The following is a 57,671-nucleotide window of genomic DNA, read 5'->3' on the forward strand; positions in this document are numbered from 1 at the left end:
GGTATCGTTTCGACATACCCATTTTAAGGCGAAAATAGGTGTGCTACCATTCCTGTGTACAGTGGATATGAAATACGTTACTTGTTGGAGAATCGAGCCATGTTGAAGCAGTCGTTTTAATGACAAGGGCGTAGACCGAAGCCGTTAATTATGAATGCTTTATGAGATAGTTGTTGTAGAGCGGTAGTGATGAGGTAACAGTGAATCGATGAGTGTGTAGTATTAATGTCAAAAGTTAAAACTAGTGAATAAATGAAGTATAGAAAATAAAGGCTTATTCTAAGGCTATCGTTAAAGGATATCGGTAACTTGGAGTAAGTCTTTATTTTAATTTACGAAATCTAAGGAGTATTGTATAATAAAATAAATTAAGTTGATTAAGAGGAAAATATATAATTTAAGTTTTGGAGGTGAGTGTGTGATAGAAATTAGACCTAGTTTTAAAGATATAGAATCATTTGAGGAATTTAACAAGTACTATTGGTATCGAGAAGAACTTTCGCAAATATGTAAGTCTCTTGGACTAGAGTATAGATGTACAAAGAAAGAATTGAACTATATTATTGACCAATATTTCAAGGGAAATAGAATAGAAAAGTCTACGAGGAAAGTAAACAAAAAACATGTCGAAGTAATATCTTTAAATACACCATTGCTAGAATGTGGTTTTTCTTTTAACCAAAAATTTAGAGATTATTTTTCAGCTGTAACAGGAGTTAGCCCGTTTAAATTTAATGCTGATATGGCAACGGCTTGGAGAAAAGTAAAAAGTGATAACGATAAAGAATTTACAATTCAAGATATGATAAAAATATATTATGGAGAGTCAGATTATGCAAAGTATGATAATTCGACTTGTCAGTGGAATCAATTTCTGAAAGAATTTTGTGCAGATGAATTTAGCAATAATTATTCTAACAAGTTAAAAGTTGCGGCTATCCTTTGGAAAGAAGTTAGAAACTCAAAAAATGAAAAAATTTATTCAAAACAACTTCTAAATGAATATGGATTCAAAGTAGAGGAGTACCGCAAATAAAAATATATCTGATACTTTTTAATGATAGTATAAGGTTGTCGTTAAAAGGTTTATGGATGCAGGTAGGATGATTGGATATACTTTTCATATGGAGTGTGCGACGCTACTTGTGAAAGGTGATTAATAGAAGAAAATTATAAAAGATAATAATATAGTATTTTGTAAAGAGAGGGATTAATTGTGCCAAGACCAACGACAAAAAATGATTTAATGATAGTTGCCAAGGAAAGTTATGAAAAGTTAAACTTACTTATTTCAAAGATGACGAGTGAAGAGTTAAATACACCTTTTGATTTTTCAAAAGATAAAAAGAAAAAAGAAGCTCATTGGAGAAGAGATAAAAACTTAAGAGATATCTTAATTCATCTATATGAATGGCATAAACTTATTTTGAATTGGGTACGTTCCAATCAAAAGGGAGAAGAGAAATCATTTATTCCTGAACCATATAACTGGAGAACTTACGGCGATATGAATGTAGAATTTTGGAAAAAGCATCAGAATACGTCTCTAGAAGATGCAACAAAAGCTTTACAAAAATCTCATAAAGATATTTTGAAACTAGCCGAAAACTTTACAAATGAAGAATTATTTTCAAAAAAAGTTTATAAATGGGTTGGCGGGAGTACATTGGGATCTTATTTTGTCAGTGCTACTTCTAGCCATTATGATTGGGCTATAAAAAAAATAAAGGCCCATCAAAAAAATCGCAAGTAAGCCATAAATGAAAAAATACAAGGAAGTAAAGATAAATTAACGTAAACTTCCTTTTAGAGGAGTACCGCAAATAAAAATATATTGAATACTTTTTAAAGATAACTCACATTTGAAAAATTACGAGGAGATTATAAGATGAACAGTTATATAAAATTAAATGAAGATAGATGGAATAATGTAAAAAATGACTATACTGAGCCGTTGACACATGAACAATTAGAAGAAGCTAGAAATAATCCAATTTCTGTTGCATTAACTGTTGGGAAAAAAGTTCCAAAAGAATGGTTTGAAAAAGCAAACGGAAAAAAGATATTAGGTTTAGCTTGTGGTGGTGGTCAGCAGGGACCAGTTTTTGCTGTAAAAGGTTATGATGTAACCATAATGGATTTTTCTAAATCACAATTACAAAGAGATGAAATGGTTGCTAAAAGAGAAGGCTTAAAAATCAACACAGTTCAAGGTGATATGACAAAACCATTTCCATTTGAAAATGAAACTTTTGATATTATTTTTAATCCAGTTTCAAATGTATATGTAGAAGATTTAGAAAACATATATAAAGAAGCCTCTCGAGTATTGAAAAAGGGTGGATTGTTAATGGTCGGATTTATGAATCCTTGGATATACATGTACGATGCTGACATTGTATGGGACAAACCTGATGAGGAATTACATCTAAAATTTTCAATCCCTTTTAATTCAAAAGAGCTTGAAGAGGAAGGAAAATTAACTATAAACCCAGAATATGGATATGAATTTAGTCATACCTTAGAAACTCAGATTAGAGGACAGCTTAAAAATGGTCTTGCTATGATAGATTTTTATGAGTCGTGTGATAAAAGACATAGATTATCACATTATGGAAATGACTATATAGCTACACTTTGCATTAAACTATAATGGTATAGAACATACTTTAGGAGAATAGTCTGTTTTATTTTTCGTAAAGGTTAAAATCTAAATTCCAGTTCCTCTAACTCAAACAATTAAATAAAACGCAATAACATAGCAATTTATTAAACGGTAAATACATTGTGATGTACGAAAGAGGAGAGAATATAAGATTACTTTGTATAATAACTTGAACTAATATTAAGAGTAAACTCTAAAAAATAAAGTAGGAGGAACAATAAGAAACTTGACATTACTAGTTTAGAGGATTATAATGAAATTACATACCGTTGGTATGAGAAAGGAGATATTATGGCAAGGAATAGAAATCCACATGAAACTAGAAAAAAAATACTAGAAGTTTCTAAAGATTTATTTTTAAAAAAGGGATTTGATAATACCTCAATACAAGATATAATAAATGGATTAGGTGGATTGACGAAAGGTGTTATTTATCATCATTTTGAATCGAAACAGGAGATATTACAATCAATTATTAGAGAAAATAATCAAGAAATTCTAAATTATAATTGGAGGGGAGATACTGGATTAGAAAAAATACAAAATTCTTTGATGGATGCTTTCTCTAATTTTGAACAACAAAGGCTTGTATATTCAGCTTCGATAAAGTTAAGAAGTCCACGTTTGTTAGGAGAACAGTATTTAAGTTTATTTTCTGATTTTTTACCAGAAATTAGAGAAAGAGTTTACGAAGGTGTTAAAGATGAATCAATTAAAACAGAATATCCAGAAGAACTGGCTGATTTGATTGTTTTAACTTTGAATATTTGGATTGGATTCCAAATTTCTGTTTATTCAGTAGAGGAACTAAAGAGAAAAATGAAATTCATTAAACTTTCGTTTGATGGACTAGGGGTACAATTGATTTCTGATGAAATGATGGAGATAATTTTCGAATTATTTGATCACTTAAAAGGTGTTAAATAGATAGTCTTATTATATGCTTGTTAGTAATAACTTTTTATCGATTTAATCAGTTATTGTTCTATAAATATATTTTAAGTATTTGATATTTTAAAAATAACATACTCAGGTATGTTATTAAAAAACTTATTGACATACCAAGAGTATGTATTATTTTTTAGTTTTGAAATACCGTTGGTATGTTTTATACTCTTATTTGATTTAAACGGTTATTTTAAATATGTATTCAGAATAGTTTAAATAATATAAACTATATTTACTTTTAGGAGGAAAAAATCTATGTTGTCGCTTATTAAGATTGAAATCAATAAGGTTTCGAAATCTAAATTATTGTTGGCTTGGTTTGTTACTATATTGATAGTATCAGGTGTTACAGGAATTATTGTCATGGGGCTAGGTACGGATAATAAATTAGGAGAATTTGTAGGGCAGAGTTCTAATAATTTTAGAATTACTGATAAATGGGGAAATTGGGCAATTGCAACATCATTGTTTTCAGCTTTATTTACAAAAGCAGCATTTTTAATTTTTGAAGCTTATTTATTGTCTATAATTTTTATTGATGAATTTAGACAAAGAACAGTTTTTCAGTTGTTTTCTTACCCTATTTCTAAAATTAAATTACTATGGGGAAAAGTTATATCGGTGATTGTAATATCATTTATTGCGCATTTTACTGCACATTTAGTTATTCAATTATTAATTAAATTAGTCGCGGTTTTAACTGAATCAAATTATATCCCAGTAGTTAATCAATTAATTAATCTAATAGGAATTACGTTTGGAATAGTATTAATTGGGATATTACCTTTTGTTATAGGTATGATTAAGTATTCAATACCTATAACAATGCTTTCAGGACTTGGTTTAGCAGCATTACTATCTAATGCAACTCCGGGAAGTTTGACTAATAATTTTGTTAACAACTTATTATTTTTAATATTTGCTAGCTTCATAAGTATAATTATTGCTTCAGTTTCAATTTATAATATTTCAAGAAAAGATATTAATATCAAGTAGTATAACTTAATTTATTGGAATGAATTGTTTAAGGAATAAAAATATAACGACTAAAGTATGTAACAGTTCTTTGATAATTACTTTAAATGACGAGACTATATAAGTTAGTATTTATATTCCTGAAAAAAAGAATCTCGTATTGAAGAAAGAGAGGTATAGAAATGAAAAATGTTGTTGAAATAAAAGAACTTTTTAAAACTATTGATAAGGAAGAAATCTTAAGTGGTATTAATCTTCAAATTTCTGAAGGAGAAATATATGGATTTCTAGGGCCAAATGGTTCTGGAAAAACAACTTTAATGAAATGCATGTTATCCTTATCAACTATTACATCTGGTAGTATTGAAATTTTTGGAAAAAATTTACAAGAACACAGAGAAGAAATTTTAAGTCAGATTGGTAGTATTATTGAAACACCAATTTTTTATGAAAACTGTACTGCAAAAGAAGTCTTGAAAATTCATGCTCAGTATATGGGGGGAAATATTACTGAATCAGATATAATAAATGTCTTAAGTATGGTAGGATTAAAAAATACTACTAAAAAAGTAAAAGAGTTTTCGTTAGGAATGAGGCAGAGACTCGGTTTAGCTAGAGCTTTTTTAACAAAACCTAGATTATTAATCTTAGATGAACCAATTAATGGTTTGGATCCAATAGGAATTCAAGAAATTCGAAATCTTTTGTTAACCCTTTCTAAGGAACATGGAATTACAATATTAATCTCAAGTCATATCTTATCCGAAATTTCACAGATAGCAGACAAGATTGGTGTTATAAAAAATGGAGAAATGATTGAACAAATTTCTATGAAAGAAATTATGAGAGAAAATATTGACTTAGAAGAATATTTTATGTCACATTTTCTAAATAAAATTTAATAATTATGAGGTGGACTAAGAATGAAACAATTGATAAAGAATCATAAAAAGTTTTATTATACTTTCATGATTTTTAATATGCTAGTTCCTTTAACTAATATTGCTTTTGCTTATTCTATTAAAGATATTATTGATAGTGGATTGTCCCAAAATAGAGAAGCACTAACTGAAGCTGTATTAGTTGGCGCTGTTGTTATTTTCGTCTATGCTGGTCTTAATTTCATATCTCTTCGATTGAGAAATAAACTTGTTAGAAAAATCATGTCAAGATATAAAAATAAGGTGTTTCAATCAATTTTAGATAAGGATTATAGAGAATTTTCTAAGGAGAAATCAGGAAAATATATTTCTATATTGACTGAAAATATGAAGAAAATTGAGCAAGACTATTTGTACCAGTATTTTAATATTTCAAAAAACTTTTCTTTGATGATTTTCTCGCTAATAGCCATGTTTATAGGTAACTGGTTTTTAACCTTATTGGTTATCATTGCCAGCATTATTCCAATGATAATTTCAGGAGTTATTGGACAAAAGTCAGTTTCTTTACAAAATAGTGCTCTTATTGCTGATCAGAAGTATTTAGCTAAAGTTAAAGATATTTTAGCAGGATTTCTGGTTATTAAAAGTTTTAATGTGAAAGAAGCTATTCGTCAAGATTATAATCATGAAAGTAAAAAATTGGATGAGATTTATTATATAAAAGGAAAATTTGATGTTTTTGCTAATGTTATTTCTCAGCTTTCAGGGATGATTGTTTTTTTAGTAGCCTTTGGTGGAGGAATGTATCTTGTCTTCGATGGCCATACCACAATTGGAAGTGTAACAGCTATTGTTCAACTAGTCAATTTTGTAGTAATTCCACTTAATGAAATTGGTATGGGAATGAGTAAATTCCGTGAAGGTCAGGCAACACTAGGTTCATTTAAGATGAAAGCTGTACCCGAACTTCAAACAGGTAAAAGGAAAGAATATTTCGGTGATGTAATTTCTTTTTCAAATGTAGATTTTTCTTATCCTAATGCTAAAGAAAAGATTTTTAATAATTTATCTTTGAATATTCAAAAGGGAGAAAAAATTGCAATCGTAGGTATGTCAGGAAGTGGGAAATCAACTTTGCTAAATCTATTATTGCGTTTTTATGATGTAACAAGTGGGCACATATCAATTGATAATCAAGATTTACAAGATATTTCGTCAGAGAGTCTGTATAACTTAATAACTGTAGTTCAACAAGATGTTTATATTTTTGATGATACTTTAAGTGCGAATATTACACTTAATCAACCTTTCGCAGATGATGAGATAAAACAAGCTGTACAGGAGTCTGGGTTAGAAAATTATATTTTAGGAAATGAATTAGGTTTGCAAACTTTATGTGGTGAGGGTGGATCAAATTTATCCGGTGGGCAAAAACAGAGACTTAGCATTGCACGTGCCTTAATTCGTAAAACACCAATCTTATTATTAGATGAGGCTACTTCATCTTTGGATAATAAAGTTACTACTGAAATTGAAAATTCAATCTTGAAAATTCAAAATTTGACAGCGCTTGTTGTTACTCACAAGTTGAATGAAGCTATTTTGAAAAAATATGATAGAATTATTTTTATGAAAGACGGTGTTATTGTTGAAGATGGTTCTTTTAGTGATTTGATGGATAGAAAAGGTGAATTTTATAAGTTGTTTGGGTTGAGTGTGTAACTTTGATAGTGAAGGGTGATAAGTAGGTAATTTATTAATAGAGTATTATTGTTGGTATTTTAAAAGTAGTAGCCTATATTGTTGAATATTTATAAAAGGTGGCTATTATTTTTAAGTAATAATTTGAAAATTGGTAACTTGTAATATTGATAATCTCTATCAGTTGAATTCATTTGTTGTTTTACTATTATTAGTATATAATCTTACTTGAAAACATATATACTTTAGGAGAACAAGAATGAAGTTAGAAGATTTTACAGAACAAGAACAAAAACAGATAAAGAAAGGTCTTACTTTTTCGGTAATTAGTGATAAAGAAACTGCGGATAGAATACTTTCATTGGTTCCAGAAGAACTAATGAAGAAAATTCCATTTTTTGTAAGAAAACATGCTAATACTCGTACAGTTAAGAGAATTTCTATCGAATACCCAGAATTATACGCAGCAGCTCAAAAAGAGGGAGAATGGCCAGAAAAAGAAAAAGAAGAATTACGTGAAATTATTACAGCCATTTTCCAAGAGAAAATGAATAAACATCAAATTAAATAATATAAAATATGGATATTATTATGTACCAGGATCAATAAGGAAAGTAGAATATTTAACTTTTTGATTCTGGTATTTTTGTATTGTAAGTTATTAAAGTATGTTCACACTTGCTCATTTTTCTGAGATATACTATAATAAAAAAGATAGATAAATAAGTAAATTATAACTTTTAAGTAAGTTGATAAGGAGAAAATTATGTTTGGTACGAGAAAATATTCGATTAGAAAGGTTTCAGTAGGCATTGTTAGTATATTAATAGGCATAACTGCGGGTTCTCTTGGAACAGCATATGCACATGAAGAAACAAACAATGCTGTTGCACATGCAGAAGTTAATCGCGATGTTAATTTAGAGCATGTAAACAAACCTGTTTTAGATGAACCTGAAAAAATAATGCCTAAACCTGAATTAAGCCCAAAACCTGTAGAACCTATTGCAGCTATAGGGTGCGCAGATTGTAAACATGAAGAGAAAAAAGAAGAATCTCACATGGTGAATGTAGTTGATAAACCTATTTTAGAAGAAGTTGAAAAAACGACAACTGTACCTGAAATGGAGTTAAAAGCTTCAAAACAGAATGTATCGTTAGTATCAGGAACAGAAATCAATAAAGAAGATAATTTAATTAAATCTGTTTTAGAAGATAAGATAGACTGGAATACTGTAGATGAAAAAGAATTTATAAATTATTTATTTGCTGATATTAAGGTTGACAAAAAGAAAGAACAAGAAATAAAAGAAATATGGCTAATTAAAGTTAATGAGTTATTAGCCGTTGATCCTAATAATGTAAATCTTCAAAAAGTAAAAGCTATTTTAGAAAATTCTTTAAAGAGTAATTCTTCAGTAGAAATAGAAAAAGCAAAAGGAAAAAAAGTAACTGAAGATAAGAAAGAAAACAAAGAATCAGTGAAAGATGAGACTAAAAAAGTCGCACCAAAAGAAGAAAAAGTAACTGATAATAAAAAAGAAAACAAAGAACCAGTAAAAGCTGAAGATAAAAAAGATAAGAAAGAATCTGTAAAAGAAACTGATAAGAAGGAAGCTTCTAAAGGACAAACTGTTCCAGAAAATAAACAAGAAGTTCCTAGTAAAGAAGCTCCGAAAGAAACTTCAGATAAAACAGATTCGTCTAATAATAAAAAACAAGAAAACTCAGAGAATAGTGCGACAGTTGAAAATAAAGTTTTATCTGCAACATTATCTGGGCGTGATGTAGCTGTATCTTTTGATAAAAACAAAATAAAAGCTGACGACGTCTTTGTAGGTGCAATAAATGATGAGAATCTTAACAAGACCATCATAGAAAAACTAGGTAATGAATATAAAGTTATTGAAGTTTTTGAAATACATTTCAAAAAAGATGGTAAAAAATTAGATAGTGATGCTGAACGTACAGTTAAAGTATCTGTAGTAAAAAATGACAATGCAGAATTAGAAGTATATCACATAGCGGACAACAATATTTTAGAAAAAGTTGAAAGTAGCTTTAGTGACGGTTCGTTGCAATTCAAAATAAACCACTTCAGTAAATTTACTATTTTAGAAAGAATTAGAGTAGGTGCGAAAGATTTAGAAAGTCGTGTTCAAATAGTTACACCTGCTAAGGCTGACTATAAAAAAGAATATAAAAAAGAAAATTCTAACAATACTGTTACTAATTCTAATACAGTAGAAAAAGAAGCTTCTAAAAAAGAAAAAGAAGAATTACCAAAAACTGGTTTAGAGTCAGAACAGACTATTGGTATGGCGTTACTAGCTCTAGTAGCAGCGATAGCGATTAGAAGAAAACAAAAACAATAGAATCTATTAGATTCAAAGTAGAGAAATTAAAAAATAAATAAACTCGAAATTAGGAAGATATCCTAGTTTCGAGTTTATTTTTCATTTATGAATTTATGTCCAATATATTGAAAGATTCTCACCATTTTATTTTCTAAAGGAGTTTGAACTTTGAAAAAGAAGTAGTGATCTCTTTTATCTTTTGATTTATTAGCGGTTAATCTGAAAAAATTACTATTGTTATTTACCATTAAATTTAAAATATCGTCTGTTAAAAATGTTAAAGGTACATTCAATGCAGAATATTTATAGAAGTCTTTTTCGAATTGGTCGTAATTACTACTAAAATAATCAAATTGGACTTCATGTTGATTAAGTTTGTTCATAGTCTAATTCCTCTGCTAAAGAAACTTTTATAATATCGCTAATTGAAATTTGCAGTATATTTTGTTTAGTTGAAAAATAAATAATATCGCTAGTACAATCAACAACCTTTCCTAGATATGGTTCACGTTGAGTAGAGGTATATAAATACGATAGACCTTTAAAAAAATAAAGTTGGTTTAGTAGTAGTCTTTTTTCATCTTCATTCATATTATTGGAAAAATCTATAGTATCACCTTGAGTATTAATCGCGGTAGTGTGTTCTGAGATGAAAAAGCCCATCCATTTAGCCATCCCACGGTCAGCGTATTCTTTTGCAGATTTATAGGGAAGATAATTTCTATTTATCATATTAGTCCATCCATGCCACCAGCATGACCTCCTACTAGTTTACTTCTTTCTTTCACACGTGAACCTTCCATTAACATACTTCCATTTTGAACTGATAAGAATCCGTATTTATCACGTATAGTATCCAGTGTTTTATCAATTTTTCTTTGTTTTTCAATAGCTTTAATATCATCGAATAATGTATAAATTGTAAGATTATCATCTATTAGGTTATCATATCTAACTGCAATAGAGCGTACGGCACCACCGTCATATTTACTTCTAAAAAGTGATAGAACATGATCGGTTAATTGTTTTGTACTTTGAGTAGGGGTGATTTTTTTAGATGCATTAATAGATTTTTTGCTTTCAACTCTACTGTAACTGATATGGATATGTACTGATTTTGCCTTTTTCTTAACTCTTCTTAGTCTTATTGCGACTTGTTCTGCCATTTCTGACAAAACTAATTCTATTTGTGATTTAACCTTATAATCTTTAGGTAGTACTTGTGAATTACCTATGCCTTTTGATTTTGGTTTATAAGGTTTTGAAGGTTTGCTCTCATCGATTCCATTTGCGTGGAACCATAACTGAACTCCAATTATACCGAATTCCTTTTTTAATACATCTGGATTAGCATTTGCTAAGTCTTTAACAGAATATATTTTTAATTTATTCAATCTTTTTTCTGTTCTGTTTCCTATTCCCCAAAAATCAGTAAGTGAAGATATATGCCACACTTTTGTTTCAACATCTTCATATGACCAATTAGCACGCATAGTTGGAGTTTTTTTCGCTTCATTATCTAGCGCAAGTTTTGCTAAAAGAGGATTTGCATTACTCATTCCTACAGAGGAGTAAACACCTGTTTTTTTCCATATATCATGTTGAATTTTCGCACAAATTATGTCCAATTTTTCTTTTCTTGTTTTTATAGAATCTTTTATGAAGTAATTGAGAGATTGTGTTAAATCGATAAATCCTTCATCTATTGAATAGGGATGAATATCCTCATCTGGAACATAATTTTTAAGTACATTAAGTATTTGTATATTTTTTTCGATATATAGAGTCATTCTTGGAGGGACGATGAGCGTTTTTTTAGCCCAAGCTTCAATATGATTAATATATTGTTGAGTTATTTCAAGACCTTGTCTTTTTGCATTATAAAATGAAAAACGTCGTGTATTAATATCGAAGGGAAGATCATAACTTCTACCTACATTATTTTTTCCAAAGACTTCTTTGAAAACAGGAGAACTTGCCAATATTAAACCGTTAGAGTTATCACTTCTGCTCATTACACAAAGTGAGGTTGTTAAAGGATTAAGTCCACGTTCTACGCATTCTACACTTGCATAAAAAGACTTCATATCTATGAAGGCTATATCTGAATGAGGTTCTAATGTATAGTCGATTATTCCCATGTTACTACACCTCTTTTATAGGTTTAAATGAATCTGTAACAACTCCTACTATATTTACTTCTTCTATCGGTGCTATTATGTCTTTGTAGTTGTCATTAATAGAAACTAGACGAACTGTATTTTCTTCTAGGAAAACTTTTTTTATGTATGTTTCTTCATTATAGACTACTGCATAAACCAATCCGTCAAAATCGTATCCAGTTTTTCTAATCAGGGCAACATCACCGCTGTGGTATTTTGGTTCCATAGAATCCCCATCAATCCAAGAGGCTATATCGTGTGATATGTCTTTGTCGAAGTAAACAGTATCGAACTCATAATTTTCATAATAAAAGTTACCTAAACCAGCGGATAGTTTTGCGTGAACTTGATATTTATATAATTGAGAAACATATAGCTCGTTAGCCATAGTCAAAAGTTTCTTTTGATTTATCTCGTTTAATTGGAGATATTTATTAACTATCTCATACTCTGATTCAAAGTAAGTAGTCTCTACATTAAAGTAAAGTGCTAGTTCATCTAAATTTTTTTTATTTGGTATATATTTTCCTTTTTCCCAACTATTGTAGGCAGCACGAGTAACACCGAGATGTTCAGCTACTGCAGTTTGAGAAACTTTTCGTTTAGTACGTAAGGACTTCAATCTATTATTACAAAACATAACAACCTCCATATAATATTTTGTAAAGTTATAACTTTACAAAATATTATATATGATTATAAGGAATTTGTCAAAAGAAAATAGAAGGGGAGTGACTCAAAAATCGTGATTTCGAAGAAATCGATTTTGTAGAGTCACTCCCTCTCTAAAGAGTGTATTAAATTTATGGATTCATATTAACTCGGTGCCATTCGTTTATAACATAAGAAATTTGTCCTACTTGATCTAATCCGACAAGGTTTACTTCTTCAGTAGCAGGAGTAGCTCCTCCCAAACCTGCAGTATATAAAGCGATAATGTAAGGTGTTTTCTCATAAACAATAGCATCAACATTTAGTGCTTCTTTAACATATCCAGGTTTCTGTTCTATCACCAGATTTGGAAGATAGCGTTTGTAGTAGTCTCCTGGGAAAGATTCACCAATATACGCGCGAATGTCTTTATATTTTTCTCTATTATCCCAAAGGTGTTGTAATACCTGAATATAATAGTTAGTTGTTGTTTTATTTTCGGTACTAAAGTTTTTTAATTCTGCTTTAGATTCACCGTAGTTGCTATACATTTTGTATACTTCATTCATACCTCCAAGGCGATCGGCAAGCGCGTATGCAGGAGTATTTTCTGAATGAACTAATGAATAGTATTGCATTTGGGGAATAGTCATAGCCCCTTTAAAAACTTTAACATATGTATTGTGCTCACCATCATACTCATAGTAAGTGTTAGTGATGTCATAACGTTTAGTCATAGATAAGTTATATTTTTCAAAGTTATCTACTACTAACATATTAAGCGGTAATTTATACGTAGAACCAGCAGTCATAGGTTGAGTTTCATTCATTTCAATTAATTCACCAGTTGCTAGGTTTTTATATGAAAAAGCTATTTGTGAATTTTTTATCCCATATTCTTTTGCATATGCTTGTATAACTTCAGGTAAAGTCATATTAGCGTAGTCATAATATAAACCATATGCATTCATAGTAGGGGTATCAGCTTTCATAACAGCTTGCTTTTCTTCTAGGCTCTTACCTTTTTTTTCTGGTTCTTTTGTTTTTTCTATATTGTTATGATTATCTTTTGTTGTATCGTTTGTATTAGTATTGTGATCGTTACTTTTCCAAAATGATTGTATATATTTAAAGTCGAAAAAGTTAACGTTGTGGAAACGTCCGTAATAATACAAACTAGCAATTACTACAGAGAATAGTAGTATTACTGATATTATAATTTTTTTTATTTTTGACATACAAGCTCCTGTATAAACTTATTTAATTAACTTAATAATTATAATAGAATATGTTTTAAAATTCAAGAAATAGATAGTTAATATAATAAGATAAATATATGAAAATAATGAAAGAGAAATATTATATGTGTAAGAAGATACGGTTAAATATATAATTTCGAAATTATAATAAAAAATGATGTCTATTATAAAATATTTTCAATTGAAATTAATAATATAAATCAATAAGAAATTAAGTAATTTAAAAAGGAATATGATATTATTTTGCTGTCATTATGTATAAAACTATGGTAATATGATATGAATTAGAAATTTTAAAAAGGTTAGGAGATTTAATGACAAAAAATAATCAAAACCGTTTAGTTATATTTTTTATAGTGATGTTTGGTCTTATTGCGAGTGGTTACAATAGTTTTTTGAAACCTTTGGATAGTATGATTATTAATTTTATTCAAGGTTTAGAAAATCCAATGCTTACAAGCATATATTTAAATACAACAAATATAGCAGATCAAAAACCTAGTGCAATAATAACTGCTATAATAGTTATTATTTTATTTGTGAGTAAGTTTAAAAGAGAGGCTCTATTTTTAACTCTTACAATGGGAACGTGTGGTATAGTGATGGCGTTTATTAAGATAATTTTTAATCGTCCTAGACCTAATATTCATCGTTTAGTAGAATTAAATAGCTTAAGTTTTCCTAGTGGGCACACGACTTCAGCGACAATAATGTATTTAACATTGGCGTTAATATTTATTAAATTATCGAAGAAAGGAAATAATAATTATTTTCCTATTCTTATAGCGATAATAGGAATTTTATTTATAGCGACTTCTAGAGTATATTTAGGAGTACATTATCCGACGGATACAATGGCTGGGATGTGTTTAGGTAGCGTTATAGTATTAACTTATAATTTTGTCTATTATAATAAAAAGTAGAGGTGAGGTAATATGAAAAAAGTTTTATTAATAACAGGTTCATTTGGAAATGGACATCTTCAAGTATCAAAAAATATTAAAGAAACGTTTGAAAAATATTATGCTGATGAGGTTGAAGTTATCGAAACAGACTTGTTTTTACAGGCTCATCCGAATTTGACACCAGTTTTAAAAAAATTATATTTATATAGCTTTTCATATTTTAGAGATGTTTACGGGTATTTATACTATGCAGGAAAAAATCATAGTAATATCTCTGCTTATAGATATTTTAGTTCTGAGTATTTGAAAAAACTAGTAAAACAAGCTAAACCAGATATCATAGTATCAACATTTCCAACTCCAGCTTTATCATTATTGAAAGATAGGCAGATACCGATAGTTAATATAATAACGGATTATCATTTTCATAAAAGTTGGTTAACTAAAGGTGCATTTAGATATTATGTAGCGACAGATGGAACTGAAAAAGAGTTATTGAAGTTAAATGTAGAAAAACAAAAAGTTAAGAAATTTGGAATACCGATTGCTGAAAAATTCGATAATAAAATGGATGTTGAACAATGGTTGGAAGATAATAAATTATTTATAGATAAAAAGACAGTTTTATTATCTGCTGGTGCTTTTGGGGTATCTACTGATTTTTCGAATCTTATCGGGAAAATACTGAAGAAAAATAAAGATACTCAAGTAGTAGCAATCTGTGGTAAAAATAGAGCATTAAAGAATAAATTAGAAATTGATTATGCTGAACAAAAAATGGTTAAAATTCTAGGATATACTGAAAATATGCGAGAATGGATGCAGACTGCTGATGTGCTTATAACTAAGGCAGGAGGAGTAACTATTTCTGAAGCATTAGCAAGTAATATTCCACTGATTCTTTTTAATCCTGTTCCCGGACAAGAGATGGAAAATGCTGTCTACTTTAGGAAAAATGGAATGGCAAAAATCGCTAAAAATTTAGAAGAAGTACTAGATTGTTTAGAAGAACTATTTTTTGAAGATAATATTAAGAAGATTAAATACAATATGATAAAAAATTATTTACCGCATGCAAGTTATAATATTTGCAAAGATATTATGGGAATCTTAGAATTGAATAAAGTATAATATTAATTAACTTTATATGTGTTCTGAGTAAGGGTGACTCGATAAAATCGATTTTTCTGAAATCGAAATTTTTGAGTCACTCTTTTTTATTTTTCTAAAATAATATTTTTAATATATAGGATAAAGTTGAAATTTTGTATACCAACTGAGTAAAGTTAAGCGTGATTTTTACTGATTTGTTACTGTGTTCAACTCTTATCTTATCTTATCTTTTTCTCTTTCTATTGTTATGGTATAATAGCATATAGAGTGAGTTGTTAGAAAGCATTCAAGGACTAATACGACGGTTAAGAAGTAAGAAATAAAAATTAAAATAAAACATTTAGGAGATAAGAGTGAGAGTAGTTTTACTTTGTAGGTATGATGGTAGTAATTACCATGGATTTCAAATACAACCAAATAATAATACAATTCAAGAAGAAATTGAGAAAAGTTTAAAGAAAATTAATAAAAAAGATGTACGACTTTATATGAGTGGAAGAACGGATAGTGGGGTTCATGCTTATGGTCAGGTATTGCATTTTGACACGGATTTGAATATTCCAGATGAAGCATGGGTTAAGGCGCTTAATGCTACTATTCCGAAAGACATTAGAATAGTGGGAGCGACGTCAGCTTCTGAAGATTTTCATGTTAGGTATAATAGTACACAAAAAACATACTATTATAAACTTCATATTGGAAGAGAAGTGGATCCATTCTTACTAAATTATGTGGGTAAACATAGTTTTGATTTTAATTTCGAAAAAGCTCAAGAAGCCTTGCAATATTTTATAGGAGAACATGATTTTTCATCATTTTGTTCGAAAAATTCTAGCGTTGAAGATAAGGTTAGAACGATATATAGTTTAACTATGGAGAAAGATCCGGTTAATCCTAATATTGTAAACTTTGAAATTACTGGGAATGGGTTCTTATATAATATGGTTAGAATAATTATCGGAACTATACAAAATGTCGCTGCAGGTAAATATGAAGCGAATTATGTTAAAGAAATATTAGAAAAAAAGGAACGACAATTCGCAGGACCGAAAGCTGATGCAGCAGGATTGTATCTTAAAGAAGTGCTTTATGATGATGATAAAATAAATAAATTTATAAATAATAGTTTAAAAGCTTATTGTAATAAATAATAGATTGGAGTGATTCAAAAATCGTGATTTTGTAGAAATCGATTTTTTAGAGTCACCCCCGTACAGTTTATAAATTCTCATATAAACTTTGTTAAAATTTAGGACTTTTGAATCATCCCCATTTAGTTTGAGAAAAATCGGGATATTTGTTATAATAAAAAGATATTCTGTAGAAAATTAGGTAATAAAATGATAAAATTTGAAGATGTTTTTTTTCAATATTCTAGTTCTAAAAAGACTGCATTATCAAATATAAATTTAGAAATAAAAGAAGGGCGCTGGCTTAGTGTTTTAGGAAAAAACGGAAGCGGAAAATCAACGCTTATGAAGTTGATTTATGGGCAGAATTTAGCAACTTCTGGGAAAGTAACTTTTAATAATAAAGAGTATAATAAAGAACTTTATGATGATATAAAAAATAAAATAGCTATTGTTTTTCAAAATCCTGATAATCAATTCGTAGGATCTACCGTAGAAGAAGATATAGCATTTGGGCTTGAGAATAGAAATGTTCCTCAAGAAAAGATGGATGAGATAATGGATAGAGTATTAGAAATTGTTGATATGACAGACTATAGAAAATATGAGCCCTCATCATTATCAGGTGGCCAGAAACAAAGGGTGGCAATAGCATCTTCGCTAGCTTTAGACCCTGAGATTTTAATATTGGATGAGGCTACGAGTATGCTTGATCCTAAAGCTAAAAAGTCTATTTTAGAGTATATAAAAAAAATAAATAAAGAAAAAGGAATAACTATAATCTCTATCACTCACGATGCAGAAGAGAGTATTTATTCAGATGATATTGTCATATTAGAAAGCGGAGAAATAGTTTATCAAGGAAATTATACAACGCTATATGCTGATACTGAGATTTTAGAAAAATATAGCTTAGAGGTTCCTTTTGTAGAAAGAATAAAAAAAGACTTAAACAATTACCTGAATCAAGAATTATTTGAAATAGAAGAAGACGAGGGGAGTGTAGTAAGAAAAATATGCAAATTAGTTTAAAAAGTGTAAGCTATACTTATAATTATAAGACCCCATATGCTAGAGAAGTCTTAAAAGATATAAACTTGAAGATAGATGAAGGAAGTTATACGGTAATAGTAGGTAAGACAGGTAGCGGAAAGTCTACCCTTATAGAGCATATTAACGGCTTATTATTACCAACAAAAGGAGAAGTAGCAGTAGATAATATATTGATTACTAATCCACAGAGTAAAAAAGAAAGAAGAGAATTGGCTAAAAAACTGAAAATATTAAGACAAGATGTTGCGGTGTTATTCCAGTTTTCTGAACAGCAGTTATTTGAAACAAGTGTACTAAAAGATATTATCTTTGCACCCTTAAATTACGGAGTAGCAGAAGAGAAAGCTATCTCGAAAGCAAAAGAATTAATAAAATTAGTAGGACTTGACGAGAGTTACTTGGATAAATCTCCTTTTGAATTGTCAGGAGGCGAGATGAGGAAGGTTGCCTTATGTGGTGTGCTTGCCTTAGAACCTAAAGTACTAATATTAGATGAACCGACAGTAGCTCTTGATTATCGGAGTCGTGAGGAAATCATGGTTATGGTGAAAAGACTCAAAGAAGAGTTCGATATGACGATAGTGCTAGTAACTCACAATATGGATTATGTATTAGAATATGCGGATAAAATTTTCGTCTTGAAAAATGGAGAAATTAGTTTTGAAGGAAAAGTGGAGGACCTTTTCTTGAATGAACAAATTCTTAAAGAGAATTCATTAGAATTACCAGAAGTATTGAAGTTTTACAAAAAATTAGAAGCAAATAATATAGTATTGGATGTATTTCCTAGGAAATATGAAGAATTAATTAATGCTTTAAAAAATAAGATAGGAAGTAGTAGAAATGAATAATTCGTTAATAAGTAAGTATATTCCATTAAATACTATTATTCACAATCTTGATCCGAGAACTAAAATATTTTTTGTAATTTGGTACTTAGTAGATGTCTTTATTGCATATAATGTGTTAGAATTTTTTATTTTAATACTATTGCTGCTTGCGATAGTTATACTATCTAAAACGAGTCCAGCGTTTTTAATTAATAGTGTAAAAGCTATTAGTATACTAATCTTATTTACTTCGTTGATTCACCTTGTTTTTAATAAAAAAGGTGATGTGTTGTATGAAGTATTAGGTTGGAAGATTTATAGTGGTGCACTTTTAGGAATTGCGTTGATTACAGTCAGGTTTATTTTAGTTGTTGCGATAATGGTTGTCTTTATGGCTACTACTTCGCCAACAGAAATAACAAGTGCAATAGAGAAGAGTCTTGGATTCCTGCAAAAAGTAGGGGTTCCGATCTCGACTTTTGCGCTAGTATTATCTATTTCACTTAGATTTATTCCGACTATATTAGAAGAAACTAATAGAATAATAAATGCACAGGTGTCACGTGGTTCAGATTTTAATGAAGGAAGCTTAGCGCAGAAAGTAAGGAAGTTTATTCCTATACTGATACCGTTATTTATAGCTACTTTAAAAAGAGCTGATGAGCTTGCTACTGCAATGGAAGTGAGAGGTTATTCTACTACCGGGGTAAGAAGTAAGTATAAAGTACTAAAGTATAATAAACTAGATTATTTAAGTTATATATTAATAATAGTTATTACAATATTTATAATGTTAGTGTAGTATGAAATTTTAGAAAGGAGATAGGATGGAAACTGAAATAATTAATATTTCGAAAAGTGAAAGTAAAGAAGAGATATACAGTAAGTTAACTGAGTATTATAAAAAAGGGAAGCTTGTAGCTATTCCAACAGAAACTGTTTATGGCTTAAGTGCTAACGCTATGGATGATGAAGCGGTGAGTAAGATATATGAGGCGAAAGGTCGTCCGAGTGATAATCCGCTAATTGTTCATTTTTATGAAATGAGTCAGCTAGATAATATCGTTGATTATAGTGATGAAAATGTTAAGAAACTGATAGATAAGTTCTGGCCAGGTCCGATGACTTTAATTTTAAATGTTAAAGAAAATAACGGTATTTCTAAAAAGGTTACTGCGGGCTTAAATACGTTAGCTGTCAGAATGCCGTCTAATGTTACTGCTCGAGAATTATTAAAAGAGACTAAAGTTCTATTAGCAGCACCAAGTGCTAATACAAGTGGAAAGCCATCTCCGACAAAATTTGAACATGTGTATCATGATTTGAATGGGAAAATAGATGTAATAATCGAAGATGAACAATCGGATATCGGTTTAGAAAGTACGGTTATTGATTGTACAAGATATCCACTTGTTATTGCGCGCCCTGGGGATATTACTAAAGAAGATATTGAGTCTGTATTAGGAGAAGGTAGTGTGAAGTATAATGAAGAAGTACTTACACAGAATACCGCACCTATATCGCCAGGAATGAAATATAGACATTATTCTCCTGAAGCGGAATTAGTATTGTTTAATGATTCATTTGAAAATTTAATAAATATTTTAAAAGATAAAAATCAAAAAACAGGTTTTATTACATACAAAGAAATGGAATCTAGAGTTAATGATTTAAATGTTTCTATAAAATATTTAGCAGATAATGAGAAAAGTGTTGAACAATCTAATAAAAATTTATATAATATTCTAAGGGAGTTTGATGAAGAAAAGGTAGAGGAGATTTTTATACTACCAATCGAAGAAACGAAAGAGAATAAAGCTTTGTTGAATAGACTTAATAAAGCTATAAGTAAAAAATAAAATAGGAGATTTGTAATGAAAAAGTTATATGTAGTTATACCTTGTTACAACGAAGAAGAGGTATTAAACGAGACTGCAAAAAGATTAGAAGTTAAAATGAATTCTATGATAGAAGAAGATTTAATTTCGAAAGATAGCCGTGTTGTTTTAGTGAACGATGGTTCAAAAGATAGAACATGGGAAATGATAGAAGAACTTCATGAAAAAAATCCATTATTCAGTGGTATTAATTTAAGTAGAAATAGAGGACACCAAAATGCACTTTTAGCAGGACTTATGACAGTTAAAGATCACTGTGATGTAAGTATTTCTATGGATGCTGATTTACAAGATGATATTAACGCTATGGATGAAATGATGAAGAAATATCTAGCTGGTGCTGATGTTGTTTACGGTGTTCGTTCTGCAAGAACTACGGATACATTCTTTAAACGTTTCACAGCTGAAGCTTTCTATAAAGTAATGGAAAAATTAGGAGCAAATACAGTGTTTAACCATGCTGATTACCGTTTAATGAGTAAACGTGCATTAGAAGGATTAGCTCAGTTTAAAGAGGTGAACTTATTCTTGCGCGGGATTGTTCCTATGATAGGATATCCAAGTGATATCGTTACATATGAACGTGCAGAAAGATTCGCGGGAGAAAGTAAATATCCGTTATCTAAGATGTTAGCATTCGCTTTTGAAGGTATTACATCTTTATCTGTAAAATTAATTAGATTTATTACTATAGGTGGAGCATTAATGATATTTATTGCTGCGATAGTATTTTTCTACACATTGTATAGTTATTTTGCAGGATTTGCAAGACCAGGTTGGTCAAGTTTAATGATATCAATGTGGTTTATCGGTGGAATGATTATGATTTCACTAGGTATTGTGGGTGAATACGTAGGTAAAATCTACTTAGAAACAAAAGGACGCCCAAGATTTATTGTTGAAAAATTCTTAAACGAAGAGAAAAACAAAGAGGAATAATTGACAATGAATAAGGAAATATTAAATAAATTTTCTAACTTTTTAGTAAAAGTTATAGCTGTGATTTTCGTAGTACTTATGGGGATGAACTCTTTATTAGTATTAACAAAAACAGCGGTATTTCCGAAAGATTATCAAGAAACTTTATATTATGAAAATGTCAGTGCTATACTAAATATTATGTTCCTTATAATATTTAGTATAGTTATCTTAATATTAGCAAGATATTTGAAGAAAATAATAAGTGTTCAAAGATTAGTTTTAATAGTAATGATTTATGCTTTTATTATTAGTATCTTGTTTGCAATATTGAGAAGAGACTATGTTCAGTTTGATCCATTTAACGTAATAGATCAAGCTAATAATTTCATAAGAGAAAACTACAGTGGTCTTGATAAAGGAAATAACTATTTATACATATATTCACATCAAATTACAACAGTATTTCTATTCCAAATTATACTGTCATTATTTGGTAGAGCAACGTTTATTTTATATATAATGCAAAGTTTTTCAATAAGTTATATTATCTTTATGTTATATAAAATATCTAATATAATGTTTGATGATGAGGATACAAATTATCTAGTTGTAATTCTTAGTGGTCTATGTTTTCCGTTAATATTCTATGTTGCATTTGTATACGGATTATTACCGGGTATGTTTTTAACATTACTGGCTTACTATTACTTTATAAAGTATACTAAACACAAAAAATGGTATATGTTAGTAATAAGTGCTATTAGTATTAATGTTGCGATACTATTTATAGGTAATAACTTAATACATATGTTAGCTATATTATCGGCAGCAGTTATTTATCTTATTAGAGTAAGAGATAAAAAAGTCATTGCGTTTATAGTTAGCTGTCTGTTTTTAATGAGTGCCTCTAAGAGTTTAATCTATAATTATTATGAAGTGAAGAGTCAAAAGACAATTGCTGATGGTGTACCGAAAATTACATGGATAGCGATGGGAATGCAAGAAGGTGATCGTGAAGCTGGTTGGTGGAATAGATTTAACTATGATATAATGCCAGAAGAAGATTATGATACAAAACGCATAACCGAAATCTCTAAAGATTCTATAAAACAAAGAGCAGAGGTATTTAAGAAAAATCCTAGATATGCTGTAGATTTTTATCAAAGAAAATATGAAAATCAGTTTATAGAACCAACATTCCAGAGTTTATTAGTGACTGCACCTCAAAGGAATTTCGATAATGAAACTAAGTTAGAAAAAGTGAAAGACTTTTTTGTAAAACAAATTTACTTTGATGAAACTCATCACGTACTTACTTTTATTATGAAGGTATTTCAAGTGTTTGTATATGTATTTTCTGTAGTATTTGCAGTAAATGTTTATAAGAAGAAAAAAGAAATACTAACGATAATTCCAGTCGCTTTTATCGGTGGAACGTTATTCCATATGATTTGGGAAGCGAAAAGTAGATATGTATTTCCGTACTTTGTATTTTTAATTCCACTTGCAGCATATGGACTAGTAATTGTAAGAAATAAAATAACTGAATATAGAAAAAATAAAGAGGAAAAAAATGAAAAAGGTAATATATAAAGCTTTTATCATAACGTTATTAGGATTAACAGTATCTGCTCCTTCGATAAAGGCTAATGATGTCTATGTACCCTTTGGAGAAAAGAAATTTACTGAAATTGAAAATAGCGAAAAAATAGAGTTCGATGACCTAAATCTTAAAGCAGCTTTAATAGAGTATTATAAGTTTCATATTAATAAAGACTTTAAAGGTGAGGAAATAACTGTAGGTATGATGGAACAATTTACAAGTCTGTCATTACCTTGGAAAAATATTTTTTCTCTAAAAGGTTTGGAATACGCTGTTAACTTAAAAAATCTAAACTTATCTAATAACTTTATCGAAGATATTAAACCATTAGAAAAGTTAGTTGAATTAGAAGATTTAAACCTTACTAACAATAAAATAAAAGATCCAAAGAGTTTAGCTAAATTAACAAAGTTAAGACAATTAGTACTTAGAAAAAATTTAATGAATAATTTAGATTTTCTAAATGATCTAAAAGTAGAATCATTAGATATATCTATGAACAGTGTTTTAAAAGATTATATTCCGAATAATTTAAAACTAGATAATCTAAGAAGTCTAAATATTTCTGGTATAGGTTTAGACAATATCTCATTTTTAAAAAATGCAGGGAAACTTGAGAGTTTAGTTGCTGAAGAAAATGCTATTAAAGATGTTACGCCATTAGCTGAATTAAAGTCTTTGAGAACTTTATATTTAGATAGAAATAATATTAGCGATATTACAGCGCTAAAAGATTTAGCAAGTTTAGAAGAACTACTATTATATAAAAACAATATTGAGAATGTAGATGCGTTAAAAGATAAAAAATATCTATATCGATTAATGTTGAATGATAATCTAGGTTTAAAAAATATAGATGTATTAAAAGATGTACCAAATATTTCTAGCTTAGATATATCAAATACCGCAGTAACCGATATTTCAGCATTAAAGGATGCTAAGTATCTATATTATATCGCTTTGAAAGATACTAAAATCAGTGATGGTGATATAACTGCATTTGAGAAAAGTAATCTAGAAGTTAAAAAATCTAATAACATAGATAAAAAGCTAGAAATAGTAAAAACAGAAGCTGCAAAATATTTTAGTATTAAAAATTATATATTTATGGTGTTAATACTAATTTTCACTTTTAGTGGTATTAGAAGCTACTGGAGAAAAAATAAATAAAATGTAAAAGATAGATGAGTTTCCCCTTGAAATTCATCTATCTTTGTGCTAGAATTACATTAATGAAATAAATCAACGTATACTTAGGACAAGATATATATTTAACTTATTTGAGAGAGGGTATGGTGCTGAAAATACCTATAAGAAATATATGTTACTACCTAGCTAATAGTATTAACATAGTTAGTGAGCTTTATTCACAAAGAGGAAGTAAATTTACTTCGAATTTGGGTGGTACCACGAAAAGATTCGTCCCTTCTTTAGTTTCGGCTAGAGAAGGGGCTTTTTTAATTTCTAAGTAAGTTAGACTAAGTATATAAAAAAGAAGGAGACCTTAATATGGCTAAATTAGTTTTTCCAGATGGAAATGTAAGAGAATATGATAATAAAACACCATTAGAAATCGCTGAGAGTATTAGTGTAAGTCTTAAGAAAAAAGTGATTTCTGCAAAATTAGATGAGGACTATATCGAAGTTAACAAACCAATAACAAAAGATGGTCACTTAAAACTTATCGTTGCAGATGATGAAGATAAAGATAGTTTATATGTATTACGTCACACTTGTGCACACGTATTAGCGCAAGCATTAAGAAGATTATATGGTAAAGATGTACACTTCGGTGTTGGTCCAGCTATTGATGGTGGATTCTACTATGACTTTGATGCTGAATATAAAGTATCAGAAGAAGACTTTAAAGCAATTGAAAAAGAAATTAAGAAAATTATTAGCGAAAACTATGCAATTGAAGGTCGCGAAGTAAGTAAAGAAGAAGCTTTAGAAATCTTTAAAGAAGATCCATATAAAGTAGAATTAATTAACGATTTTCCAGCCGATGAAGTTATTACAGTTTACACACAAGGAGACTTCACTGACCTTTGTCGTGGTGGACATCTAAGTGCAACTTCAAAAATTAAAGAATTTAAATTATTATCTGTAGCCGGTGCATACTGGAGAGGTAACAGTGATAATAAAATGCTACAACGTATCTACGGAACAGCTTATTTCACTAAAGAACATTTAGAACAACACTTAGTACGTCTACAAGAAGCACGTGAACGTGATCACAGAAAACTAGGTAAAGAATTAGGAATCTTCACAACAAGTCAAAAAGTTGGTGCTGGATTACCATTATGGTTACCAAATGGTGCTACTATCCGTCGTACTATCGAAAGATATATCGTTGATAAAGAAGTAGAATTAGGATATGACCACGTTTATACTCCAATTATGGGATCTAAAGATCTATATATTACAAGTGGACACTGGGAACACTACCAAGAAGATATGTTCCCACCAATGGAAATGGACCACGAAACAATGGTACTTCGTCCTATGAACTGTCCTCACCACATGATGGTTTATAAAAATGAACGTCACTCATACCGTGAACTTCCAATCCGTATCGCAGAGCTTGGAATGATGCACCGTTATGAAGCAAGTGGAGCAGTAAGTGGATTACAACGTGTTCGTGGTATGACTCTAAATGATGCTCACATTTTCGTACGTCCAGATCAACTTAAAGATGAATTTAAACTTACTGTAGGACTTATCGAAGAAGCGTATAAAGACTTAGGTATTAAAAACTTCAGTTACCGTCTATCATACAGAGATCCAGAAAATACTGAGAAATACTTCGATGATGATGCAATGTGGAATAACGCTCAACAAATGTTAAAAGAAACTGCTGATGAGTTAGGATTAGACTATGTTGAAGCTGAAGGAGAAGCTGCATTCTATGGACCAAAACTTGACGTTCAAGTAGAAACAGCAATCGGAAAACAAGAAACATTATCTACAATTCAATTAGACTTCTTATTACCAGAAAGATTTGAATTAGAATATATTGGTGAAGATGGAAAAGCTCACCGTCCAGTAGTTATCCACCGTGGTATCGTATCAACAATGGAAAGAATGGTTGCCTTCTTACTAGAAGAGTACAAAGGAGATTTACCAACATGGTTATCACCAAACCAAGTACGTATTATCCCAGTAAACAATGACTACCACTATGATTATTCTAAAGAAATCATGCAAGAACTTAAAAAAGCTGGTGTTAAAGTAGCTATCGATGATAGAGATGAAAAACTAGGATACAAAATCCGTGAAGCAGCAAGCAAAAAAATTCCATATACTTTAGTAATTGGAGATAAAGAAGTAGAAAACAGAAATGTTAACGTTAGAACATTTGGTTCACACGACCAAAAAGAAGAAAGCTTTGCTGAGTTCAAAGAAAATATCTTAAGAGAAATCAACGAAAGATTAATCGAGAAAAACGCATAGTAAAATAGGGAGTGACTCAAAAATCGTGATTTCGGAGAAACAAGATTTTGTCGAGTCACCCCCGCACAGTTTATTAGATATCTAAAAAGCTTTTATAAAGCGATTTTAGATATCAATAAACCACTGCGTCTATGGTTATTCGTATGAACTTTGTAAAATTTTAGAATTTTTAGATAAGCTCATAATCATAATAAGGAGAGATATAATGTTAACTCAATTAACAAAAAATGTAAAAAAAGGTCAAGTTGGAGTGAAAATTAAAACTACTCACGGAGATATGACTTTCAAATTATTTGAAAAAGATATTCCAAAAGCAGTAGAAAACTTTTTAACTCACGCAAAAAATGGATACTATAAAGGTATTATATTCCACCGTGTAATTAAAGACTTTATGATTCAAGGTGGGGACCCAACTGGTACAGGTATGGGAGGAGAGTCAATCTGGGGACGTAGTTTCGAAGATGAATTCTCAATGGATTACTTCCACTTCTACGGTGCGTTAAGTATGGCAAATGCTGGACCAAACACAAATGGAAGTCAATTCTTTATAGTTCAAAATTCTCACGTAGATGCTAGAACTTTACAAGCACTTGAACAAGGTGGTTGGCCACAAGAAGCTGTTGAAGGATATGCTAAACTAGGGGGAACTCCTCACTTGGATCACCGTCACACAGTATTTGGACACCTAATCGCTGGTGCAAAAACTTTAGAGAAAATTGCAGCTGTAAAAACTGGAGCTCAAGATAAGCCGGTTGAAGAAGTTGTGATTCTTGATATAGAAGTTAAATAAATATAAGAAAGCAAGATTAATGAGATTAATCTTGTTTTTTTATATATTTATGAAGAAATAATAATTATATAATTTTAGAATTTAGAATTTAGAGTTTAGGATAATTTAAGAAATAAAAGAACAGTATTTTTTAGAATAAAATATTATTAGTTAATTTAAAATTTACTTAAAAATTAATTAAAAAAAATAGGAAAAAATGCTTTTAAAATGACTATTCATGTGATATAATTATGAAAGTTTGAATATAAAAAAAGGAGAAGAAGAATGGCAGAAAAAACAAGAGTAAAACCAATTCTGGATGTTCATGAAAAGCCTAACTTAGCTCTATGGGTAACGTTAAGCTTACAACACTTATTCGCAATGTTTGGAGCGACGGTGTTAGTACCGATTTTAACAGGGTTACCAGCAAGTACTGCTTTAACGACATCAGGTATTGGAACACTTACGTATTTATTAATAACTAGAGGTAAAATTCCTGCGTATTTAGGATCTTCATTTGCCTTCATTAATCCGATTATTGTGCTTTCAACTACTCACAGTGTTGAAACAGCAATGCTTGGTGCATTTTTAGCCAGCTTAGTTTATGGGGTTGTAGCAATGTTAATTTACAAATTTGGTGTAAATTGGTTATTGAAACTTTTACCACCAGTAGTAGTTGGACCTATTATCATTGTTATTGGACTTGGGATTGCTCCTACAGCAATCAATATGGCGATGTACAAAACAGTAGATGGAGCTAAAGTTTATGATTTAAAATACTTCTTAGTAGCTCTTATCACATTAGCAGCAACAATCTTCTGTTGTGTTGCTTTAAGAGGATTTGCTAAACAAATTCCAGTATTATTAGGAATTGTGTTTGGATATATTGTCGCTGTATTTGCAGGATTAGTTGATTTCCAACCAGTTATCGATGCTCCTTGGTTTAGCTTACCGAAGTTCACAATTCCTTTTGTGACATATACACCACATTGGAATGTAGCAGCATTAGCAATGGTACCTATTGCTATAGTAACAATTAACGAACACATCGGTCACCAAATGGTATTATCTGAAGTAGTAGGAAGAAACTTCTTAAAAGATCCAGGATTACACCGTTCAATCTTAGCTGATGGAACAGCTATGATGTTTGCATCACTTTTAGGTGGACCACCAAGTACAACATACGGTGAAAACATTGGGGTGCTTGCTATTACACGTATCTTCTCTGTATTCGTATTAGGAGGAGCAGCGGTATTCGCACTTATCTTAAGTTTTGTAGGTAAGTTCTCAGCTCTAATCTCTACGATTCCATCACCAGTTATGGGTGGGGTATCGATCTTACTATTCGGTATAATCGCTTCAAGTGGACTTAGAATGTTAGTAGATGAAAAAGTAGACTTAAGTATCAACAGAAACTTAGTAATTTCTTCAGTAATCATCGTTTTAGGTGTAGGAGGAGCAATGTTGAAATTCGAAAGCATTAACTTCGAACTTCCAGCAATGGCACTTGCAGCTATCAGCGGTGTGTTATTAAATGCATTCTTACCAAAAGAAGATAAAAAATAGAAATTAATTTAATAGCTAGTAACTTGTATTAACGAGTTGCTAGCTATTTTTTGTATGAAATATTTCTTATTCAAGTAATTTTGAAAAACTAGGTAAATTTCTAATATTTTTGTTAAATAACCAAAATAGAAAAATACTAAAAATTAATAATGAAGTAATAATTATTATAGTTTTTATGTTGTATTTTATACTTAATACTCCTGCCAATAAAGCTCCTAGCGGGCTAAAGGCTATTGACAAACCTATCATAGTTGACATAGCGACGTCTAATTTATCTTTACTTATGATACATTGAACCATTGTTTGAGAATATGTATTTAAAATCCCGATTAATATCCAACCGAAAAGAAATAATGAAAAATTTATAATTTTGTTAGTTATAGAATTATTATTAAGTATGCTAAGTGATCCCCAAGATAGAGCTATACCTAGTGTAAATGTAGTATATAGAGTACTTAACCTTATATTTTTTAGTGTTTGATTGTTAGAAAGAAAGGCTCCTATTAGAATACCAAGGCCAGATGCACTTAGTAAAATTCCATAAAAATAACTAGTTTCCGAATACTCAGGAAGTAGTGTTAGTAACGAACTGGTAGAAAAATTAATTACTATAATTCCTATTAATAATGGTTTTAATAGAGGAGTATTCCAAATTCTTATTCCACTACTTAGTTTAGAAAAGTAATTTTCTTGTATAGTATTAGTATTTTTAGATAAATCATCTGATAAGAAGATGAATATAAAGCTGTTGATAAAAAATGTAATGCTATTTATGATGAAAGCATATATTGTCCCAAAGAATGTGATAATAAATCCACCTATTGAATTAAATAGTGCATCACTACCTTGATAAGCTATAGAAAATAATGAATTTGCTTTAACTAAATCTTCTTGTTTAACTATTTTTGGAAGTAAGGCGAGTTGAATAGGATAAACAACTTGATTAATAAAACTGATACAAACGATAAAAATTATTAGCGTAGTAATCTGTAGCTTATTTATGTAAATTAGATAGGTAATAACAAGTAATATTATAGCTTGAAATAACTGTGAAATAATTAAGAACCTCTTCATATTAAATTTACTGATTATCGGCGAGATAAATATTTGTAGTATAGCGGTGAATGAGATTAAAAATAAAGTGATACCACTATAAAAGGTAGATTTAGTAAGTGTGTATATTAATGTAAGAGTAGCGATTGAATATATGCTATCGCCAAAGTTGGTGATTAATCGACCGAATAGTAAAATTGAAAAGTTTTTATTTTTAAACATAACGTCCACATCCTTTATAAAAAAATTTAACGATAAAAAATATTTGACAGTCGATATATTATTTTACAGCTCTTAATGAGCTGTTGAAATAATACTAATACTAACACTATTTTTATTTTCTGAGGAAAATTTCTTTTCTAATTTTTTAACTTCATTCCAGAAATCTTCTATATCTTCTTTATTTATATTAAAATTAACAGAGGTATTGTTAAATAAGTCGTTAAAGATACTAGGTGAAGGTACAAAAGCTTGTGCAGTCGGTAGATAATATTTTTGGATTATACCGTTAATTGTATCTGTATCAACTACCTCGATAAAATTATTTTCCTCTAGAATATTAAGATGATAGTGTATTTTAGTTCTATTAATTTTTAATAGTTTAGCAAGTTCTTTTGAGTTTTTCTTTTCTGTACCGAGTGTAGTTAGAATACTTATTCTTAAAGGATCAGAAATGACCTTTAGTTTCTCGATATCTGTAATATATTGTATATCTTTGATAATAATCATCCCTTTCTTACTAATATTATATAACTATCTTTACTAACTGTCAACAAATTTTGAACGTTATAAATTAATTTTTTATAACTTTGTTAATTTTACTGAGGTTTAATTAAACAATAGTTTGACTACCTCTTTTATATCTGATATAATTTACTAGGTATAATATTAGTAAGAATTTACTATAGTTACAAAGTAGAAATAAAAAATTTAAGGAGAATGAAATTGAAAAAACTATCAGCAATTTTATTAGGTTTGCTTGGAATAGTAACATTATCTGGATGTTCAGCGTATGACAGATCTGGAACGTTCTATGAAACGTTCGTAAAACCGATGGATATATTCTTAGCAAAAATTCATGAGTATACTGGAAGTTGGGGTTGGTCAATTGTAATTATCACACTGATCATCAGATTATTAGTACTTCCATTTATGCTACATAACTATAAAGTACAAAACAAAGCAAGAAAAGGACAAGAATTAGCTCGTCCGGAATTAGAAGTAGTTCAGAAAAAACAACAAGCTGCCAAAGAAAAAGAAGCAAGAGCTATTTCAAATGAAGAAAAAATGCAAGCTCGTAGCGAACTTATGGAACTGCAAAGAGAACAAATGGCTATCATGAAAAAATATGATGCTATGCCTATAAGCTTAGGTGGATGCTTACCGATTCTTATACCTTGGCCATTCTTAATGGCAATATTCTATACGTTGACAAATCCATTATATTCAGCAGGAATTGTTGATTCAACATTCCTAGGAGTATTTAGTCTTGGTACACGTTCATATACACTACCAATAATCGCGTTTATAGTTTATGCTATTCAAACAAAACTAAGTATTAAAATGATGCCGCAAACTGTGCAACCTGGGCAACCTGGAGCTGAACAAATGCAAATGATACAATGGATATCACCTGTAATGATTGCAGGTTTCTCATTCATCGTAGCTGGAGCAGTAGCCGTGTATTATATCGTTGGGGGATTATTCATGATATTCCAAACATACCTAGGACACACATTATACCCACCATATAAACCAGAAAAACAAAAGAAACAAGCTTTTGATCCAGAAAAAGTTACATTAGTTTCTAACAAGAAAAAACGTAAATAGTTTATTAAATCAGTAAACATTAGAAATATTGTTTACTGATTTAATTTTTTGAAAAAAAAGTAAGAAAAGTTATCAATATAGTTGACGTTATGGTATATATGTGTTAGAATTGTATTGTTGTGTAGCTCCTAAATAGCTACTACAACCGCACGTATAAGGTAAACAAGAGAGAAATCCACCTTATATGGCGAGTCTTAGTAAAAAATATTTAAGGAGGTGCAGATATGTACGCAGTAATTAAAACAGGTGGGAAACAACTACGTGTTGAAGAAGGACAAACAATCTTAGTTGAGAAATTAGCAGCTGAAGTTGATTCTACAGTTACTTTTGACGAAGTAGTATTAGTAGGTGGAGAAACAACAAAAGTTGGTGCTCCTTTAGTAGCTGGTGCGACAGTAACAGCTAAAGTAGTTGCTCAAGGTAAAGGTAAAAAAATCACAGTATTTAAATACAAACCTAAAAAGAACAATCACCGTAAATTAGGTCATCGTCAACCTTTCACTAAATTAGTAGTTGAAAAAATTAACGCTTAATCATGATTAAGGTGGAAATCGTAAAAGAAGTTGAAGTTATTAAACAAGTAACAGTTGATGGACATGCTGATTATGCTGAACATGGTTCAGATATAGTTTGTGCAGGTGTTTCTGCTGTCGTATTCGGTTTAATAAATGCAGTAGATGCTCTAGATGAAGATGTACAGTTCGATATTTCAGCTAGCGAAGATGTAACTGGGCATTTAACATATAGATCGTTAAAATCTACAGATAAAGAGCAACTTCTACTAAATGCAATGTTAGTTGCATTAAAAACAATTGAAGAAAATTATTCAGATTATATAACTATTGAAGTAAGAGAGGTGAAATAGACATGATGTTACAATTAAATTTACAATTCTTCGCATCTAAAAAAGGGGTAGGTTCTACTAAAAACGGACGTGACTCTGAATCAAAACGTTTAGGTGCTAAAAGAGCTGATGGTCAGTACGTAACTGCAGGTTCTATCTTATACAGACAACGTGGAACAAAAATTTGGCCAGGAACTAACGTAGGAAAAGGTGGAGATGATACACTATTCTCACTAGTTGACGGAGTTGTACGTTTCGAAAGATACGGACGTAGCCGTAAAAAAGTTTCTGTTTATCCACAAGCTTAATAAGCATTGTGAAGGTATTTACAAATTTGTAGATACCTTCTTTTTTTGTGAAAATATTAATGTATTATTAACATTTTTTAAGTAATTAATGTAAACATTTGTAATAATATTTTAATATTTCTAGTTTTAGATTTCAGTTGTGCTTTTAAAATATATATGGTAAAATTTATTTGTGTGTTAAAAGATACACGCAACATATACTAGGAGGACAAAAAAGTGTCAGCACTTTGGCAAGAAATTTTATTTTCTTTTTTAGGAGGTCTTGGTTTATTCCTATTCAGTATTAAGTACATGGGGGACGGACTTCAATTAATAGCCGGGGAGAAAATGCGATATGTTTTAGATAAATATACATCTAAACCACTTATGGCTGTCTTAGCCGGAATTATAGTTACGATACTTATTCAGTCGAGTACAGGAACAATCGTAATTACTATAAGTTTAGTAGGAGCTGGATTATTAAAAACGAAACAAGCAATTGCTATCGTTATGGGTTCTAATATCGGAACAACATTAACATCATTCATTATCGGATTTAATATATCTAAATATGCGCTACCTTTATTATTCTTAGGAGCAGCATTCTTATTCTTCACTCGTGCTAAAGTTGTAAATAATATCGGTCGTGTAATTTTTGGTTTTGGAGGGATTTTCTATGCCCTAAAAATGATGTCTACAGCGATGGGACCTATGAGAGATATGTCTTGGTTCCAAAACATATTAACGCATATTAATGATAGTGCGGTAGTAGGGGTAGGAGTAGGTACATTTTTAACAGTATTAATTCAATCATCTGCAGCGACTATTGCGATTTTACAAAACCTGTATGCAGACGGAGCTTTAAGCCTAACTGGTGCATTACCAGTTCTATTTGGGGATAATATTGGGACAGCGATTACAACAGCTGCATTAGCAATGGTTGGAAGTAATATTGCTGCGAAACGTGTAGCAGCATCTCACGTATTATTTAACGTTATCGGTACTATTATCTGTTTAATAGCGTTAGTACCTTATGGTGCTTTCATTCAATATTTAGAAACAACATTAGGTCTAGAGCCGAAAATGACTATTGCATCTGCACACGGTACATTTAATATTTTAAACACAATATTACAATTCCCATTCATTAGTGTATTAGTGGTTATTGTTACGAAAATTATTCCAGGTGAAGATGAGCAAATCAAATACAGTACACAATATCTTGATAAGTCATTAGTAACAAGTGCACCAGCGGTTGCATTAGGACAAGTGCAAAAAGAATTTGTTGAGATGTTAATCTTATCTAAAAAAAGTTTACGTAATTCAGTAGAGTACTTTATGAATCGTGATGATCAACTGCGTGAAAAAGGTGAAACTTACGAGGATGCGATAAACAACTTTGATGAACAAATGACAGATTACTTAACTCTATTATTTAGGGAAAAATTAAGTCCAAAAGAAGGTTTAATTGCTTCAACATTATTAGATGGGACTCGTGATGTTGAAAGAATTGGTGATCATGCTAGAGATATAGTGTTATCTGTAGATTATCAAATTAGGAAAAAACTGAAGTTTTCTGATGCTGCAAAAGCAGAAGTTCAAGAAATGTATGATCTTTGTAATGATGTAATTTTAAAAACTATAAAATCACTAGAAGAAAACAACATAGCGTTAGCAGGTGCAGCGTTAGCAGCTTGTGAAAATATCTATGCACTTGAAAAAAATGCACGTAAACAACATACTCAACGTATGAAAGATGGAATTTGTGAAATTCCAGCGGGAGTAGTGTTTATGGATTTAATCCAACACTTTACTCGTGTTTGTGAACACACTAGAAATATTCTAGAAAAAGAGATTCAAGGTCATTTATAATTATGTCAAATAAACAAAAAATATATATTATATTATTTGTTATTATGTTGTTAATAATATTAGTTTTATATAAACTATATCAATTACAATTAGTTTAGAAATTAATAAACGAAAATATAGAGAAATCAAAGTTATTTCTACTATGTTTTCGTTTTTTTCTTTGTAAATACTAGCATTCGTGATATAATAAGGTAGTCGATTTATATAAAGTTTAAGAAAATATTGAAAGGAAATAAACATGTTTCAAGATAAAAAAGTTTATACAACACAATGGGCTGGAAAAACATTAACAGTTGAACTAGGTGAAATGGCTCGCCAAGCTAACGCAGCAGTAGTAGTAAAATACGGAGATACTGTTGTATTAACAACAGCTGTTGCCTCAAAAGAAGCAAAAGATGTTGATTTCTTCCCGTTAACAGTTAACTATGAAGAAAAAATGTATGCAGTAGGTAAAATTCCAGGAGGATTTTTACGTAGAGAAGGACGTCCAGGAACTGAGGCTACTCTAGCTGCACGTTTAATCGATAGACCGATTAGACCATTATTTGAAGATGGTTTTAGAAACGAAGTACAAGTTATTTCAACTGTATTATCAGTAGAGTATGATTGTGATCCAGTAATGGCAGCAATGCTAGGAAGTTCACTTTCATTATCAGTATCAAATATTCCATTTAAAGGACCTATCGCTGGAGTAACAGTTGGATATGTAGATGGAGAATATGTAATTAACCCAACAGTCGAGCAAATGGAACGTTCTACAGTTGATTTAAAAGTAGCTGGAACAAGTGACGCTATTAACATGGTTGAAGCAGGAGCTAAAGAAGTATCTGAAGAGATTATGTTAAATGCTATAATGTTTGGACATGAAGAAATCAAACGTCTAATCGAGTTCCAACAACAAATCGTAAACGAAATTGGTCAAGAAAAAATGGCTGTTGAGTTAAAAGTTATTGATGAGACTATTTACAATGAAGTACTATCAATGGCATTATCTCAAATGAAAGAAGCAATTGCTATTAAAGATAAACAAGCGCGTGACGAAGCTATTTCTGCTGTTAAAGAAAAAGTTCTTGAAGTATTCGAAGAACGTGCAACAGCTGAAGATGAGCTAGATATCGTAAAAGAAGCAAAATTATCATTAGATAAAATCGTAAAAGATGAGGTTCGTCGTGAAATCACTGAAGATAAAGTTAGACCTGATGGACGTGCATTAACAGAAATTAGACCTTTAGCATCTAGAGTGGATGTATTACCAAGAACACACGGTTCTGCATTATTTACTCGTGGACAAACTCAATCTCTAGGTGTTGTAACATTAGGTAACTTATCAGATGAGCAAATCATTGATGACCTAACTCAAGAAGAAAACAAGAGATTTATGTTACACTATAACTTCCCAGCATTCTCAGTTGGTGAAGTAGGATTCAGTCGTGCTCCAGGACGTCGTGAAATTGGTCACGGTGCTTTAGGGGAGCGTGCATTAGCTCAAGTTATCCCTTCTAAAGAAGATTTCCCATATACAATTCGTATCGTATCAGAAATCTTAGAATCTAACGGTTCAAGTTCTCAAGCTACAATCTGTTCTGGATCTATGGCTCTTATGGCAGCTGGTGTTCCAATTAAAGCTCAAGTAGCTGGTATTGCAATGGGATTAGTTAAAAAGGATGAACACTACACGATTTTAACTGATATTCAAGGTATGGAAGACCACCTTGGAGATATGGACTTTAAAGTAGCAGGTACTGCAGAAGGTATAACTGCGCTTCAAATGGATATTAAAATTGATGGTTTAAGTGAGCAAATCTTAAAAGAATCATTAGAACAAGCACGTGTAGGTAGATTACAAATTCTAGATCACATGAACAGTATTATCGCTGAACCTCGTCAAGAAGTTTCTACATTTGCACCAAAAATCAAAATTATTAAAATTAAACCTGAAAAAATTAAAGATGTTATTGGTTCAGGTGGTAAAGTTATCAATGAAATCATTGAAAAAACTGGTGTTAAAATTGATATCGAACAAAATGGTGATGTATTTATTTCTTCACCTGAAATTGAAGGTATTTATAAAGCAATTGAAATCATCGAAAATATTACTCGTGAAGCAGAGGTTGGTGAAATCTACTTAGCTGAGGTTAAACGTATTGAAAAATTCGGTGCTTTCGTTGAATTATTCCCAGGAGTTGATGCTTTAGTTCACATTTCTAAATTAGCTGAAGAAAGAGTAAATAAAGTTGAAGATGTTGTAAAAGTTGGAGACACTCTGAAAGTTAAAGTAATTAAAATTGATGAGAAAGGTCGAGTAGACGCAGCAGCTCATTTCTAGGAGAAATTTATGGAGTTATTTGAAAAAGAAAGACGTGGAATATATGTCTATTTTAAAAGTTTTAAAGACTTAAATAAATTAGAAAAATATGGGAACTTTATTTCTTATTCTAAAAGAGGAAGATATGCTTGTATATATGTTGATGAAAACAGATTAGGCAGCATAGTAGAAGAACTTAAGAAAAAGAAATTTGTAAAAAAAGTAGAATTATCAGGAATGTCTGACTTACATTTAAGTTTTGAGCATTTAGATTCAAGTCTACAAACTAAGAAATAATAGAAATAGGGGGAGAATATATATTCTCCCTTATTTTAAGAAGTATTCAAAATGATGGTACTTTATAGTGAGGACAAATGAGAGTTATAGCAGGAAAATACAGATCTATAAAATTAAATGCTGTTGAAGGAATGAATACAAGACCGACAACGGATAAAATTAAAGAAAATTTATTCAATATGATAGATTGCTATGATTGTAAAGTATTAGACCTTTTTGGTGGAACAGGTGGCTTAGGAATAGAAGCGTTAAGTCGTGGTGCTAAGCACGCAACTTTTATTGATGGAAGTAATAATGCAATAAAAGTCATTAAAAGTAATATTGAAAAATGTAGAATAGATGCTACAGATTATTCTTTATATAGAAATGATTTCAAACGAGCATTGAAAATTTTCGGAAAGAAAGAGGAGAAATTTGATATTATTTTTCTAGATCCACCATATGATAAAGGATTAATAGATGAAGCATTACAATGTATTTTAGAAAATAATCTATGTAATGATGAGGCGTTAGTTATTTGTGAAAAGAGCAATACAGAAGAAATCACTATTACTGATGAAAAACTTGAAGTTATAAAAGAAAAACAGTATGGAATAACAGATATAGTAATCTTTGAATATATGGAGAAATAAAAATGAAACGAAAAATAGCGATTGTACCAGGTAGTTTTGATCCTATTACTTATGGACATATAGATATTATAAAACGAAGTTCAGAGTTATTTGATGAGATTATAGTAGCTATCTTGGTAAATCCTGATAAGAAATATTTATTTTCACTTGATGAAAGAGTGGAGATGATTGAAGAAACAATAAAAGATATTCCAAATGTGAGAGTGGATGCATTCTCTGGATTATTAGTAAACTATGCAAAGAAGGTTGGTTCAAGTGTCATAGTTAGAGGTCTAAGGGCAGTATCTGACTTTGAATATGAGATGCAATTAACATTTATGAACAAAGCTTTGGATGAAGGAATTGAGACATTTTATATGATGGCTAATAAACAATATTCATTTATTAGTTCTAGTATTGTTAAAGGTGTTTCAGGTTTCGGAGCAGACTTATCGAAGTTCGTTCCTAAAAACGTGGAAGAGCGTTTGGAAAAAAAGATGAAAGAGAGAGGATAAAGGTGAAAAAAATCCTATTTACTGGAGGGGGCTCAGCAGGTCACGTGTCTGTAAATGTGGCTTTGATTCCAGAATTTAAGAAAAATGGGTATGAGATTTCTTATATTGGTAGTAAAACTGGTATAGAAAACGAAATGATAGGAAAGATTTCAGAAGTAAAATATTTTAAAATAAGTTCAGGTAAGTTAAGAAGGTATTTTTCTTGGGAAAATTTTATAGACCCATTTAAAGTATTGAAAGGAATATTAGATTCGTTACTTATATTAAAAAAAGAAAAACCAAATTTTGTTTTCTCAAAAGGTGGATTTGTTAGCGTTCCGGTTTGCGTCGCAGCTAAGTTACTAAGGATTCCAGTAGTCTTACATGAATCAGATCTTACACCGGGACTGGCTAATAAGATTAATATTAAGTTCTGCAATCATATTTTTACAACATTTGAAGATACTCAGAAGTTTTTACCGAAGGGTAAAGCTAGTTTAATCGGAGCTATTGTTAGAGATGATATTTATACAGGAGATAGACAAAGAGCTTATGAATTAACAGGGTTTAATGAAGATAGGGCTGTGTTATTAGTAATGGGTGGATCTCTAGGATCGAAAATTCTAAATGATTATATTTGGAATAATATTGATCAACTTACTGAAAAATATCAAATCGTTCACTTAGTTGGAAAAGGATTAATAAATAACAATATAGATAAAGAAGGGTATAAACAATTCGAATTTTTATCAAAAGAATTGTTTGATGTACTAAAAATTACCGATTTCGTTATTTCAAGAGCAGGTGCGAATTCAATATATGAGTTTTTAGCTTTAGAATTACCTCCGATTCTTGTTCCACTTGGAACTAATCAAAGTAGAGGAGATCAAATTGAAAATGCTAGATTCTTCGAAAAAAATGGATTTGCAAAAGTGGTAGTAGAAGAGGATTTTGCAACACTTCCTATTTCTCAAATTGATGAATTTTATAATAATTTAGAAGATTATAAACATTCTATGCAAGTTTATAAAAATGAAAAACGTGTAATAAACGACGTAAATGATTTTTATAACAAGATTTTAGATAAAGTAGGAGGTGAAATTTAGGATGAAGAAATTAAGTGTACTTACGTATGTGAAGATATTAGTTTTCATAGCGTTAGCAGTTGTCGCAATAAAATTTCCAAATAATGTTTTTGATATCGTAATTGCTGATCTACTTGAAATTAAAGTATTAGCTTTGCCAGCTAAAATAATATCACTTGTTTTTAATGATAAATTATTGTTATTAATAATGATCTTATTAACAGGGTTTTTAGTTTGGATAAAAGAGTTAAAGAAAGCTGTATTTATATTCTTTAGTGCAGGTTTTGGAGGATTCTTCTTATCAGCATTTAAATATAGCATTCAAAGAGTTAGACCATTACCAGAACTTCATGATGGTTTTAGTTTCCCTAGCGGTCACTCTACTTTTGTAGCATTATTTTTCTTAGCATTACTTTTTGTAATTAATAAAAAAGAAATACTGGCTGTAATTGCTACTTTTGCAATTATTGCAGTCCCAATTTCAAGAATGATTCTAGGTGCGCACTTTATTAGTGACGTAACAGCGGGATTATTACTTGGAAGTATCATAGTTGATTTTATGAAAGTTTATTATGAAAATATCTATAATATATTAATGAGGGTATTAGGAAAGACAAATGAATAAATTAAAAAATAAAGAGGGAATAGTTGCACTTTGCTTAGCAATTGTACATTTTGCTCTATGGTATTACTTTGCTTACATTAAATATGATGTAAATAATGTAAAATCATATAAGTATGTGTTAGGACTTCCCGAATGGTTTTTCTATAGTTCTATAGTAGTTAGTGTTCTGATAATCATCTTAGTTATTGTTTTAACAAATCTTTTACTAAATGATGAGATAAAAGAGGAGGAAAACAATGACAAGTAATTTAGATTATAGAATTCTAATTCTCTTTGTAACTATATTTTTAGGAATAATACTATTACCATTATTTATGAATCGTATTAGTAAAACAGAACAACATGGAGGTTTCTTTGAAAAGTATTACTTAGCAGATAGAAAGGTAAGTGGTATTGTCTTAGCAATAACATTAATGTCTACTTATGGATCTGCCTCAACCTTTTTAGGAGGACCTGGTGTTGCTTATAAACTTGGTTATGGTTGGGTATTACTTGCTGTAATTCAAGTGGTAACGGGTTATTTTGTACTATTAGTTTTAGCTAAAAAGTTCAAAACTGCTGCACAAAAAATAAATGCAATAACAATAAGTGATTATTTAAAAAATAGATATGAATCTAAAGTAGTAGCCTTCATATCAACACTTGCTATGATTGTATTTTTAATTGCTGCGATGAGTGCCCAATGGGTTGGTGGAGCTAAGTTATTAGCAGCCTTTATGGGAATTGAGTATAAGACTGGTATTGTTCTTATCTCAGTAATTATTATATTCTGTGTGGTATTCGGTGGATTAAAAAATATACTAATAACTGATATGATTCAAGGATTAATAATGATTTTCTCTACAATAATTTTATTATTTGCTGTAATAAATTATGGTGGAGGTATTGATCAGATTACAACCAACTTGGTTAATATTAATGAAAAAATACTAACCCCGTTTGGTGCAAATGGTAGTTTAACACCAAGCTATGTTAGTTCATTTTGGGTATTAGTCGGAGTAGGGGTTATTGGTATTCCACAAATTGCTATTAACTCGATGTTATATAAAAATAAACGAAGCTTAAAACAGTCTATCATTGTTGGATCAATTGTTATCTTTATAGTAATGTTTGGAGTTCATTTAATAGGAGTTATGGCAAGAGGGGTATTCCCAGATATCAAAGACTATGATTCTGTTATTCCGATAATTACGTTAAAAGTACTTCCTTGGTATTTAGCTGCATTAGTTCTAGCAGCACCAATGGCAGCAATCATAACAACAGTAAATGCTCAATTCTTATTAATATCATCTGCTTTAATAAAGGATTTACTATTTAATAATAAATCTATTAAAGAAAAAATCACAGGTAAGAAAGTTCCTGTCTTTGTATATGGTGTTAATATTCTTGTGATTTTATTGATAATGTTACTAAGTATGAGACCACCTAGTCTAATAGTAAATGTTAACTTATTTGCATTTGGAGGATTAGAAGCGACTTTCCTATGGCCAATTTTATTAGGATTATACTGGAAAAAAGCTGAAAAATACGGAGCACTTAGTTCTATAGTTTTAGGATTAGTAAGTTATATACTTATAAAAACTGTATATGTAATTAAATTTATAGAACCAGTAGTGATTTCGTTATCAATATCTCTAGTAGCTTTTGTAATAGTTTCATTATTAATGAGTAAAAAACAATTGAAAAAATAGTTATATTGTAATAAAATAAAAAATAAAGAGTAAGGAGGAATAAAAATGTCGAAAAAAGTTATAGTTAAACATACAGATGCTGAGAAATTCACTGTTAGTAATATGCTAACTGTAGGCAAAGAATATGAAGTAGTGAATGAAACAGAAGAATATATATTTGTAGTAGATAACAGTGGAAAAGTAGGCGGATACTACCACGATTATTTTGAAGAAGTAAAATAATTCAAGAGGCAAAATGATGAAAAAAAATACTATAAAGAATACAGTTCTAGTTGGATTATTTATAATACTAGCACCACTTATTCTGGTAGGGGTGACTGCATTAGGAAACTCTTTAGGGGGAAAAGCAAAAGATAAAGTTGTTCAAACAACTGAGCAAACTGCTAAAGTTCCAGAGGAGACAAAAGCTGAAAGTAATAAAGATATACCTAAAGCTAATGATTCAAAAGTAACAGAAGAAAATACTAATAAGAAAGAATCTTCAACTAATGAAAAAGAAAATGGTGAAACAGAGGGAGTAGTAAGTACAACACCTGTAGCAGGCCAAGATTATATTATTAAAGCTGGAGACTCATTATTCGCTATAGCATCAAAAGCATATGGAGAAGCTAATTCTCAAAATGGTGTAGAAAAAATTAAAGAGGCAAATAATATTAGTAATAATAATATTGCAGCTGGACAAAAAATTCAAATACCGAAATTATAAAAAGAAATCATCTCATTTTTTTTGAGATGATTTCTTTGTTTATTATTTAATTCTACGTTTTGTAAAGATTGAGTAAATAATACTTATTACTAATCCAACAAGTACTATAGAGATAGCCACATAAAACGCCTCTGTAAAATCTCCATTATTTTTAGCGGCAATTCCAGCAGCGTATTTAGGCGCAAAGAATGCAGCTGTAGAAAATCCTATAAAAACAATCCCGTAGTTAACTCCTTGATTTATAGGACCAAATGTTTTCATTACTAATGGCGCGAAAACTCCCATAATTCCACCAAAACATAGACCAAGGAAAACAAGACCGACTGTCAGACCAATTGTAGTTCGAATGTTAACTAGAGTTAATAATGAAATAGCAATTACCGAATAAATCGCGATAAGAGTCTTTTCATGTCCTATTTTATCTGAAACAACACCCCATACAACACGTCCCAATGTATTAGAAAGAGCATAAATACTAACAAAAGTTGCAGCAACTGAAGCAGATAATCCGAACATAGTTTGACTGATTACTGATGCGTTTGATGCTACCATAAGTCCAGAGAATGCACCAATAGCAAACATTGAAATAATAAAGTAAAATGATAAACTCATTAACATTTGTTTCCAATCTTTATTAGCAGCTTCTTGTTTAATTTCTGCAACAGGTTGAATCCAACCTTCAGGTTGATGATTTGCAGGAGCAACTTTTATGAAGAATAGAGCTATTATAATAATTACTAAGTACACACTACCTAAGTAGATAAATGCATTGTGTACTCCATAATTAGCTATTAGACTATGTGCGATTGGAGCAGCGATAACACTAGCCCCTCCCATTGCTCCTGTAATTAAACCAGCAGCTAATCCTCTTTTATCAGGGAAGAATCTAAGCGCATTACTTATAATTCCAGAATATGCAAATGCTTGTCCAACTCCAGATAATACACCATAGCTAAAATATAACATCCCTTTTGTAGTAGCAAATCCAGTAAGAATAAATCCAGCTGCAAATAATATCCCACCTAAGATAATAGAAATATTTGCTTTTCCTTTATCAGTAATAAATCCTCCAAGAATAGTAGGAATAGGAGCAATAGCTGCGTTAATAGTAAATGCTAGCATTACCTCAGGCATGCTCCATCCTTTCGATACACTTAGAGGTTTTGCAAAAACACTAAAAGAATATAGTGAACCTGCACATAGTAAAATTGCCATTGAGGCGAATAAGACAGTCCATCTTGTATTTTTTTTCATTTAATCATCCTTTCAATATATATTAGCATGATATTAAAAAATAATAATATTAAAAAAACGGCTAAGCTAAAGTTAGTCGAATTATTTTAAAAATATTATGATAACAGTTTATAAAAATTCTTATTTTAAAAATAGTAATTTTCATTTTTAATATCATGTTTAATGTGTATATTCTAGCATGAATATTAAATGAAAGCAACCTAAAATACTTTATATAAAAGAGAAAAATAAATTACATATATATTAAGTGAAATATATATTATTTGGTTTAACTATAGTGTATTTATTCTGTGAAAAATTATTAGCCATAGTCATTAATAAAAATTATTAAAAGTTTGTTGCATTAAGGCTTTTATGTTATAATGAAGTGTGTTACATAGGAGGAATTATGTTTAAATTTTTTAGAAAAAATGAATTAGTGGAAAAAAATGACAAACAAGAGTTAAAAAAAATTCCGACACACGTTGCTATTATAATGGATGGTAATGGTCGTTGGGCTAAAAAGAGAAATATGCCTAGAATTAAAGGACACTATGAAGGGATGCAAACTGTAAAAAAAATAACAAAATATGCATCAAAACTAGGTGTAGAGTATCTAACATTATATGCTTTTTCTACAGAAAACTGGGCGAGACCTAAAGAAGAAGTTAGTTATTTAATGGATCTTCCTGAAAAAATGTTCAGTAGTTTTATGCCAGAACTTATGGAAAATAATGTAAAAGTTGAGGTTATTGGTGTAGTAGAGAAACTTCCTGAAAATACTAGGAAGGCAGTAAATGATGCAATTGAGCAGACAAAAAATAATACTGGATTAAAATTGATCTTTGCATTGAATTATGGTTCTAAAGACGAGATGTTAAGAGCAATTAAACAAATTACTAAAGACGTACAAGATAATAAATACAGTATAGATGAAATTTCTGAAGAACATGTGAGTCAAAATCTATTTACATCTAATACTCCTGATCCTGACTTATTAATAAGAACTTCGGGAGAACAAAGAATTTCAAACTTTTTACTTTGGCAAATTGCTTATAGTGAATTCTTGTTTACTAAAGTGGCATGGCCGGACTTTACTGAAGAAGAATTTTACAAGGCATTATTAGAATATCAAAGTAGAGATAGAAGGTTTGGAGGTTTAAATGAAGACTAGGGTAATAACGGCCATCGTGGCATTAATTGTTTTCCTACCATTACTATTTCTAGGTGGAGACTATTTTAAATTTACAACATTCGCACTAGGTGTAATGGCTATGTATGAAATAGTAAGAATGACTTTTAAAGAAACAAACATAGTAGTTTTGGGGTTATCTTCCTTAGCAGGTGCATTACTATTTTTAAATGAAGAAATTTCACAGTTACAACTTTATGGATTACTTTTTTTAATTTTAGTTAGTATGTTAGCGACTGTAGTTGCAACAGGTCACAAAATTAAATTAGTTGAAATTGGTTCGATTATATTTGTAACTGCCTATATTTTTATAGGATTTTATTGTTTGTTTATGATAAGAAACTTGAGCTTATCTCATGTAGCATATTTATTACTTACAATTTGGTTTACTGATAGTTTTGCCTATTTTGGAGGAATGAAGTTTGGGAAAAATAAACTTTCACCTAATATAAGTCCAAATAAATCAATAGAAGGTTCAGTGATAGGAAGTGTATCATCGATAGCGATAGCATTATTGTTCTTCTTTACAACTAATATTTTTTCAAATTTATTAGTTGCAATTGTTGTAACATTAATAGTAAGTGTAATCGGACAATTTGGTGATTTAATTGAATCAGCATACAAAAGAGAATATCAAGTAAAAGATAGTAGTAATTTATTACCAGGGCATGGTGGTATTTTTGACAGATTCGATTCTGTTATTCTATCAGCACCATGTTTAATAATATTACTAAGTTTATTTTAAAATATAGAGAGGGGTATTAGATGCAAGGGATTATAGCATTTATATTAATATTTTTTGTAGTAGTAACTATTCACGAATTTGGACATTTTATTGCTGCGAAAAGAGCAGGGATTTTATGTCAGGAATTCGCAATTGGAATGGGACCTAAAATATTCCATAAAAAAATAGGAGAGACTAACTTTACAATAAGACTTCTTCCAGTCGGAGGATATGTTAAGATGCCAGATAATGTTTTTGATTTTAATAATGACATGTCGGTATATGACCTAAAAAAAGGAATGAAAGTTAGTTTAAAACTAGATGAAAACGATAAGGTTGAAAAAATAGTTTTAGATAAAAGCAATGATATGGATCTACTTCCACTAGAGCTTAAAAAGTTTGATCTTACAGAGAAACTTTTTGTGAAAGGTTTTGTTGGTGATAAAATAGAACGCTATGAAGTAAGAAAAGATGCTTGTGTTGTCTTTGGAGGAATGGAGGAGCAAATAGCACCAATAGAAAGAATGTTTTCTTCACACTCATGGGGGCAAAAATTCTGGACATTATTTGCAGGACCATTAATGAACTTTATATTAGCTTTAGCAATTTTCTTAGGTATTTCAATTTATAGTGGAGTACCATCGAATACTACGCGTTTAGGTGAACTAGCTTCTAACTATCCGGCTTACTCATCAGGATTAAAACAAGGTGATGTAGTTGAGCAGGTAAATGGTAAGAGTGTTTCAACATGGAAAGAAATGACTAATGAGATAGTAAATTCTAATGGTTCTGAGCTTACATTAAAAGTTTCACGTGATGGTTCACAACAAGAAATTAAAGTTACACCAAAAGAAGAAACAACTGTGAAAAAAGGTAAAGAAGTTAAAACTTATAAACTTGGAATAGATCCAGCTTATGAGAAAAACTTAGCGGGTTCTATTAAGAGTGGTTTTGAACAAACACTATATTATGGAACTACGATTTTCATGGGAATTATTAGTCTGTTTGCTTCATTATTTACTGGTGGATTTAGTTTAAATCAACTTGGAGGACCTGTAGCGATTTATGAAATGTCTTCTGCAGCTGCACAGAGTGGTTTAATTACAACATTAAAATGGACAGGAATTTTAAGTGTTAACTTAGGTCTTATGAACCTAATTCCTATTCCAGTTCTTGATGGTGGACGTATCATATTCGTAATTTATGAAGCAATCTTCAAAAAGCCAATTAATAAAAAAGCTCAATATTACTTAACTGTAGCGTTTGGATTATTAATGGTTGCGTTGATGTTAGCAGTAACATGGAATGATATCCAAAGATTATTTGGGAAATAGATAATGATTATAACGAGAAGTTGGTTTACTTCTCGTTATTTTTTTATATGGGCTTTAAAACATGATACGTTATTATAATTTTTATTAGTAGTAATTTGCTCTAGGGAAATTTAATCTTTACTACTATTTTGATTGTTTTTAATATATAATATAATAGAGATAATTTATAGGAAAAGGTGATAATATGGTTAAATTTTTACATACTGCTGATTGGCATATTGGAAGAAAATTACAAGGATTAGATTTATTAGTAGATCAGGAGTTTGTGTTTGAGAATTTAATAACTGAGATTAAGAATATTAATCCTGATTTTTTAATTATTGCAGGGGATTTATATGATAGAAGTGTTCCTAGTAAAGAAGCGACTACACTTCTACAAGAACTTTTAGTTAAAATTAATATAGAATGTAACATACCAATTTTTGCCATTAGTGGAAATCATGACAGTAGAGAAAGACTAGCGATTGGTGAAGCTTGGTTTAGCAAACATAAGTTTTATCTTCATACAAGATTAGAACAAGCTTTTGATAAACTTTCTTATGAAGATGCTGATATATATTTATTACCATATTTTGAACCCTTTGAAGCGAGAGAATATTTTGAAAATACTACATTAACAACCCATAATGCAGCAACTAAAAGAGTAATAGATGAAATTTATAAAAATTTAGATACGAATAAGACTAATATTTTAGTAGCTCATACTTTTGTTTCTGGTGGATTAGAAACAGATTCTGAAAGAGAAATATCTGTAGGAACTGTTGAAAATGTGGCTGTGGAAGTCTTTGATAAGTTTGATTATGTTGCTCTAGGTCATCTTCATAATCCGAATGCAATAAATGAAGAACGTTTGAAATATAGTGGAAGTCCAATGGCGTACTCATTCTCTGAAGCTTCCCAAACTAAAGGAATGAGGCTTGTAGAAGTAACAAAAGAAAGTTATAGTGAAGAGTTTATTCCATTAAAACAAAAAAGAAAGTTACACAATATTAGTACATCTTATGAAGAAGTTTTAACGAAAGAATTTCAACAAAGTTATGATTGTAAAAATGATTATTTTAGTATGGAACTGAGTGGTTTAGAGGGAATTACTGATCCGTTACCTAGAATTAAAGAATATTATCCTAATACTCTGATACTAAAGCAAAAAAGAAATACTAGTATCGATAATGAAGTGAAATTAGATAGAGAGATGCTAACTAAGAGTCCTTTTCAGTTAATAGAGGGATTCTATAATGAACAAACTGGTAATGAATTAACTGAAGGTCAAAAACAAGTACTAGTAAATATTATAGATAAGGTGAATCAAGATGAAACCAATTAGATTAGAATTAAAAGAATTTGGTCCATATAAGAATGAAATAATAGAATGGGATAAAATAATAAATGAACCTATATTTCTAATAACAGGGAAAACTGGTTCAGGGAAGTCAACATTATTTGATGCTATTACTTATGCATTGTACAATAAGACAACTGGTGGTAAAGATATAGCCTCACTAAGAACGAAGACAGCCTTGGATAAGGATAAAACACAGGTTAACTTTGATTTTGAATTGAGTGGTAAAAAATATAGAATTGAGAGAACTCTGGCTTATTTGAAAGCTGGTAATAAAAATCTAACATCGGGGAAAGTTGCTTTAATGCAATATAATGATGAAAAGTTAGAAGTAATCGCCACAAAAGAACAAGAGGTAAAAGAAAAAGTAGAAGAGTTAATAGGTTTAGATGATAAGCAATTTTGTCAAATAATTATCTTACCTCAAGGAAAATTTAAAGAGTTCTTATTATCAAAATCAAGTGAAAAAAAAGAAACTTTGAGATCTTTATTTAATACTTACTTCTATCAAAAATTCGTGGAACAATTACAAGAACAAGCTAAAAAATTAGATAGTTCACATAAACAGAAAGAAAAAGAATTGATTACTAGATTTGAGCAGTTTGATATTGAGGAAGAACTTATAAAGTTTGAATATTTAAAAGATGAAAATTTTGAAGAAATACTAAGTATTATTCACTCACAAGAAGAAACAATAAAAAATGAAAAAAAAGAATTATTAAAATTAGAACGTAGTTTTTCTAAAGAAAAAGAGAAATTTATAGAATTAAGTAAGCTCAATGATAAATTTATCCAACTTAAAAATAACAAGTTAGAACTAGCTAATCTAAGTGAAAAAGAAGACTATTATAAAAGTCTAAGATTAGAAGTAGAGAAGTTAAAAGAGCTGCAAAAGAATAAAGATAAGATTATAGAGTACAGTACTTTATTAAATAAACAATTACAATTAAGAAAAATTGAGAAAAATTTATTAATTGATACAGACAAATATAAATTAGACTTAGAAAATAATAAGAAATTACAATTAGAATTAAATGCACAAAAAGATAATATAGAAGAACTTAGAAAGGAAACTGTTGATTATAAGTTTTTCTATAATAACTTTAATGAATTAAATTCTGCAAAAGCCAACATTGAAATCTATAGTGAAACATTAGAAGAGCTTGCTTTGAAAAAAGAAACATATAAAGAGTTAGATTCTAGGTTGAAAGTTTCAAAAGAAGGCCACTTAGAGGATATTGAGGAGAAAAATATACTAGAGAGCAGTATTGGTAAGTTAAAATTAGAAATTTTAAAGAAAGAGCAAGATGTAGAAAAACTCGAAGAATATAATAATAAATTTTCTGAAGTAAATGATAAGAGTTTGAAACTTACTCTTGATAAAAAACAATTAGAAGAACTCGAAGTAGAGAAGAAGAAGCTTGAGCAAGAAGTTATATTATTAAATAAGAATAAAGAGCAAGAAGTTTTAAATGGTTTTCTATTGAAATTGCATGAAGGTGATGAATGTCCTTTATGTAAACAAAAGATTGAACACTTACCAGAAATTCCCTCTTTAGAGGCAGTAGATGAAAGTATAGAAAAATCACTTCAAAAAGTTAATAAAGATACAATTCAACTAGAAACTCTTATAAAAAAAGATGAAGAAGAAATAGAAAGAATAAGTGCTCTTTTGAAAAATTTAGAGGATACAATTAACTTTAAATCTAAGGAAGAACTATCACAATTAGAAGACGAATTAAAGACAGATAATCTTAAACTAACGGATATTAGTAAAGCAATCAAAATATCTGAGGATAAAATTAAGGGCCTAAATCAAGAAATAGAGGAACTTTCAGAGTTATTTAAAAATGAAGATGAAATTAAACAAAAACATCTAGAAGCGAAAAATAAAATAGAACAGTTTGAAAAAAATGTGAAAATTGAGCTAGATGAGTTTGCTGATTATTATGAGAAAATACAATCTCAGGTTGAAGACTTTGATAATAGATGTAACGTTCAGCAAAATAATAGTAATGAATTATTGATAAGAAAAACCAAACTAGAGACAGAACAGAAAAATAATAAGACGAATTTACTGGAAGTTAGTAAAAGAATAGAAAATATTATAGAGAGTTTCAGCGATTCTAAACTTAATAAGTATTACATAACTTTAGAAATGGCAGAAGAAGACATAGCAGAATTGGTTAAATTAGAAGAATTTGAATCTCAAATTAATAAATTTGAAGATGCCAAGAAAATTATAGTAAACAATATAGAAAAACTCGTAGAAGAGTTAGAAGAGATAGAACAACCAGATTTAGAAGAAGGACAACGAAAACTACAAAATATTGAATTTCAAGTTAATGATTTTATAGAAAAAGTTGTAATTCTTAATACAAGATTAGAAAATAATAAAAAATTATATAAAAAAATTCATAGTGAGTATATTGAACTATTAGAATCATCTAAAGAGATAAGAGAAATTATAGCATTTAGTGATGTTGTCAGCGGAAAAACTGAAAACAGAAAATCGTTGGAAACTTATGTTCAAGGATATTATCTAGACTTGATTCTAGTTGCGGGAACTAAAAGATTACTACAGATGACAAATGATAGATATAGATTTATTAGACGTGATGAAAAATCGAAAGGTGGAGGTCTTCAAGGTTTAGAGATTGAAATACATGATATTTATTTAAATAGTACTCGTATTATTAGTTCTCTTTCCGGAGGAGAATTATTCTTAGCTTCTTTAGCTCTCGCTTTAGGGTTAGCGGAAGTTATTCAAAATGAAAGTGGTGGAATATCTCTTGAAACTATCTTTATCGATGAAGGATTTGGATCACTAGATGCTGAAACACTAGATATCGCTTTAACAACGTTAATAGATTTACAATCGTATGGAAGAAATATTGGTATTATTTCACATGTCAGCGAGTTAAAAGAGAGAATTAGACCGAAGGTAGAAGTCTATTCTAAAGATAATTATGCGAAGATTAAAATGACTGGAATATAAAGTAATATAAAAAGAAAGGAGAAAACATGAACTTAGAATTATTAATTGGTCCAAGTGGTGTAGGGAAAACGAACTACATATTAAATGATATCGAGTTAAATAGAGATAACCATAAAATAATTGTATTAACTCCAGAACAGAACAGTTTTAATTTTGAAAAAATGTTATGTGATAAATTCGGTGGTACTTTTAATATCGATGTTATGAATTTCTCAAGTCTAACTAGAAGATTATCGAAACTATTGGGAATGGATAATCTTAGTAGGCTAGGAGATAATATTAAACCATTTTATTTCTATAAAGCTGCAAAAAATCTAGAAAATAGTGAGAATTTTTTAGTAAAAAGAATTTTACAAGATGTTAATTTTATAGAAGTTGTAGAAGAAATAATAAATGAATTAAAAGAGTATAAGGTTAGTATCAATTTATTAGAGGAGTATTTAGAGAAAAATAATAATCTAGAAAGTAGTCATAGAGAAAAATTAGAATCTATTTTAGAAATATATGTTGAATATTCGAGATTATTAAAGGAGCAGGGTTCTTTTGATAAAGTAGATTATATAACTGAATTATTATTGTATCTAGAATACATAGATTTGAGTGAGTATATTTTTTATGTGGATGCTTATTATAATTTCACAGCACAGGAATATTATTATATTGAAAAACTTGCTCAAAAGTCTAAAAAGTTAATAATTAGCGTTATAAGTGATGCAAATAGATATTTTAATTTTGATTTATCGCAACTTGTTCAAGGTTATGAACTAGAAAAGATGAAATATAATGACTTTTATCTATCTGATTTATATAGTAAAGAGAAATATAAGCTTGATATTTTTAGAAAATCTCATGAAATTGTTGCTAGTATGAATGAAATAGTGAAAAATAATAATGATGTGAATTTTTCTGTAGTAGCCTTTGTAAAAAAAGAAGAAATAAATACACTGAAATTTAAAATAAAAGATAATAAAGTAGAGGAATATGAAGAATTAGAAACTCATAAAAGACGTTTTAATGGGGTTTCTAATGATATTCTTGCTGATAAATACTATAAAAACTTCACAGCACAGTATGAGACTGATGATAGTATTGAAATTATCTGTGCCAAAAATAAGGAGTTGGAAGTTAAACAAATCGCTCGTGAGATTGTGAAACTAAATCATAACAATATTAAACAAAATGAGATAGCAATTCTTTATCGTGATAATACATATGAAAATTATTTGAATATATTTAAAGACTATAATTTAGATGTTCATTTAGATAAAAATATTGAAACTAGTAATCACCGTTTAGTTAAGTTTATACAAGAGACCTTATATTTTGATGAAGGTAGTTTTAAAACTAGATTATTAAATCTATTGAAAACTAGGTTAACGAATTTTGAGAATATTTATCGCCAAAAGGTCATTGCACATGTTTTACTAGGAGATTCAAATATTGATGAAAAACAACTAGAAAAATATATTGTAGAGTTAGATGAAAACATTATAAAAGATAACTTTTTAGCAAGTAATCTAGTAAATAATATAAGTGGAAGATATAAATACAGCGATTTATTAGAAAAAGTTAGGACAATTTCAATAGATGATCTTGAAAATATACTAAATGAGAAACTGGTAAATACGTATAGTGATATGCTGAAAGACTACTTTATTGAAAAGACGGCGAAGTATAACTCTGAACAGCTTGAAATTTGTAGACAAGTTTTATTAGAACTTATTAATAAGGTTTCAGAAGTCTCAGCTAAGAACAATCTTCAAGCTAAAAGATATATAAAAAAATTAGTAGATGTTTTTGACCATTGTAAGATTAAAATGTATCTTGATAAAGAAGATGGTGAGTATGACAATATCGAAGAGTTAAAAATTGATAGTATAGATAGACAAGTTTATAAAAAAATTCTTGAATATATCAATAATATAAATGAGAATTTTGGCAGTGAAAAGTTTGAATATAAAAAATTCGTAACTCTATTTAATACTGGATTAACATCTATTAAGTATCGTTCAATACCAGAAATAAATAATTCTATCATTATGTCCACTATGGATTTAGCAAAAGTAGAAAACAAAAAAGTTGTCTTTGTTATGGGATTCAACAAAGATGTATTGCCAGTATCTAAAAGTTCAGGATTAATAGACGATAAAGATAAAGAAAGATTAATAAATGATGATATCTTTTTATCACCGACAAAAGAAGCGGCACTTATTGATGAAGAGTTCGTAGCTTATATTGCCATGACAAGAGCTCAAGAGAAAACATATATAAGTTATAGTTTAATTGATAAGAGTTTTAAGGAGAATTTTGCATCTCCATACTTAAATACAGTGAGATCTTTATTCCCAGAATTGGAAGAAAAGCAAACTTCAAAAATCTTAGAGTTTTCTATTGCTGACTATAATTACTATTTAGAAAATGTTTCAGAGATAGTTTCAACTAAGGAATTTAATTATTTATTCGCAAAAATTTATCGTAGATTTATGGAAGTGAAAGATAGTAAGACAGAAGAAGTTGAGGTTTTAGTAGAACTTATGATTAAGTTTTTAGAGCAGTATCAACTTACTTCAGAACATGAAAGTTATGAGAATTACGAAGTTCTTGATGAATTAAATGACCGAGTATTTTTCACTAATGATACCAGTATTAAAAATTATTTATCTAAAATAATCAGAGATTATAAGTTTCAACTTAGTTCAGAATATATAGATGAATTTTTAGAAATTAAGAAAGAAAGTTTTTCTAAGTTTAGTATCTCTAAAATTTCTGATTTCGAAAGGAATCCATATCAATTCTTTGTTAAACGAGTACTTGGAATAGCAGAGGAAAGAGATATCGATATAGATAATCTTGTTACTGGAAAATTTTTCCACGCAGTAATGTCAGAAGAAAAAATTACTAATTTTATAGCTGATTGCGGAAGCAAGTTTGATATAGATGCGCTAAAAGATGAAGATATTACAAAGAGATTTAATATTAAAGAGATCTTGAATGAGGTTATTTATTCGAGTGATAATAAAGATATATTAGAAACCTTGAAGCTAATAGAGTTATTTAATACTCATAAATATATTTTAAATAATATGATTATGAGACTTGAAGTAGCTATAGCAATAGAAATAAAATATTTTGCTCTAACAGAATTTATGCCAACATTCTTAGAAAGACCATTTACTCTGGAAATAGTAGACAATGTTATTACATGTGAAAATGTTGAAACTGGGGAAATTAATAAAAAAGAATTGAAAAAAAAATACAATATACCACCTATTAAATTCACAGGGGTAATTGATAGAGTAGACATTAATGGAAAAAATATTTCAATAATTGATTATAAGAGTAGTCAAAGTGATTTTTCTTTAGATAGTTTGGAATTAGGGTTTATTTCTCAGATTTTAACTTATGCATTGGCATGTGAGTTGATGTTTGACAAAAATTCAGAGGATATATTAGGGATATTTTATAGAGAAATAGCTAAATTAGGAAAAGATCTAAAGACATATAGGTTAAGAGGGTTAGCGAATAGTGATTTAATATTGGATGATGAATTTTATGAAAAAGCTCCCGAAATTATGTATGTTAGAACTACAAAAGCTAAGAAAATTCATGGAGCGGATAGTCATAAAGCATTTACAAGTCCTGAACTTGAAAAATTAGTCAATAAAAATCTTGAAAATATAATGATACTTATAGAAAAAATCTTTGCATTTGATTTCGATTTAGCCAACTATGAGGTTGAAAATCAATATTCCGTTGAGAAGGAAACTTTATTTAACTTTGCAAGTAATAGTGATACACGACTTAGTTATAAAGAGAAAGTAGAGCTCAAACCAAAAGATTTAAAAGAAAAGTTACTTAATGACCTGAAATAATGCGATTTTAGAAAAATCTTATGAAAATTGATTTGTTGTTTTGAAAATAAAAAGCAATAAATCAATTTTTTTTATAATTTTTACTAATTTTTAATCACATTTGTTAAGTTTTATATTATAATAGTATAAGGAGTATGATGTCGATTTTTTGATCTATCGTGATGGAAAATAAAAAGTCGATAAAGAATAGATATAGAGGCAAGGATAAAATAAATATGAAATTAACTTTTTTTGAAAAACTAGAACAGTTTAAAAATAGTTCTAAAGAAGTATATATTAATAATATATATCAGAATGAAAATTTAACATATAAAAATTTAATAGAGTATTCAGATAGACTTGCGTCTTATCTTGAAGAAAAACTGGGCGAAGACAAAAGCCCTATAGTAGTGTACGGACATAAACATCCATTTATGTTAGTGTACTTTTTAGCGTGTGTAAAATCAGGAAGAGCATTTTGTCCAGTAGATATAAATACACCAAAAGAAAGAGTAGAAGAAATAGTAGAAATAACAGACTCAAAAGTAGTACTGGTCACAGAAGAAATAGAACTATCTAGAGAAATGCTAGATGTTAAATCAGCTAAAGAAATAATCTCAAGTACTCAAAACGCTATTTCAAAAGAAAACTACGTAAAAGATGAAGATATATTCTATATAATTTTTACGTCAGGAAGTACAGGAAAACCCAAAGGAGTATGTATTACATATAACAACCTAAATAACTTCTTACACTGGTACACAGGATACTATGATGAAAATGAAGAATTAGTGTTTTTAGGACATCCACCGTTCTCATTTGATTTATCGGTAATGTCATTATGGCCAAGCATTTATCTAGGAGCCTCTTTAGTACAAATAGATAAAAAACATCAAGAGAACTTCAAAGTAATGTTTGAAGAATTAAATAGATCAAATGCAACAATATGGATCTCAACACCATCATTTATAGAAATGTGTTTCATAGATAAAAACTTCAATCAAAGTCTAATGCCGAAGGTGAAACAATTCGTCTTTTGTGGAGAAAAACTATTCAGCACAACAGTAGAAAAAATTCATAAAAACTTTGAAGATGCACAAGTAATAAATACCTATGGACCAACAGAATCAACAGTAATGGTCACATGGGTAGAAATAACAAAAGAAGTGAATAAAAAATACTATGAGAACCTACCAGTAGGGGAAATAAAATGGGGTACAAAAGTACACCTAGCAAACCCAGATGAAGAGAACAAAGGTGAAATAGTAATCACAGGAAACACAGTCGCAAAAGGATACTTTAAAAATGACGCTATAACAAATGAAAAATTTGGTATAGGAGAGGTAGATGGAAAAGAAGAAAGAAGTTACCTAACAGGCGACTTAGGATACTTCAAAGACGGAATGCTATTTTGCGAAGGACGCATAGACTTCCAAGTAAAACTACATGGGCACAGAATAGAACTTGAAGATATAGATAATAATCTACTAAAAAATAAGAAAATACGCCAAGCAGCGACAGTACCAAGCTATGAAGATGGAAAAGTAAAAGCACTGACATCATTTGTAGTATATAACGAAGAAATAGAAAAACGCTTCGAAGTAACAAAACAAATAAAACAAGAACTAAAAAAATTAGTGCCAGAATATATGATACCGAAGAAAATAGTATTCTTAGAAGAAATGCCACTAAACAACAACGGTAAAATAGATAAGAAAAAGTTAAAGGAGTTAGTATAGAATGAACTACTTTGACGGAAATGAATTTTTCTTATTCTTAGCTATAGCACTAATTATAGGCTTTATAATAAACTATCTAGGTAAAAAAATAGAATATTATATATTGGCATTATCAGTAATATTTGCCGCAGTAATATACGGTAAGAGTATCACAATGTTATCTTACCTAGTAGGATTTATTCTATTTGAATACATATTAGTACTAATAGCCCAAAAAACAGAAAGTAAAAAACACTTGAAAATATTAGTAATACTATCAATATTACCACTAGTAATAAACAAAGTATTCGCAACAACGCACTTACACCTATTAGCCTTTATAGGAATATCATATATGTCATTTAAGACAATACAAATTATGATAGAAATCTCAGATGGCTTAATAAAAGAAAAAATCAGTGCTGTAGAATATGTACAATTCCTACTATTCTTTCCAACAGTTAGCGCAGGACCGATAGACAGAAGTAGAAGGTTTATGAGCGAAATAAAAGAAAGAATACCGAGGACAGAGTACTTAGAATTAGCTGGAGAAGGAGTCTACAGACTAATATTAGGATTACTATATAAAATAGTATTTTCAACATTAAGTTACCACTACTTAGTAGGTTTAACAAACCATGGGACATTTGTTTATTCATTAAAATACATGTACCTATATACATTGTACTTATTTTTCGACTTTGCAGGATACAGTTTAATGGCAGTGGGTAGTAGTAACA

53 protein-coding genes and 1 other annotated feature (1 of these 54 running past the window's edge) are annotated in these 57,671 nt (G+C 29.6%); of the genes, 45 read left to right on the forward strand and 8 right to left on the reverse strand.

Annotation, left to right across the window (positions count from 1 at the left end):
• The first annotated feature begins 421 nt into the window (after nucleotides 1-421).
• From O3801_RS01165 to O3801_RS01205, 9 genes are all read left to right on the forward strand, one after another.
• Entirely contained in the window at nucleotides 422-1,036 is a 615-nt protein-coding gene (locus O3801_RS01165; protein ID WP_483299470.1) for an SAP domain-containing protein, read from the forward strand.
• Between the two features lie 180 nt (nucleotides 1,037-1,216).
• Nucleotides 1,217-1,753: a ClbS/DfsB family four-helix bundle protein gene (locus O3801_RS01170; RefSeq protein WP_371453711.1), complete on the forward strand. Its 537-nt coding sequence runs from the start codon at nucleotides 1,217-1,219 to the stop codon at nucleotides 1,751-1,753.
• A gap of 135 nt (nucleotides 1,754-1,888) precedes the next feature.
• Entirely contained in the window at nucleotides 1,889-2,653 is a 765-nt protein-coding gene (locus tag O3801_RS01175; protein WP_371453713.1) for a class I SAM-dependent methyltransferase, read from the forward strand.
• 303 nt (nucleotides 2,654-2,956) lie between these two features.
• Nucleotides 2,957-3,592 carry a TetR/AcrR family transcriptional regulator gene (locus O3801_RS01180; protein WP_274459406.1) on the forward strand — a complete coding sequence of 212 codons (636 nt, stop codon included), beginning with the start codon at nucleotides 2,957-2,959 and terminating at the stop codon, nucleotides 3,590-3,592.
• 276 nt (nucleotides 3,593-3,868) lie between these two features.
• On the forward strand, nucleotides 3,869-4,609 hold the full coding sequence (locus tag O3801_RS01185) for an ABC transporter permease (RefSeq protein ID WP_371453715.1): 741 nt from the start codon (nucleotides 3,869-3,871) through the stop codon (nucleotides 4,607-4,609).
• Nucleotides 4,610-4,770: 161 nt separating this feature from the next.
• The gene (locus tag O3801_RS01190) at nucleotides 4,771-5,490 is read left to right on the forward strand and encodes an ABC transporter ATP-binding protein (protein ID WP_371453717.1); all 720 of its coding nucleotides are present in this window, start codon (nucleotides 4,771-4,773) and stop codon (nucleotides 5,488-5,490) included.
• Nucleotides 5,491-5,511: 21 nt separating this feature from the next.
• Entirely contained in the window at nucleotides 5,512-7,194 is a 1,683-nt protein-coding gene (locus O3801_RS01195) for an ABC transporter ATP-binding protein (protein ID WP_371453719.1), read from the forward strand.
• 238 nt (nucleotides 7,195-7,432) lie between these two features.
• The gene (locus O3801_RS01200; protein WP_371453721.1) at nucleotides 7,433-7,744 is read left to right on the forward strand and encodes a hypothetical protein; all 312 of its coding nucleotides are present in this window, start codon (nucleotides 7,433-7,435) and stop codon (nucleotides 7,742-7,744) included.
• Nucleotides 7,745-7,939: 195 nt separating this feature from the next.
• On the forward strand, nucleotides 7,940-9,547 hold the full coding sequence (locus O3801_RS01205; RefSeq protein WP_371453723.1) for a YSIRK-type signal peptide-containing protein: 1,608 nt from the start codon (nucleotides 7,940-7,942) through the stop codon (nucleotides 9,545-9,547).
• A 74-nt stretch (nucleotides 9,548-9,621) separates the two neighbouring features.
• On the opposite strand, the gene O3801_RS01210 is transcribed toward O3801_RS01205, so the two are convergent.
• The 5 genes from O3801_RS01210 to O3801_RS01230 all read right to left on the reverse strand — a co-directional run bounded on the left by O3801_RS01210 (nucleotide 9,622) and on the right by O3801_RS01230 (nucleotide 13,580).
• Nucleotides 9,622-9,912 carry a DUF5960 family protein gene (locus O3801_RS01210; protein ID WP_314160676.1) on the reverse strand — a complete coding sequence of 97 codons (291 nt, stop codon included), beginning with the start codon at nucleotides 9,910-9,912 and terminating at the stop codon, nucleotides 9,622-9,624.
• Complete coding sequence (locus O3801_RS01215; RefSeq protein WP_371453725.1) at nucleotides 9,899-10,261, reverse strand: hypothetical protein; 363 nt, start codon at nucleotides 10,259-10,261, stop codon at nucleotides 9,899-9,901. Before O3801_RS01215 ends, O3801_RS01210 begins: the two co-directional genes overlap by 14 nt.
• Nucleotides 10,258-11,670, reverse strand: a complete 1,413-nt coding sequence (locus O3801_RS01220) for a Y-family DNA polymerase (protein WP_371453727.1) — start codon at nucleotides 11,668-11,670, stop codon at nucleotides 10,258-10,260. The genes O3801_RS01215 and O3801_RS01220 overlap by 4 nt, the downstream gene beginning before the upstream one ends.
• Nucleotides 11,671-11,674: 4 nt before the next feature.
• On the reverse strand, nucleotides 11,675-12,331 hold the full coding sequence (locus tag O3801_RS01225) for a LexA family transcriptional regulator (protein WP_371453729.1): 657 nt from the start codon (nucleotides 12,329-12,331) through the stop codon (nucleotides 11,675-11,677).
• 163 nt (nucleotides 12,332-12,494) lie between these two features.
• Nucleotides 12,495-13,580, reverse strand: a complete 1,086-nt coding sequence (locus O3801_RS01230) for a serine hydrolase (protein ID WP_371453730.1) — start codon at nucleotides 13,578-13,580, stop codon at nucleotides 12,495-12,497.
• A gap of 335 nt (nucleotides 13,581-13,915) precedes the next feature.
• On the opposite strand from O3801_RS01230, the gene O3801_RS01235 reads away from it, so the two are divergent.
• The 13 genes from O3801_RS01235 (at nucleotide 13,916) to O3801_RS01295 (ending at nucleotide 28,842) form a co-directional block, all read left to right on the forward strand.
• On the forward strand, nucleotides 13,916-14,524 hold the full coding sequence (locus O3801_RS01235) for a phosphatase PAP2 family protein (RefSeq protein WP_371453732.1): 609 nt from the start codon (nucleotides 13,916-13,918) through the stop codon (nucleotides 14,522-14,524).
• A 12-nt stretch (nucleotides 14,525-14,536) separates the two neighbouring features.
• A complete protein-coding gene (locus tag O3801_RS01240) occupies nucleotides 14,537-15,637 on the forward strand; it encodes an MGDG synthase family glycosyltransferase (RefSeq protein ID WP_371453734.1) in 1,101 nt (366 codons plus the stop codon).
• Nucleotides 15,638-15,972: 335 nt separating this feature from the next.
• Nucleotides 15,973-16,770, forward strand: coding sequence for a tRNA pseudouridine(38-40) synthase TruA (truA, locus tag O3801_RS01245; RefSeq protein ID WP_371453736.1), 798 nt, complete (start codon nucleotides 15,973-15,975; stop codon nucleotides 16,768-16,770).
• 189 nt (nucleotides 16,771-16,959) lie between these two features.
• Nucleotides 16,960-17,781 carry an energy-coupling factor transporter ATPase gene (locus O3801_RS01250; protein ID WP_371453738.1) on the forward strand — a complete coding sequence of 274 codons (822 nt, stop codon included), beginning with the start codon at nucleotides 16,960-16,962 and terminating at the stop codon, nucleotides 17,779-17,781.
• Nucleotides 17,766-18,653: an energy-coupling factor transporter ATPase gene (locus O3801_RS01255; RefSeq protein WP_371453740.1), complete on the forward strand. Its 888-nt coding sequence runs from the start codon at nucleotides 17,766-17,768 to the stop codon at nucleotides 18,651-18,653. Before O3801_RS01250 ends, O3801_RS01255 begins: the two co-directional genes overlap by 16 nt.
• Nucleotides 18,646-19,434, forward strand: coding sequence for an energy-coupling factor transporter transmembrane component T family protein (locus tag O3801_RS01260; protein ID WP_371453742.1), 789 nt, complete (start codon nucleotides 18,646-18,648; stop codon nucleotides 19,432-19,434). The genes O3801_RS01255 and O3801_RS01260 overlap by 8 nt, the downstream gene beginning before the upstream one ends.
• A 25-nt stretch (nucleotides 19,435-19,459) precedes the next feature.
• Nucleotides 19,460-20,491: an L-threonylcarbamoyladenylate synthase gene (locus O3801_RS01265; RefSeq protein ID WP_371453744.1), complete on the forward strand. Its 1,032-nt coding sequence runs from the start codon at nucleotides 19,460-19,462 to the stop codon at nucleotides 20,489-20,491.
• 15 nt (nucleotides 20,492-20,506) lie between these two features.
• Nucleotides 20,507-21,469, forward strand: a complete 963-nt coding sequence (locus O3801_RS01270; protein WP_371453746.1) for a glycosyltransferase family 2 protein — start codon at nucleotides 20,507-20,509, stop codon at nucleotides 21,467-21,469.
• Between the two features lie 6 nt (nucleotides 21,470-21,475).
• Nucleotides 21,476-23,044 carry a glycosyltransferase family protein gene (locus O3801_RS01275; RefSeq protein ID WP_294683283.1) on the forward strand — a complete coding sequence of 523 codons (1,569 nt, stop codon included), beginning with the start codon at nucleotides 21,476-21,478 and terminating at the stop codon, nucleotides 23,042-23,044.
• Nucleotides 23,025-24,224: a leucine-rich repeat domain-containing protein gene (locus O3801_RS01280; RefSeq protein WP_294683284.1), complete on the forward strand. Its 1,200-nt coding sequence runs from the start codon at nucleotides 23,025-23,027 to the stop codon at nucleotides 24,222-24,224. The genes O3801_RS01275 and O3801_RS01280 overlap by 20 nt, the downstream gene beginning before the upstream one ends.
• A 339-nt stretch (nucleotides 24,225-24,563) precedes the next feature.
• On the forward strand, nucleotides 24,564-26,507 hold the full coding sequence (gene thrS, locus O3801_RS01285) for a threonine--tRNA ligase (RefSeq protein WP_294683285.1): 1,944 nt from the start codon (nucleotides 24,564-24,566) through the stop codon (nucleotides 26,505-26,507).
• Nucleotides 26,508-26,712: 205 nt separating this feature from the next.
• Nucleotides 26,713-27,297 carry a peptidylprolyl isomerase gene (locus tag O3801_RS01290; RefSeq protein WP_294683286.1) on the forward strand — a complete coding sequence of 195 codons (585 nt, stop codon included), beginning with the start codon at nucleotides 26,713-26,715 and terminating at the stop codon, nucleotides 27,295-27,297.
• 264 nt (nucleotides 27,298-27,561) lie between these two features.
• Nucleotides 27,562-28,842, forward strand: coding sequence for a solute carrier family 23 protein (locus O3801_RS01295; RefSeq protein ID WP_294681790.1), 1,281 nt, complete (start codon nucleotides 27,562-27,564; stop codon nucleotides 28,840-28,842).
• A gap of 66 nt (nucleotides 28,843-28,908) precedes the next feature.
• Here the strand turns inward: O3801_RS01295 and O3801_RS01300 are convergent, their stop codons facing one another.
• Together O3801_RS01300 and O3801_RS01305 are read right to left on the reverse strand one after the other, a co-directional pair.
• A complete protein-coding gene (locus O3801_RS01300) occupies nucleotides 28,909-30,117 on the reverse strand; it encodes an MFS transporter (protein WP_371453749.1) in 1,209 nt (402 codons plus the stop codon).
• Between the two features lie 72 nt (nucleotides 30,118-30,189).
• Nucleotides 30,190-30,624: an ArsR/SmtB family transcription factor gene (locus O3801_RS01305; RefSeq protein WP_294681788.1), complete on the reverse strand. Its 435-nt coding sequence runs from the start codon at nucleotides 30,622-30,624 to the stop codon at nucleotides 30,190-30,192.
• A 210-nt stretch (nucleotides 30,625-30,834) separates the two neighbouring features.
• On the opposite strand from O3801_RS01305, the gene O3801_RS01310 reads away from it, so the two are divergent.
• From O3801_RS01310 to O3801_RS01380, 15 genes are all read left to right on the forward strand, one after another.
• Nucleotides 30,835-31,725, forward strand: a complete 891-nt coding sequence (locus tag O3801_RS01310; protein WP_371453751.1) for a YidC/Oxa1 family membrane protein insertase — start codon at nucleotides 30,835-30,837, stop codon at nucleotides 31,723-31,725.
• A 133-nt stretch (nucleotides 31,726-31,858) separates the two neighbouring features.
• Nucleotides 31,859-31,930, forward strand: a sequence feature (ribosomal protein L21 leader region).
• A 19-nt stretch (nucleotides 31,931-31,949) separates the two neighbouring features.
• Entirely contained in the window at nucleotides 31,950-32,258 is a 309-nt protein-coding gene (gene rplU, locus O3801_RS01315; RefSeq protein ID WP_003144981.1) for a 50S ribosomal protein L21, read from the forward strand.
• A 2-nt stretch (nucleotides 32,259-32,260) separates the two neighbouring features.
• The gene (locus O3801_RS01320) at nucleotides 32,261-32,590 is read left to right on the forward strand and encodes a ribosomal-processing cysteine protease Prp (protein ID WP_371453753.1); all 330 of its coding nucleotides are present in this window, start codon (nucleotides 32,261-32,263) and stop codon (nucleotides 32,588-32,590) included.
• A gap of 5 nt (nucleotides 32,591-32,595) precedes the next feature.
• Nucleotides 32,596-32,877 (forward strand): 50S ribosomal protein L27, encoded by a 282-nt coding sequence (gene rpmA / locus O3801_RS01325; RefSeq protein WP_003145565.1) that lies wholly within the window; start codon nucleotides 32,596-32,598, stop codon nucleotides 32,875-32,877.
• Between the two features lie 216 nt (nucleotides 32,878-33,093).
• Nucleotides 33,094-34,728, forward strand: a complete 1,635-nt coding sequence (locus O3801_RS01330) for a Na/Pi cotransporter family protein (protein WP_294681781.1) — start codon at nucleotides 33,094-33,096, stop codon at nucleotides 34,726-34,728.
• A gap of 238 nt (nucleotides 34,729-34,966) precedes the next feature.
• A complete protein-coding gene (pnp, locus tag O3801_RS01335) occupies nucleotides 34,967-37,054 on the forward strand; it encodes a polyribonucleotide nucleotidyltransferase (RefSeq protein WP_371453755.1) in 2,088 nt (695 codons plus the stop codon).
• A 9-nt stretch (nucleotides 37,055-37,063) separates the two neighbouring features.
• The gene (locus O3801_RS01340) at nucleotides 37,064-37,330 is read left to right on the forward strand and encodes a DUF2129 domain-containing protein (RefSeq protein ID WP_294681777.1); all 267 of its coding nucleotides are present in this window, start codon (nucleotides 37,064-37,066) and stop codon (nucleotides 37,328-37,330) included.
• A 77-nt stretch (nucleotides 37,331-37,407) separates the two neighbouring features.
• Nucleotides 37,408-37,962: a 16S rRNA (guanine(966)-N(2))-methyltransferase RsmD gene (rsmD, locus tag O3801_RS01345; RefSeq protein WP_371453757.1), complete on the forward strand. Its 555-nt coding sequence runs from the start codon at nucleotides 37,408-37,410 to the stop codon at nucleotides 37,960-37,962.
• Between the two features lie 2 nt (nucleotides 37,963-37,964).
• The gene (gene coaD / locus O3801_RS01350) at nucleotides 37,965-38,456 is read left to right on the forward strand and encodes a pantetheine-phosphate adenylyltransferase (protein ID WP_274459379.1); all 492 of its coding nucleotides are present in this window, start codon (nucleotides 37,965-37,967) and stop codon (nucleotides 38,454-38,456) included.
• Between the two features lie 2 nt (nucleotides 38,457-38,458).
• A complete protein-coding gene (locus O3801_RS01355; RefSeq protein ID WP_371453759.1) occupies nucleotides 38,459-39,541 on the forward strand; it encodes an undecaprenyldiphospho-muramoylpentapeptide beta-N-acetylglucosaminyltransferase in 1,083 nt (360 codons plus the stop codon).
• A 1-nt stretch (nucleotide 39,542) separates the two neighbouring features.
• The gene (locus tag O3801_RS01360; protein WP_371453761.1) at nucleotides 39,543-40,145 is read left to right on the forward strand and encodes a phosphatase PAP2 family protein; all 603 of its coding nucleotides are present in this window, start codon (nucleotides 39,543-39,545) and stop codon (nucleotides 40,143-40,145) included.
• A complete protein-coding gene (locus tag O3801_RS01365) occupies nucleotides 40,138-40,392 on the forward strand; it encodes a YhdT family protein (protein WP_371453763.1) in 255 nt (84 codons plus the stop codon). Before O3801_RS01360 ends, O3801_RS01365 begins: the two co-directional genes overlap by 8 nt.
• On the forward strand, nucleotides 40,382-41,836 hold the full coding sequence (panF, locus tag O3801_RS01370) for a sodium/pantothenate symporter (RefSeq protein ID WP_371453765.1): 1,455 nt from the start codon (nucleotides 40,382-40,384) through the stop codon (nucleotides 41,834-41,836). The genes O3801_RS01365 and panF overlap by 11 nt, the downstream gene beginning before the upstream one ends.
• 45 nt (nucleotides 41,837-41,881) lie before the next feature.
• Complete coding sequence (locus tag O3801_RS01375; RefSeq protein WP_003145576.1) at nucleotides 41,882-42,058, forward strand: DUF6501 family protein; 177 nt, start codon at nucleotides 41,882-41,884, stop codon at nucleotides 42,056-42,058.
• Between the two features lie 16 nt (nucleotides 42,059-42,074).
• Nucleotides 42,075-42,542, forward strand: a complete 468-nt coding sequence (locus O3801_RS01380) for a LysM peptidoglycan-binding domain-containing protein (RefSeq protein WP_060914090.1) — start codon at nucleotides 42,075-42,077, stop codon at nucleotides 42,540-42,542.
• Nucleotides 42,543-42,584: 42 nt separating this feature from the next.
• Here O3801_RS01380 and O3801_RS01385 read toward each other — a convergent pair whose 3' ends face one another.
• Nucleotides 42,585-43,796, reverse strand: coding sequence for an L-lactate MFS transporter (locus O3801_RS01385; RefSeq protein ID WP_371453768.1), 1,212 nt, complete (start codon nucleotides 43,794-43,796; stop codon nucleotides 42,585-42,587).
• A 388-nt stretch (nucleotides 43,797-44,184) separates the two neighbouring features.
• Between O3801_RS01385 and O3801_RS01390 the strand changes: the two genes are divergently transcribed.
• From O3801_RS01390 to dltB, 8 genes are all read left to right on the forward strand, one after another.
• Nucleotides 44,185-44,949 (forward strand): undecaprenyl pyrophosphate synthase, encoded by a 765-nt coding sequence (locus tag O3801_RS01390; protein WP_371453769.1) that lies wholly within the window; start codon nucleotides 44,185-44,187, stop codon nucleotides 44,947-44,949.
• On the forward strand, nucleotides 44,939-45,712 hold the full coding sequence (locus O3801_RS01395) for a phosphatidate cytidylyltransferase (protein WP_371453771.1): 774 nt from the start codon (nucleotides 44,939-44,941) through the stop codon (nucleotides 45,710-45,712). Before O3801_RS01390 ends, O3801_RS01395 begins: the two co-directional genes overlap by 11 nt.
• 20 nt (nucleotides 45,713-45,732) lie before the next feature.
• Nucleotides 45,733-47,025, forward strand: a complete 1,293-nt coding sequence (gene rseP / locus O3801_RS01400; protein ID WP_371453773.1) for an RIP metalloprotease RseP — start codon at nucleotides 45,733-45,735, stop codon at nucleotides 47,023-47,025.
• A 184-nt stretch (nucleotides 47,026-47,209) separates the two neighbouring features.
• The gene (locus tag O3801_RS01405) at nucleotides 47,210-48,349 is read left to right on the forward strand and encodes an exonuclease SbcCD subunit D (RefSeq protein ID WP_060913847.1); all 1,140 of its coding nucleotides are present in this window, start codon (nucleotides 47,210-47,212) and stop codon (nucleotides 48,347-48,349) included.
• Nucleotides 48,336-51,362, forward strand: a complete 3,027-nt coding sequence (locus O3801_RS01410; protein ID WP_371453775.1) for an AAA family ATPase — start codon at nucleotides 48,336-48,338, stop codon at nucleotides 51,360-51,362. The genes O3801_RS01405 and O3801_RS01410 overlap by 14 nt, the downstream gene beginning before the upstream one ends.
• 26 nt (nucleotides 51,363-51,388) lie before the next feature.
• Nucleotides 51,389-55,234, forward strand: a complete 3,846-nt coding sequence (locus tag O3801_RS01415; RefSeq protein ID WP_371453777.1) for a PD-(D/E)XK nuclease family protein — start codon at nucleotides 51,389-51,391, stop codon at nucleotides 55,232-55,234.
• A gap of 215 nt (nucleotides 55,235-55,449) precedes the next feature.
• Nucleotides 55,450-56,952: a D-alanine--poly(phosphoribitol) ligase subunit DltA gene (gene dltA / locus O3801_RS01420; RefSeq protein WP_371453779.1), complete on the forward strand. Its 1,503-nt coding sequence runs from the start codon at nucleotides 55,450-55,452 to the stop codon at nucleotides 56,950-56,952.
• Nucleotide 56,953: 1 nt separating this feature from the next.
• A protein-coding gene (gene dltB / locus O3801_RS01425) for a D-alanyl-lipoteichoic acid biosynthesis protein DltB (RefSeq protein ID WP_371453781.1) crosses the window boundary here: on the forward strand, nucleotides 56,954-57,671 show its 5' portion. Its footprint extends 440 nt past the window's final position; only the first 718 of its 1,158 coding nucleotides appear in the window; its start codon is at nucleotides 56,954-56,956; the stop codon falls past the right edge of the window.

It is taken from the genome of Gemella sp. 27098_8_149, assembly GCF_041433745.1.
Lineage (GTDB): Bacteria > Bacillota > Bacilli > Staphylococcales > Gemellaceae > Gemella.

Bases quoted from the DNA above. Each gene is read 5' to 3' on its own strand.
- O3801_RS01175 (WP_371453713.1), top strand. From the start codon at position 1,889: ATGAACAGTTATATAAAATTAAATGAAGATAGATGGAATAATGTAAAA.
- O3801_RS01180 (WP_274459406.1), top strand. From the start codon at position 2,957: ATGGCAAGGAATAGAAATCCACATGAAACTAGAAAAAAAATACTAGAA.
- O3801_RS01185 (WP_371453715.1), top strand. From the start codon at position 3,869: ATGTTGTCGCTTATTAAGATTGAAATCAATAAGGTTTCGAAATCTAAA.
- O3801_RS01190 (WP_371453717.1), top strand. From the start codon at position 4,771: ATGAAAAATGTTGTTGAAATAAAAGAACTTTTTAAAACTATTGATAAG.
- O3801_RS01195 (WP_371453719.1), top strand. From the start codon at position 5,512: ATGAAACAATTGATAAAGAATCATAAAAAGTTTTATTATACTTTCATG.
- O3801_RS01200 (WP_371453721.1), top strand. From the start codon at position 7,433: ATGAAGTTAGAAGATTTTACAGAACAAGAACAAAAACAGATAAAGAAA.
- O3801_RS01205 (WP_371453723.1), top strand. From the start codon at position 7,940: ATGTTTGGTACGAGAAAATATTCGATTAGAAAGGTTTCAGTAGGCATT.
- O3801_RS01210 (WP_314160676.1), bottom strand. From the start codon at position 9,912: ATGAACAAACTTAATCAACATGAAGTCCAATTTGATTATTTTAGTAGT.
- O3801_RS01215 (WP_371453725.1), bottom strand. From the start codon at position 10,261: ATGATAAATAGAAATTATCTTCCCTATAAATCTGCAAAAGAATACGCT.
- O3801_RS01220 (WP_371453727.1), bottom strand. From the start codon at position 11,670: ATGGGAATAATCGACTATACATTAGAACCTCATTCAGATATAGCCTTC.
- O3801_RS01225 (WP_371453729.1), bottom strand. From the start codon at position 12,331: ATGTTTTGTAATAATAGATTGAAGTCCTTACGTACTAAACGAAAAGTT.
- O3801_RS01230 (WP_371453730.1), bottom strand. From the start codon at position 13,580: ATGTCAAAAATAAAAAAAATTATAATATCAGTAATACTACTATTCTCT.
- O3801_RS01235 (WP_371453732.1), top strand. From the start codon at position 13,916: ATGACAAAAAATAATCAAAACCGTTTAGTTATATTTTTTATAGTGATG.
- O3801_RS01240 (WP_371453734.1), top strand. From the start codon at position 14,537: ATGAAAAAAGTTTTATTAATAACAGGTTCATTTGGAAATGGACATCTT.
- O3801_RS01250 (WP_371453738.1), top strand. From the start codon at position 16,960: ATGATAAAATTTGAAGATGTTTTTTTTCAATATTCTAGTTCTAAAAAG.
- O3801_RS01255 (WP_371453740.1), top strand. From the start codon at position 17,766: ATGCAAATTAGTTTAAAAAGTGTAAGCTATACTTATAATTATAAGACC.
- O3801_RS01260 (WP_371453742.1), top strand. From the start codon at position 18,646: ATGAATAATTCGTTAATAAGTAAGTATATTCCATTAAATACTATTATT.
- O3801_RS01265 (WP_371453744.1), top strand. From the start codon at position 19,460: ATGGAAACTGAAATAATTAATATTTCGAAAAGTGAAAGTAAAGAAGAG.
- O3801_RS01270 (WP_371453746.1), top strand. From the start codon at position 20,507: ATGAAAAAGTTATATGTAGTTATACCTTGTTACAACGAAGAAGAGGTA.
- O3801_RS01275 (WP_294683283.1), top strand. From the start codon at position 21,476: ATGAATAAGGAAATATTAAATAAATTTTCTAACTTTTTAGTAAAAGTT.
- O3801_RS01280 (WP_294683284.1), top strand. From the start codon at position 23,025: ATGAAAAAGGTAATATATAAAGCTTTTATCATAACGTTATTAGGATTA.
- thrS (WP_294683285.1), top strand. From the start codon at position 24,564: ATGGCTAAATTAGTTTTTCCAGATGGAAATGTAAGAGAATATGATAAT.
- O3801_RS01290 (WP_294683286.1), top strand. From the start codon at position 26,713: ATGTTAACTCAATTAACAAAAAATGTAAAAAAAGGTCAAGTTGGAGTG.
- O3801_RS01295 (WP_294681790.1), top strand. From the start codon at position 27,562: ATGGCAGAAAAAACAAGAGTAAAACCAATTCTGGATGTTCATGAAAAG.
- O3801_RS01300 (WP_371453749.1), bottom strand. From the start codon at position 30,117: ATGTTTAAAAATAAAAACTTTTCAATTTTACTATTCGGTCGATTAATC.
- O3801_RS01305 (WP_294681788.1), bottom strand. From the start codon at position 30,624: ATGATTATTATCAAAGATATACAATATATTACAGATATCGAGAAACTA.
- O3801_RS01310 (WP_371453751.1), top strand. From the start codon at position 30,835: ATGAAATTGAAAAAACTATCAGCAATTTTATTAGGTTTGCTTGGAATA.
- rplU (WP_003144981.1), top strand. From the start codon at position 31,950: ATGTACGCAGTAATTAAAACAGGTGGGAAACAACTACGTGTTGAAGAA.
- O3801_RS01320 (WP_371453753.1), top strand. From the start codon at position 32,261: ATGATTAAGGTGGAAATCGTAAAAGAAGTTGAAGTTATTAAACAAGTA.
- rpmA (WP_003145565.1), top strand. From the start codon at position 32,596: ATGTTACAATTAAATTTACAATTCTTCGCATCTAAAAAAGGGGTAGGT.
- pnp (WP_371453755.1), top strand. From the start codon at position 34,967: ATGTTTCAAGATAAAAAAGTTTATACAACACAATGGGCTGGAAAAACA.
- O3801_RS01340 (WP_294681777.1), top strand. From the start codon at position 37,064: ATGGAGTTATTTGAAAAAGAAAGACGTGGAATATATGTCTATTTTAAA.
- rsmD (WP_371453757.1), top strand. From the start codon at position 37,408: ATGAGAGTTATAGCAGGAAAATACAGATCTATAAAATTAAATGCTGTT.
- coaD (WP_274459379.1), top strand. From the start codon at position 37,965: ATGAAACGAAAAATAGCGATTGTACCAGGTAGTTTTGATCCTATTACT.
- O3801_RS01360 (WP_371453761.1), top strand. From the start codon at position 39,543: ATGAAGAAATTAAGTGTACTTACGTATGTGAAGATATTAGTTTTCATA.
- O3801_RS01365 (WP_371453763.1), top strand. From the start codon at position 40,138: ATGAATAAATTAAAAAATAAAGAGGGAATAGTTGCACTTTGCTTAGCA.
- panF (WP_371453765.1), top strand. From the start codon at position 40,382: ATGACAAGTAATTTAGATTATAGAATTCTAATTCTCTTTGTAACTATA.
- O3801_RS01375 (WP_003145576.1), top strand. From the start codon at position 41,882: ATGTCGAAAAAAGTTATAGTTAAACATACAGATGCTGAGAAATTCACT.
- O3801_RS01380 (WP_060914090.1), top strand. From the start codon at position 42,075: ATGAAAAAAAATACTATAAAGAATACAGTTCTAGTTGGATTATTTATA.
- O3801_RS01385 (WP_371453768.1), bottom strand. From the start codon at position 43,796: ATGAAAAAAAATACAAGATGGACTGTCTTATTCGCCTCAATGGCAATT.
- O3801_RS01390 (WP_371453769.1), top strand. From the start codon at position 44,185: ATGTTTAAATTTTTTAGAAAAAATGAATTAGTGGAAAAAAATGACAAA.
- O3801_RS01395 (WP_371453771.1), top strand. From the start codon at position 44,939: ATGAAGACTAGGGTAATAACGGCCATCGTGGCATTAATTGTTTTCCTA.
- rseP (WP_371453773.1), top strand. From the start codon at position 45,733: ATGCAAGGGATTATAGCATTTATATTAATATTTTTTGTAGTAGTAACT.
- O3801_RS01405 (WP_060913847.1), top strand. From the start codon at position 47,210: ATGGTTAAATTTTTACATACTGCTGATTGGCATATTGGAAGAAAATTA.
- O3801_RS01410 (WP_371453775.1), top strand. From the start codon at position 48,336: ATGAAACCAATTAGATTAGAATTAAAAGAATTTGGTCCATATAAGAAT.
- O3801_RS01415 (WP_371453777.1), top strand. From the start codon at position 51,389: ATGAACTTAGAATTATTAATTGGTCCAAGTGGTGTAGGGAAAACGAAC.
- dltA (WP_371453779.1), top strand. From the start codon at position 55,450: ATGAAATTAACTTTTTTTGAAAAACTAGAACAGTTTAAAAATAGTTCT.